Source organism: Endozoicomonas sp., assembly GCF_031844845.1.
Classification (GTDB): domain Bacteria; phylum Pseudomonadota; class Gammaproteobacteria; order Pseudomonadales; family Endozoicomonadaceae; genus Endozoicomonas.
Window position 1 is genome coordinate 1 of sequence record NZ_JAVRMB020000024.1, and the last position, 57,671, is coordinate 57,671.

Sequence of the window (57,671 nt, forward strand, 5' to 3'; positions counted from 1 at the left end):
TGTCAGGCTCAAAGTTGAGTCTGCTTTTGTTCAGTCATTTCGATATCCTGATGTGATGGTATCCTGCGAGCAGAATCGCCGATATGACGACATGTGTGAATCGGCCACCGTATTGGTTGAAGTGCTATCTAAAAGTACAGAGCTTACTGATCGTGTGTATAAGTCAGCAGAGTACGGCCATATCCTCAATTCGACAAACGGTGAATATCTGGTGGTCGATCCGGATCGCGCCATTATAGAAAAGCGTATGTGGAATGAAGGACGCTTTGAGGTGGTGGTGACCTATGGCTACGGGGATATTGTTACGCTGGATAGTTTGATGCTAAGCCTTTCTATGGATGAGCTTTATTCTTAGTTTCAGAAAAAGCTGGATTTCGCCAGTTGTTTCATTTTTCTCCGCTCATTGTCTGATGTCCCTACCCGGTGCTTCTGGTTCAGGCATAATCTGTACCTGTAGCGACCGACACCTTCAGGTTTTCACGTAGTGCCGAAAATATGCCTGCCAGATTATCCATGCTTGGGTTCCCCTTGCCCGATAATGTTCGATGAAGGCTTTTACTGGATTTTTCTACTTACTGCCCGGTTATTGCTTGCCGGAGCTCCATTCCATATTGGTTGTAGTGGTCTTAGTAAGATCGACGTCGAAAAGTGTCAGATCAAATCTTGATTACTACAGATAAAGTCTCCGGCTGTAGCTGGTTTTAAACATCTCCCTCCTCGCCCTGCATCGCCAGTAAAATTACTACCTCCCGATACGTATCCCTCTGCCGGGACAGCCTGGCATTTTCCTTTCTTAGCTGCTCAATCGTCTCATGCTTTTGAGATACCTTCTCATCGCGAGCTGCCCGCTTTGGTATGCCTCTCCCGGTGTTTTCAAGAGAGTTGGACCGTTTCTGCTCCCTGAGTCGCGTTAGTACTTCATCACTGAACAGGTCTTGCTCCATGGCGATTTTGTCCTTTGAGCGACTTTCCTTTTGATTATTCTCGTCACCGGGCTTCTGCGAAAGTGTTGACAGAATTTCCTGCGTGTATTTGCTGGCGGTTGCTGATGAGGAATCTTTATGACCTTCTGCGCCTGATTTGAGGTTGTCCTTTTTTGGCTTTGCCCGGGACATCCAGTTATTCAGGGTGCTGGGGTTCACATCCAGAAACTCTGCGATTTCGGCTCTGGATTTTGTGGAGTTTCTGACCAGTTGTATGACATCGTTCCTGAATTTGGCTGAGTAGTGGGGGCTTCTTTATATGGCTCACTGTGTCTCACCTTTTTATGGTTCGGTTCTTTTCACAATCGCCTACCAGTATATGCGAAGCTGGATTTTCGGTTGATTTTCCTGTGCGATGAAGGATACGCCATCCTCTCCGGGCTTTGCGCAGGCATGCCTGATACAGTTGCCGGGCACGCATAGCCATCCGTGATACCAGGTTTCTGATGGGGACTGCTTTGTTCGTTGTTTCGCAAGTTTCGGTCTTTAATGTGTTGAGATATTCCTGCAGCCACTGAGGATAAACCTCTGGAATCTCAATTTCAGCGGGCGTTATGGTTCTCGGTTTTGCCCCTTCATTCTGAGTGCCTGCTTTGCGCCGAAGCGTATAAAGCCATTGTAACACCCGGATATCAGCTGCCTTCAGTAGATCAATATGGTGGGGGTTTTCCGGTTGAAACCCGTTATGCTGCGCCAGCCTCGGCCATGAGTAATTCCGGGCTAATTGAGATCCTTTAATCCCACTGGTGCTAAAAATACCGTGATAAAAACGGATACCTGCAACATGGTTGTCCGGGCGGATATTGGCACTGAGACCAACTCCGGCCTTTTTCAGGGCCTTCACAAACCGGGCAAATTTTCGATGTTCCGGAACGGTCTCAATTTGCAGGATAGTTTGATCCAGGATTGACCGGATCTGGGCTTTACCTGACGGTTTGCCGGTCCGTTTCATGGCGTGATATTCCCGACCTGTTGGGGTGCCTTCGCCGGGAACGTTACCCGGTGTGGGCTCTGTGCAGGTACGCCGGTGGGATACCCTTGTCAGATTATAGGTGTGCTCCAGCTGCGCCATGGTCTCCAGCCATACGTCGTAATCACGATGGATGCTGTGAATCTTTCCCTTATCGTTGACAGTCCCAAATTGCAGATGGACATGCACGTGTTGGGTATCTCCATGTACAACATACAGCACTGGTCGTTTACCACCGGCTACCAGTCTGAGCGCATGGCAGGCAATAGCAACGGCACGTTTTGGGCTTACCTGTTCATGATCCTTCGGGCTGAAGGAGATGGCGATATGCTGCCATGATCGGGCAGGTGGTTTCTGTCCGTTGCGATGGCGGCGGTTCCACTCGTTGATGGATTGCATAAATTGTCTGGCCGATGCTTTTGGCGGGCTGCTGGCCAGTACTGGCAGGGCATGCTCTGTGATGACCAGCAAGACCCGGTCCGGGTTGCTTTCCTTTTCGCCCATTTTGTTCTGCGGGCTTTTGGCGGCCGGGTCCAGCATATAGGTTGCCTGCTTTATACCATGGCTGATGTTGCCGGTTTTTTTGTCATCGGCGATCATTTGGCCACCCCCGGATCAGGCGTTTCAATAACCGATTCAACATTCGGAAGTTGATGGCTTCCTGTGATCTATCTTTTCCCAGTGTTCGCTGAACGAGATTGAGTTGGTTACCGATATTGGCCAATGTTTCGGTTAGTGCTTTGCTGATATCGGGCTCTGGCTTTTCTTGCTTCGTTTCCAGAGCCTGTGAACGTAAATCAGCGGAGATGGATTGATTGTTTTGTGCTGCCCGGGTTTTGATCAGAGCTTTCTCTGAGTCGCTGATTCGAAACTGAATCCACTGGTTGTAGGGTTCGTTTTTCATGCTGTCCTTTATGAGTTGTGATGACAGGTTACAACATGAAAAGGCAGGGAAACTTTAAAGGGGAAAATATTTTTTCATCACGTACTTTCGTGATTATCCAATCATATCTGTTGTGTTTGAAGTGACGTGGGAGCGAGGTGAGTCAAGGTTTTAATCTTATGGTGCTGCATAAATACTCAGGTTATCCGCAGTCGGTGACTGCTCTCGCCGATTGCACTACTGTCATGACAGTGCACACCCGTAATGATAAATCTCTTGCTTGCTCTGCTGTCTGAGCCCAGACTTCCCCGCTAGAATTTCCTCCCCAGTCAAGACATGCTTTCAATCCAGGTAAGGCCGCTATGCAGTCAACTCCAGAAACCCAACAGGCGATTCAGACCCTCAATCTGGCAGACCGTGATGTTTTTACGACCTTCAGAGATTTGGAGTGTTTTCTCGACATTCTGCAAAGCTAACCTGTGGCGTTATCAAAAAAACAATAGTTAGCCGCCTGTTAAGTGGGCTCAGATGGTGGATGCCCAATTCACTTGCCTTGATTGTCTACTATTGTTTTGGCGATCAGCCTGTAATATTTTGGCTGGCTTTTTCCAGTCTATCCTCAACACAGCCTCCAAAATAATAGTAGTCAACCGCAATGAGCGATTTGAAAGTCAATTTAAACCAGATCTTTTCCCCCATCACCCTGCAAAGGGGCCGAGAGTATTTTAAAAAAAACAAAGTCAATCTCGTGGAGCTGGATGACGATGGCGACGTCCTGTTTGGCGAGGTACGGGGCAGCGGCCGCAAAACCTATGAAGTGGATGTTTATCTCAATTACTTTTCCAGTGCTGAACCCATAGAGGGGCGTTGCAGCTGTCCTGTTGAGGATAATTGCAAACATGCCGTGGCTCTGCTGCTGGCCGGTGAGAAACGGTTTGGAGCCAGGAAGCTGAATGCGCTGATGGAGGATGAAGAGGATGATGCGCCGGATTTTTCGGATGACGATGATCTCGACGATTATGAAGCCGGGATAGAGAATCTGAAAAAACTGCTGACGAAGCAGTTTGGCAATAAACTGCCTTCTGAAATTGAGGAGATGGTTAATCAGGTTTTAGACGTACCGATCCAAAAGGTGTCACAGCCAAAAGAGCCACAGCCAAAAGAGCCACAGCCAAAAGTGTCACTGCCTACCCCGCAAGAGAAACTGGCCGCTCAGGCACGAGAGCTGGAGGCTCAGCGTAACCGGTGGTTGGGACAGTTAAAGAGTACGGCAAAACAACATGAGAGCAGACAGCAGGCGCAGGCCAAAGAGAGCAACACCACCAATATTGTGCTCTATGTACTGGAGGAGAATAGCTACCACGGGGGAATGATTGTACAGGTCTGCCTCTCCCGTTATCTGAAAAATGGCGGCTATGGCAAATCAACTGCTTATGGCGGAGTTTATAACTGCCTGCACAACGGCAACTGGCCTGCCAGTATGGCCGAGAATGACCGTCGTATACTCCGGCTGGCTTACATCAATAAACGGATTGATGTTTATCAGGGCAAAATCACACTGAATGGTGAAGACGGCCATGAGCTGCTGGAAAAAGTCATGGCCACCGGGCGCTGTGTGGTGGATCAGGAGCTGAAGTTGCCGCTGGTGCAACAGTCGGCTATTCAGGGTGAAATCCGCTGGCAGCTGGATGAACAGGGACTGCAACGCCCGCAATTGGCAGAAAGCGCTTCTGGTCATCCTTTGCTGTTAATCCCATCGGAACCCCCTTTTTATCTCAAACGGCATCACAATGAATTCTATTGCGGTGACCTTACCGGGCTGCCGGATATTGAGCTGTTAAGCGTATTGTTAAAAGCGCCACCGATGGATGAAGCCGGCATTGAAGAGACAACGGAAGCCCTGATCACCATTTTTCCGGCGAAAAGCGATGGCAAGAAAGGGAAGGGCAGTAGTAAAACCAAAGCATCTTCAAAAAGTACGATTTCACTGCCAGAGAAAGTGGCCATATTAACGGTTATGCCCAAACCACTGCTGCGGCTAGACAGTATTCCTATGGGAAATAAAAAGTCCGATGAACGGCTGGCGCGGGCAAAGGTAAGTTTTGACTACGATGGTCAGTTAATTCCTTTTGGCAGCCACCAGCAGACACTGAAACCTGTTGAATCTGACCAGGGCCACCAGGTGATTCCCCGGCAAATGAGTGTTGAACATATTGCGCTTGAGCAGCTGCCGGACGCTATTGAACCGGTTCACCTGCACCATATGGAGCGTGTTAAGGAGATCGCAGATCTGGATGTGCATGACCTGATTATGGGGTTGCCCGGCAGTCAGTATCGCAACCGCTGGTTGAACTTCATGATTGATGGCTTACCGGAACTGGAAGAACTGGGCTGGTCTGTCACCATAGACGACAACTTCCCATTCCGGTTCGAACCCATCAGCGACAGCGACTGGTACGCCGAGCTGGATGAGTCTGATGAGCCAGGAAAGAACAACTGGTTTAACCTGCGCCTCGGCATCACGATTGATGGTCAGCCTGTTGATTTGCTGCCGCTGCTGGCCCGGCAGATCCACCAGCTACCGACCATCGATGTGCTGAAAACCATGGATGAAGATGCCCTGGTACCGGTGGCACTGCCCGGGGGCAAGTTTATGCAGCTGCCCGCCGGACGATTAAAGCTGATTACCGGCACACTGCTGGAACTGTTTGGTGATCGCCCACTGAACGAATATCAGCTGCAGAGCTACCATGCGGAAATCTGGCAGGAGCTATATGATCAGCTGGGCCTGCCCTGGTCCGGAGGTGAAAAGCTGCTGGCTATTGGCAAAAAGCTGAAACAGTTTAAACGACTAAAGTCAGTTAATCCGGCAAAAACACTGCAGGCGGATTTGCGGGACTATCAAAAAGATGGTCTCTCCTGGCTGCAGTTTCTGCGGGAGTATGGGCTTAATGGCATTCTGGCCGACGACATGGGGCTGGGTAAAACCCTGCAGACCCTGGCTCATATTCAGCTGGAAAAGCAGCGACTCAAGGGGAAAGGTGCGCCGACGCTGGTGGTCTGCCCCACCAGTCTGTTGCACAACTGGCATCATGAAGCGGAACGTTTCACGCCGGATTTGAAGGTGCATATTCACCACGGCAGCAGCCGGGATGCTGAGGTTATCGCCAGGTCTGACCTGGTGCTCACCAGTTACGGGGTGATTCAGCGGGATTTTGAACAGTTGGCGAAAACCTGTTTCCATCTGTTGGTGCTGGACGAAGCCCAGGTGGTAAAAAATCCCAAAGCGAAAATTGCCAAAGCGGTGCGCTGTCTGCAGGCGGAACATAAGCTTTGCCTGACCGGTACTCCCATGGAAAATCACTTGGGTGAATTGTGGTCACTGTTTGATTTTTTGATGCCGGGATTCCTGGGCGCTCACGATCAGTTTACCCGTTTTTACCGCACGCCCATTGAACGACAGGGTAATACTGAGCAGGCTAAAAAACTGCAAAAACGAGTCGCGCCGTTTATGTTGCGTCGCCGTAAAGACCTGGTCGCCAAAGAGCTGCCGGCAAAAACCGAGATCGTCCGTACCACGGAACTTTGCGGCAAACAGCGGGATCTGTACGAAACGATTCGTGCGAGTATGGAAGCGAAGGTTAAGCAGGAGATCGAGAAGAAAGGCCTGGCCCGTTCCCAGATTGTCATTCTCGATGCCCTGCTGAAAATGCGACAGGTCTGTTGTGATCCATCCTTGGTGAAGCTGGAACAGGCCAGCACCGTGAAGGACTCTGCGAAACTCAAGCTGCTGATGGATCTGGTGGAGCCCATGGTGGAGGAGGGCCGCAAGATTCTGGTGTTCTCCCAGTTCACAACCATGCTGACGATTATTGAAGAAAAGCTGAAAGCGGCGGGAATTCCCTGGGTAAAACTCACCGGTCAGACCCGTAATCGAAAAGAACCGGTTGATGCCTTCCAGAACGGTGAAGTCCCCGTCTTCCTGATCAGCTTGAAAGCAGGTGGTACCGGTTTGAACCTGACCGCCGCCGATACTGTTATCCATTATGATCCCTGGTGGAATCCCGCCGTGGAAGACCAGGCCAGTGACCGGGCGCATCGTATTGGCCAGGATAAGCCGGTCTTCGTCTATAAACTGGTAACGGAAGGTACGGTGGAGGAAAAAATCCAGCAGCTGAAAGAGAAAAAGAGGGCTATTGCTGACTCGCTCTATGGGGATAATGCCAGCAAGAAAAAACCATCAATTACGGCGGAAGACCTGAACGTGCTGTTTGAGCCGGTTAAGGCGGCGGAGTAATTCCCCGTAATTCTGCAGCAAGCTACGGTTCTCCTTATGGATCTTTAATTTGTCCGGACGGCATGCACAGTTCACGGTCTATGGCAGGCCATCCGGTGAGAACGTCACATATCCCCTGAAGATCTTTCTGAGCCTCTTTCCATGAACTGTCGTTAGTCAGGGAGGCCAGTTTTTGAAAGCGGTCAAAACAAAGAAGTAATAAATGGTGTGTGAAACCAATGTCTGATTTACAAGATGCGATTGCAGCGGAGACCGTGGATACACTGAAAAAACGGTATCTGACGTTTTTTGGTGTAAAACCCAAACAACTTCGCAAAGCCTTGCTGGTAGATGCCCTGGAGGAAGGTCTTTCGGATCCTTCGTTACTGAAGGTCTATGTGAACAGGCTTTCTGATCTGGAGCTGACTTTTCTTCGGGAGTCTGTATTCAACTATGCAGGCTGTATTGAGCGAGTCCGGTTCACGCTGAAATACGGCAAATTTCCCGATAAACCACAGGAGCGAAGCTGGTATTCTTACAGTCTGAAATTGACAGATGCGGTCGACGTGTTTTTCTACACCGAGGGATCGGACTGGTACGGAGCACAGAAAATCCCCCTTGATATCATCGTTTCCCTGCGCCTCATGCTTGAGAAACCGGAACCCGATATTCTCAAAACATCCTCCCTGCCAGAACCGCTACCTGAGAACTACCAATTATTCGAACGTGAACGGTTGGCATTGAGTGAGCTGCATTCAGTGTTGATTCTGCTGCAGGATAAACAGTTAAAAGTCAGCGAAAAAACCGGTGTTGCCTCCGGTGCAACTATAAAGAAGGTTTCCGGGAGTGTTCATGAATATTATGACAGTGTCTTCAGTGAAGAGGCGAAAGGGATGGATCTTATGCTGTCCTACGGATGGCTGAGACTGCTGGAGAACAGCAAATTTGCCAAACAGTCAGGCACAACATTGATCACCGCCAGGAAGACCGGGAATAACCCGGCAGAGATCATCAGGGATATCTGGAACCAATGGGTGAGCAACCGTAAGGAGGATGAATTTCGCCGAATCGACAGAATCAAGGGGCAGAACGGGAAGGGCAAGCGCTTTTTTACCGATGTCGTGAAAAGAAGAGAGACGATCATCGCTTACCTCAAACAGTGCGAGGTGAATGAGTGGGTCGCAATGGAAGATTTCTCCAGGTTTATGTTCATTACCGGCGCTGATCTTGAGGTAACCACATCGCCGCATTTTCTGTATATTTACGGCCCGGATGACGGCGAATTTCAAGGTGGGACCTGGGACTTGCTGGAGACCCGTTACCTGCGGTGTTTGCTGGTGGAATACGCTGCCACGCTGGGGCTGATTGATGTGGTCATGGCGCCACCGGATACCGACGAAACATTTTACGATGATTATGGCAATATGGAGTGCCTGAGCCGCTATGATGGTTTGAGCTACTTCCGGCTGACGCCCCTTGGCAGCTACATTCTCGGCATAACGGACAGCTATCAGGCCGAAGCTTCAGAGCCCTGTGAAACCGCACTGACTATCCACCGGCAGGGGCGTATTGTTTTTGCGGATAACCCCAGCCCTTGGGAGCAGCGGTTCCTGTCGCTGTATGCTGACCAGGACAAGGATAAAGTCTGGAATCTGTCCCGAAAGAAAATGATGGAAACCCAGCAGATTGGCGGCAGTATTGAGGAACTGAAGATATTCCTGATGGCCCGGGAGGATCAGCCTTTCCTGCCAGAAGACTGCGAAGGATTATTGAAACAGGCGGCGGCCAATCTTGATGGGGTAAAAATTAAGGAAGAAGCACTCATTGTCACCTGTAAAAATCAGGAAATCGTTGAGTTTATCATCAACGACAAAGTGCTATCGCCCTGGTGCCAGCGTTTGGGCAAGCTGCAGATTGTCATCCCTAAAAACAAGGAGAAAAAATTCCGGGACAGTATAAATGGTGTAGGGATAGGCTGCTCCTGATATTCTCCCAGCCCAGCCCTCTCAGGGAGGGGCTCGCGTGAACTACTCACCCCTAAAGGACCTACAGGGCCTAAAGACAGAGCTTCCAATAAAGCAGCTACCGAAGTAACAGCCGTTATCTTCTTTTTTGACGGTTCACTGCCAGTGGCGATAGATGGCTTGCCCTTTACCGGCTTATGATTGGCTCCACGTCCTCTAGTCAGCACAGGAATACCTTTGCCGACCAACTCGTTTTTCAATAGAACCGTCTAAAAGTAATTTGATTGCGCGTTTCTTTACTACGAAGCTGGCATTTCTGTCAGCGTTGTCAACGTGTCCACAGTTACCGCAAAGAAACAGGTCTTGTTTCTTCCGGTTGTCGGGGTGAGTGTCATCGCAAGGAGCGCACTCTTGACTCGTATGGGGGTCAGGAATCTTGAAAACGGCTTTTCCTGCCTTTGCTGCTTTATAGCGGGTGTAGGTTTCCAGTTTGAAGTCATATTGCTCTACTCCGGTATGGACCGGGATAGCGACTCCACGATCTACACCAATAACATATTCTTCCAGCCACTCTCTAGAAGCACCCTTTAGATATTCCAGGTGCTCTTTGTCGGTGGCCGGTTCTTCTGATCCATCGTCAAAGCAGAAAGAGACTGAATACTGCCCGGATTCCTTCCTGATATAAATTGACTTTGGTTCAGTGAATCCACGGTGAGACTTGAAAGACAGATAACCAATATTATTGGTTTTGGGGTCAATTGATTCAGACCAAGGGACAGTGGGACAAGGCCTCATAAAAATTGTCGTGTACAGTACTATTTTTCCTTAAAACGTAATGTCATTTTTTGACTGTGGTCGTCTAATGACAGGAATCAATGTTGCCAGTATATATCAGGATTTTGTTATGCCTTCCAATGTGGAAAAGCTGTGCATAACTATTTTCTTTTCGCATTGTTTTCTTCAGAAAGTATACTTTCTCTTTATTTTACTTGGCCTTATAATATTTTTTGATTTTTTTGCCCGCTGTGCATAAGTAGGGTTGAAAAGTTAATAGATTGTTTATATCGTGTGTATAAGTTGCTTGTGTAAGTGGATGGGCTTACATATGCAGGCAGGTATAGCATCAGGTTAGATTTATAGGGGAACTGCTCAATATGGATATAACGTTCGCGCTGTTAGCTCGGTATAAAAGCCCATTTGTGGCTCTGGAGGAGGTCTGTGAAGACTTTTTTAAGGTGAGTCCCAGAAAAACCAAATTACTTGTGGCCTCTGGGGAGTTTCCGATTCCGGTTACCAGAACCACTTCGAGTCAAAAGGCTCCCTACCTGATTAAAGTTGATGATCTGGCGAAATATCTGGATGAGTGTTACGCATCGAGCCGTGATGAGTGGGAGCGTGTCAATCGGCTGCGTTAGTGGGTTGAGAGGTTTAAGCAGGGAAAGAATGTACTGTATGTAATGTATTACATACATAAAACGCAAAGGAGTGAAGTGGAATGGCTGTCGATAAAGATGCTGTGTTTCAAGCGGCTGAAACCCTGGTTGCCAAGGGGATTAAGCCGACAATGGAAAAAGTACGAGAAGTGTTGGGTGGAGGGAGTTACGCGACGATCAACCCATTGCTCAGGGGTTGGCGTGACACTCAGGGTGGCAACGCTTCAGCTATGGTGGTAGAGCTGCCGAGTGAGATTAGGAGTGCCATAGAACGATCTGGCGTACTTTTGCGGGGTGAAGCATGCAAAATTGCCTCCAAACGAGTGATAGCTGCTGAAGAACGGCTAAATGAAATGGAAATAGCTCGACAGAAAGAAGAAGAACAGTTTGAGAGTGAAATCCTAAATCTGGAAGAAAAGATAGCGGCAAAAGACGCTAAAATAGCCAGGCTCGGTATAGGTGTGTCCGTAAGGGATGGCTCCATCAGGGCGCTTGAGCTCGAAATAACAAAGTTGACTGCGCAATCTGAGACGGCATTGCTATTCCGCCCGCAGCTTCAGGCAGTCAACGAGAGGCTCGAGAAGATGGAATCTGAGCAGCAAAGTAAAGCAGGTTCGTTAAAGTCTGAGTAAAAAATGTCTGGACTGGCAATGTCTTTCCATGTTGAGCTATGTCTGGCTGAGACAGGCTGTCAACCGAACTCCGCAATCATTAAGAAGCTCGTTTAAAGCCATTGAAGTGCTGGTTCGTTCCCGGAAGATGATCCTGAATCCCCCCCAAGCCTTTAAATACTGATTTCAGAACAGTGACCAAGCCGTTAATCTAATATGTGCGCACGACAATTAAAACTTGGCTGCTACACTGAATATAGGGTTTTTACAGTTACAGGGAGCGTTGTTTTACCCGAGATAAATTCTGTAGATAAATTTCCAAGAGTTCCGCTGCCAGAGCAAAATATACAAGTCAACTGTTGTTTGAATCCAAAATGCGATAACTTTCAAAAACCCCCGTCGATCAACAAATCATTACCTTGTTCACCGTACAGGGTGTCATCACCGGAATCACCAATCAGAGCGTCAGAGCCCTCCTTGATTTTGCAGTTGAAATGTCGAGCAATTTCCAGCAATGAAGGGGGTTTTACGTCAAGATAAGCACTCAAACCTATATTTAGAGAAACATTAAAACCTATAAATGGAAAAACTCCAAAACCTATATATAATATAACACTAAAACCTATAAATTATACTTGGACAGCGTACCGGAAGAGCCCATGAACGATGTATCTCAGAAGTTAGCCGACTCCCTCGAACAGCTAAGGCTGTTACAGGAAAGCGATATAGTTGCTATTCAGTCGAATCAACTGAGCCGCTTGCACCGTGAGCGGCTACTCAAACATGGCTTTATCCGTGAAGTTATTCGCGGATGGTATATCGCGTCCATGCCAGGCGAAAACCCAGGAGACAGTACTTCATGGTACACATCGTTCTGGGACTTTTGCGCGGCATATCTAACTGCACGATTTGACGCACAATGGTGCTTATCTCCAGAACAGTCAATAAGCCTGCATATCGGTGACAAAACGGTCCCTCAACAACTGCTTGTGCGCTCACCAAAGGGCAATAATAAACCGACGTCATTCCTTCACAGCACCTCTTTATTTGACGTTAGATTAAACCTGCCTGAAGCAGAGAGCATTGTGAGTCTGGAAGGGCTCAATGTGTACAGCCTCCCCGCTGCCCTGGTGCATAGCTCTGCCAATCGGTTCACCAACGCCCCTATTCAAATGCGCACAGCATTATCAATGGTCACGGACGCATCCGATTTGCTCTCAGTGTTATTGAGTGGTGGACACAGTGTCATAGCTGGACGCCTGGTCGGCGCTTTCAGAAATATTGGTCGGGAGTTAATAGCTGACAACCTATTAAAGGGAATGCGAGCAGCCGATTTACAGGTACAGGAAACAGATCCCTTCAGTGAAAAAATAAACATCAGCTTTGGTCGCAGAGAAGTTTCCCCCTACGTGAATCGAATGCGTCTTATGTGGGCGCAAATGCGAGAGTCAGTCATCGAGCACTTTCCGGCACCTGATACACAAGCTGTGGATATTCAAACATACATGGCTGAAGTAGAAGATAAGTATGTAACGGACGCATACCACTCCCTGTCCATCGAAGGCTACAGGGTTACCCCTGAACTCATCGAGCTTGTTCGTTCAGGCAACTGGCAGGCTGAGGAATCGGGAGAGAACAAGCAGCACTTGGATGCAATGGCAGCTAAGGGTTATTGGGATGCTTTCCAGGAAGTGAAAAAAGCTGTTTTGGCCGTCCTTGAAGGCGGGAACTCCGGAGAGGTGTTAGAGCAGTCCTGCAGCGATTGGTATTTAGCATTGTTTGGCTCTGGCGTTGCAGCCGGCATTATTAAGCAGGCAGATCTGGCCGGCTACCGGTCAGGGCCAGTCTATATTCGGCAGTCGATGCACACACCACCTAATCGGGAAGCGGTCCGGGATATGATGCCAACTTTCTTTGATTTATTGGCTGAAGAAGAAAACGCTGCGGTCAGAGTAGTACTGGGCCATTTTATCTTTGTTTATATCCACCCGTATTTCGACGGTAATGGCCGGATAGGAAGGTTCATTATGAACCTGATGATGGCTTCGGGTGGATACCCCTGGACAGTGGTACCGGTTGAGAAGCGTAACGAGTACATGCAAGCGCTTGAGGCAGCCAGCGTGCAGCAGAATATTGTGCCGTTTGCTGAATTTCTAGCATCACTGCTGCATGATTAAGAACATCAGAATTTTAATTTAACACCTGGTTCGCCGGACTACAGATTTCAAATAGGCGCTAGGATTAACCAACTTTATGGGAGTGGAACGGTGAAAATTAAGATCAGTTATAACACTTCGCTAAACCATTACTGACAATTTCGTATTTTCAGTCATTCTTTAGCCATGCACCCAGTACAAGCTGCAGAATGAAAAAAGAGGGGCGTCATAAGCGCAAAAGTTTCACGAAGAAAGAGGCTGCCAGCACTTCAAATAACACTTTTTTGTGCTTCAATGCTTACGACAAACTTCCTGTAATTAAATAGGCTCATTGTCTTTTTCCCGCTTAGTAGCGTAGCGGCTAGCACATTTATCTCCACAGGTTGCCCCCGCTGACAAAACCGATCTTCTATTTCTGCAGGAATTCATTTTTTACTTTCTCCTGGATATCGAGGCACAGTGTGAATAAATCTGGCGGATTTTTTCTCGTTAAATGAGTGTATCTTTTTAAATTAGCCCAGTTTTTATGACCGCTGTGAATGGCAACCTGAGGAATGGTGAAGCCCAGCTCAAACAGTCTCGAAATGGCTTCGTGTCGCAGGCAGTGAATTGAAAGACCGGTCATACTCAGTTGTGAGGTGATGCGTGTAAGCTTGGTGGAGATGGAAGTGCTCTTGTAGGGAAATATCCTGTCTTCACCGGGCTGTTGTTTTATCATCTTCAGTAGCTGGCGGCACTCATCATTCAGCGGGACCTTTTCATGGTTGCCCCATTTGTTTTCCGGATCTTTGCGATCTTCGATGATGATCTCTCCCGTGTCCGGGTTGTATAAAGACCATTTAATTCGACATACTTCACTGATGCGAAAGCAGCTGTATGTTGAAAAAAGCAGCAGGTACGGATAGTTAATGGTTGCGTTCGGATGCAGGTAGCCTTTCGAAAAATGTTCAAACAATGTCAGAAACTCTTCTGTACTTGGGCGACGATCTTTATGTCTTGATTTGCCAATCAACTTCATCCCATACAGTTCCACCCTGATGTCTGCCGTGATAAATGACTGGAAGGGAGTCTTGATTCGTTTTTGCCATTTGAGTGCCTTTTCCAGGGCGGCAAGGTCGTAGCTGTTCGTGGCCGGTGTTACTCTGTCATCGGTGATACGCATCTCAAGGTGATCGGTCAGAACCTGTTCATTAATTTCACTGGATTTCAGTGTCGCAAAATCTGTGTTCTGCCATTTTTTCAGGCAGGACAGGTATCCCCAGGAGAATTGATCCTCTTTACGGACAGAGGGCATATAATCCAGCAGTGTTTGAATATAGTCTTTTAATGTGATGTCCTGGATGACGGGCTTTGGGGAGTGCCCTAAAAGAATGCCTTCATACTCTTCCAGAAAAGCGTTTTCTTGTCTGATTCCCCAGGTCTTTGCTAACTGTTTAGAGGTGAACCGTTCAGTGGCATTCCGTGAGAACTGTGGTTGGTTTCGTTTGCTTTTCCGCACCCTGACCATGGCTACGTAGACAGTACTGCCGGATTTGCTGGTGGCCCTCTTGATTTCAATTGGCATTCAACACCCTTCCTGATTTAGCGTCCTTTTAACAGGTTTAACTGCTTATTATCGGCGGTGCAAGTTTTTGCCATTTTTTGCCATTATTATTTTTAAGTTGGCCATTTCAATGGCAAAATAATGGAAATAACGATATAAAATAGAAATAAATTAGCTAAAATCTATTTAAAATCAGAATAAAAAAGTCAGGATGTCGCTATGAGTGAAAGTGGACTTTATTTTATACAACAATTACTTAACGGGTTGACCGTGGGTAGTACCTATGCCCTTATAGCGATTGGTTATACCATGGTCTACGGCATTATCGGAATGATAAATTTTGCCCACGGCGAGATATACATGATTGGCAGTTATGTCGCCTTTGCGGTATTGGCCGGTCTTTCCCTTATGGGAATTGACAGTGTTGCATTGATGTTAGCTGCCGCCTTTATCATCAGTATCATTATTACCAGTACCTACGGTTTTGCCATTGAGCGGGTTGCTTACCGTCCTTTAAGAAACAGTAACCGACTGATTGCTCTGATCTCTGCCATTGGTATGTCTATTTTCCTTCAGAACTATGTCCGTATCGCCCAAGGCTCAAGAGATATCGCCATGCCCAGCCTGATTACCGGTGGCTGGACCTTTGGGCCTGCGGATGCATTTAATGTAACTTTGTCGTACATGCAGGTGGTGATTTTTATCGTTACCTTCATCACCATGACCTTTCTGACGCTCTTTATCTCCCGTTCCAAAATGGGGCGGGCCTGTAGAGCCTGTGCAGAAGATCTGGGTATGACCCGTCTTCTGGGTATCAATACCAATCAGGTGATCTCTCTGACTTTTGTTATTGGTGCTGCTCTGGCAGCGGTAGCCGGGGTTCTCTTAGGTCTCTATTACGGTGTTATTAATCCCTACATCGGCTTTCTGGCTGGTTTGAAAGCTTTTACTGCGGCAGTGCTTGGTGGCATCGGCAGTATTCCCGGTGCCGTTTTGGGAGGCTTGATTCTTGGCGTTACTGAAGCATTTACAGCGGGTTATTTCAGTACTGAGTATAAGGATGTTGTCGCCTTTAGTCTGCTAATACTGATTTTGCTCTTTCGTCCTTCGGGTATTCTGGGTAAGCCGGAGGTAGAAAAAGTATGAATAATTATAAACCGTCTATCGGGTTACGCTGGTTTCCAGCCTTTATGGCAACAGGTGCACTGTTGTTGCTTGCTGTGTTGATGCTGGGTGTTCAGCTTTCTACCGAAAATACTGAATTGGTCGTGCATTTTGCCGCCAGTGAACGTTGGAATCTGATTTTGGCGGGTGCTGTTCTGGTTTTTACAGTTCAGTTGTTTCGGGACTCTATCACTGCTGTCTGGCAGGGCGTGAAACAAAAGAATCCGGTACCTGAGATAGGCTTGCCATCGCTGGATGACAATAAGCCGCTAAAACGGTTGCTGATTTCTTTTGCTATTGCCGGTCTGATGATCTGGCCATTCTTTGTCTCCCGCGGTGCTGTTGATCTGGCAACGCTGGCATTAATTTATGTGATGCTGGGGCTTGGTCTGAATGTGGTGGTCGGTCTTGCCGGTCTGCTGGATCTTGGTTATGTGGGTTTCTATGCGGTAGGCGCCTACAGTTATGCTTTGTTGAACCAATATTTTGGTCTCGATTTCTGGAGCTGCCTGCTCATTGGTGGTGCCATGGCGGCACTCTTTGGCTTTGTTCTTGGGTTTCCGGTTTTAAGGCTAAGGGGCGACTATCTGGCCATTGTTACCCTGGGCTTTGGTGAGATTATTCGTATATTGCTGAATAACTGGACGGCAATTACCGGAGGCCCCAACGGCATCAGTCAGATTCCAAAACCAACCCTGTTTGGTTTGGAGTTTACACGCCGGGCTAAGGTAGAAGGCAATGTACCGTTTCATGAGTTTTTCGGCATTGATTACAGCAGCGGGTATAAAGTGATTTACCTTTATATTCTGGCGCTGCTGCTGGTATTGGTAACGATCTATATCATTAATCGCCTGTTGAGAATGCCTATTGGCCGTGCCTGGGAAGCCCTTCGAGAAGATGATATCGCCTGCCGTTCCCTTGGATTAAATCCAACGGCAATCAAGTTATCTGCCTTTACCATTGGTGCTGCTTTTGCCGGGTTTGCCGGTACCTTCTTTGCAGCCCGTCAGGGATTTATAAGCCCTGAGTCGTTTACCTTTATTGAGTCTGCCATCATTCTTGCTATTGTCGTGCTTGGTGGCATGGGCTCTCAGATGGGCGTAGTCCTTGCTGCCATTATCATGACGGTGCTTCCTGAGTTTGCCCGTGAGTTTCAGGAGTATCGAATGCTTATGTTTGGGCTGACGATGGTGTTAATGATGATGTGGCGTCCTGAAGGACTTATGCCGGTGAAACGTCCTCATTTGAAACTGGGGGAGCGTCAGGCTGATCAAGATGATGCCACTATAAAATCTCAGCCAGTGGCTGAAAGCGTTTAATTTTCTGGGGAGTTATAAGATGAATCAGTGTTTGCTGGAAGCATCGGATCTCAGTATGCGCTTTGGTGGTTTGCTGGCTGTGGATCAGATGGCACTCAAAGTGCATAAAGGGGAAATTGTTTCCATGATTGGCCCTAATGGTGCCGGAAAAACGACAGTGTTTAACTGTTTGACCGGGTTCTATAAGCCAACAGGGGGACAGATTGTTTTTAAGGATCAGGCGGTAGAAAAATTACCGGGATTCAAGATTGCCCGTCTTGGCGTAGTCAGAACTTTTCAGAATGTTCGCCTGTTCAAGGGAATGACGGTGCTGGAAAACCTGCTGGTGGCTCAGCACCGGCATTTGAACACAGGTTTACTGGCTGGACTGTTTAAGACACCGGCGTTTCGCAAAAGTGAAGCCAAAGCAATGGATCGGGCGGCTTACTGGCTTGATATGGTTGGCCTGACGGAGTTTTCTAACCGTGAAGCCGGGAATCTCGCGTATGGTCAGCAGCGTCGGCTGGAAATTGCCCGTTGTATGGTGACAGATCCACAGCTTCTGATGCTGGATGAACCCGCTGCCGGTTTGAACCCCAATGAAACCCGTGAGCTGGATGATTTGATTTCAGACCTGAGAAAAAATCATGGTGTCTCCGTACTGCTGATTGAACACGATATGAAACTGGTTATGGAAATCTCGGATCGGATCTATGTTATTAATCAGGGAAGACCACTGACATCCGGTACACCGGAAGAAGTGCGCAACCATCCTGAAGTGATCAAGGCTTATTTGGGGGAGTCCTGAGTAGTATGAATAACCATAAACCACTGCTCAGTCTTGAGAATGTTTCTACCTTTTATGGGCAGGTTCAGGCTCTGGATTCGGTGAGCGTAGAGATTCAGCCAGGCGAGATTGTGACACTGATTGGTGCCAATGGTGCCGGTAAAACTTCATTGTTGATGACTTTGTGTGGTGATCCACGGGCCAGTAGTGGTCAGATTTTCTATGATGGCCAGGATATTACCCACGAAGATACGGCGGATATCATGCGTTCCGGAATAGCACTGGTGCCTGAAGGGCGGCGGGTGTTCTCCCGGCTAACGGTGGAAGAGAACCTCAGTATGGGGGGCTTCTTTACCGATGAAGCCGATTACCGGCAACTTTATGACCATGTTCTTGAGCTGTTTCCGCGTCTTCAGGAGCGTTTGCATCAGCGGGCAGGAACCATGTCGGGTGGTGAGCAGCAGATGCTGGCTATCGCCAGAGCCATGATGAGTAAACCCAGGCTACTGCTACTGGATGAGCCCTCTTTGGGGCTGGCCCCCATCATGATTCAGCAGATTTTTGATATTATTTCAAAGCTCAGGGAGGAAGGAATGACGATCTTCCTTGTCGAGCAGAATGCCAATCAAGCCCTGAAGTTGGCGGATAGGGGGTATGTGCTTGAAAATGGGAAGATTGTTCTTCATGACTCAGGGCAGGCGTTATTGGTGAATGAGTCTGTACGTGAGGCTTATCTGGGCGGTTAGCGCTGTTATTCGTTGCCCGTTACCCGCAAAAGCGCAAGCGGACCCGGTTTGTTCGGACTACGGGCAGCGTTCGTTGAAATGGGCGCCATGAAAAGAGTCTTGGACTTCTGAAAATAATATCTTTTAGAATCATATATCTATTTTAAATTCATATTTGCAATAAGGAATCGCGTTGCCCTTGAGTAACTCTTTTGAAATCAGTTATTAACAATCACCGTTGGCAGTAATTGGAGCTTGATCGCGCCAATACTATACTTTCTCTAAGCCGTAGTAGCAGTACAGGGAATGTAGTATGAAATCTGAATACGATAAGCTGACCACCAGAGAAGTACTGATGTTAGCCAGTTCACTGAGTGTTCTGGCAGGAACGCTGGCGACTCTGGGGGTTCTGATTCAATAGTCTTCCGGTAAATTAATAAAAATAAGCACTATTCCAATAATGGAGAGTACGCGGCTGGCGCTTGCCAATGCCCCCCATTGGGTTTGCCAGGCCAAAAACCATTCTCCACCAATAACAAAGAACCCTCCAAACCATATTCCAAAAGTCATGATCAGTCCGATCGTTGATGTCTGCTTGCCACACAGAAAGTACTTACTGTTATTGATTTTGAGCATTTTCAGGAACCCTTTCCAGCAAAGCACTGAAGACAGCAGTTGCAGAATGATAATGAGCAGGTAAGCGGTATGGTGGAGTAATGGCATTTGCACAGACCGCCACAGGTGACGGGAATCACCAGGTACTGAGTCCATCGTCATTACGTGCCGGATATAGCTCAGGTTGGTTGAGTAGTCAGTGATATTATTTAAAAAAGCCATGGATACATAGGTGGCCACTAATGCTACCAGTATCGTCTTGCAGGTTCTGAATACGTACACTTTCAGTTTCTTGGTTGCTTGCTTTGGTCATCTGTTCTTTGCCGTTTCATGGCAGGGGTCTCCTTTGCCTGTATCGGGAATAGTACTCAATCTTTTCTGTAAATTAACGATGAATAAGGAGATATCAACAGTTCTCATTCCCGCTACGTAGTAAAGCATAGAGGTCAGGTCATGGACTCAGAGTCCCCCGGTGATAATAGCCAACGAAAGACGGGTGGTCTGGGCGTTACGCTCTTTATGTGGTTTGTTATTTTATCGATTGGTCCGGTGATTATTGTCGGGTTCAATGAATTCCAGATGGGAAAAGATGAGATTGTCAAGGATCGTTATAATCAGCTGACCTCGATGAATTTTCAGCTTACTCAGCGTGTTAATGATTATTTCGATACAGTATTAACCAATCTTTTTATTATGGCTGCTCCCTCAGAGGCGTTTATTACGGACCTGGCAGAGAATCAGCGCTTTGGTAAACGAAACCTTAAAGAATATATTAATTCAGAGGCTTATGATCTTATTCAAAGTCAATACGCTACTGAATATGAAAATTTTCTGCGTTTCTATGATTATTCCGATATTCTCCTGGGCGATGTCGACGGTAATATTCTTTATACCGTCAATGGCTATGATGACCTTGGGCAGAATATTTTTTCCGGTGAACTCTCAAGGACGATTTTTTCTCGATCCGTAAAGGAAAGCCTGCAGGATCAGCTACCTAAATACACTGATCTGGATGAATATGCCCCTATAGGGGGTGATAAGGTTGTTTTTTTTATATTGCCGCTGACGGACTCTCTGCAGAAAGCAATTGGTTTTATTGCTGTCCAGATACATCCGGATAATATCCAGGTGATGTTTGACAGTGGCCAATCAAATATTGCGGGGCTCTCATCCTTTCTGGTGGGTACCGACCGTAAAATTCGTTTTGGCAGTCAGCTTGATAGTACAAAAGACTCAGAATTGAAGGCAGATAATCCACTGATTCAGCTTTGGCTGGGGCATCTGAATGAAGAGGGTAATTACCAGGAAGAAGATGATCATCTTGAGTCTATGGAGCAACCGGATGAGCATGATGATGATCTGGAATGGCCTTCGATCGATGAGCCTGGGGACGGTATCAACAATCAGGAAACACTGACTCTGGCAGCCAAAGCCAGTAGCCGCCATATTCGCAGTTATTTTCACGGTGAAGAGGTCATGGGGATTTTTCTTCCGGTCAACATTGCCGGAACCCCAATGATGATGCTCTCTGAGGTAACTCACCGACAGGCATTTGCCTCGGTTCAGGAGTTCCGTAAACGGCTGGTGGTCCTCATAGCGATTACGTTTGTGCTGGTCATCGTTATTGCTCTGTTTGTTACCCAGCAGCTGGTCAAACCTATTCGACGTATCAATAAATGGGTTAACCGGGTTGCTTCAGGCGATTATGTCGAAGGGACCGTGCTGAGTGGGAATAATGAAATCAGTGAGCTAAGTCGCAGCTTCGCCCAGATGACGGAAAGGCTGCGTACAGTGAGCGATGAAAATACCCGTAGAAACTGGCTGCAGGAGGGAATGGCAGGACTGCATAACAGTGTCCGTGGTGAGCAGGATATGGCGGATTTATGTCATAACATCGTGACGTATATTGCCCGTTATCTTGATATGCATTCCGGTGCAATGTTCGTCAAAAATGATAAGAACCAGCTTGAAATGATGGGTGCCTATGCATGGCGCAAGGGCAATGAACAGGCTAGCCACTTTGAGATGGGTGAAGGGCTGATTGGACAGGCAGCACTTGAGCGAGAAACTATTGAGTTAACGGATGTGCCCGATGGCTATCTGGACATCGAGTCTGGACTGGGGTCTGCCAGGCCTGCCCATGTCATCATTATCCCTCTTGCTTATGAGAACGATCTAAAGGGGGTGTTTGAGTTTTCACGGCTTGGTTCAATGACAGAAGAGCAAAGTCTGTTTCTGGAACATTCCGTTGAAAGTATTGCCATTGCTATTCATTCAGCACAGTACCGAACCCGCGTAAACCAGCTTCTGGATACCACAACCCAGCAGTCAGAAGCATTAAAGGAGCAGAAAGAAGAGTTGCGTTCGGTTAATGAAGAGCTGGAAAAAAGAGCGGGTATTCTCGAGGAGTCTGAAGAAGAGCTTAAAGCTCAGAGTGAAGAGCTGCAAAAATCCAATGTTGAGCTTGAAGAGCTCAGCGAGCAACTTATGCATCAGAAAGAAGAAATTGAACATAAAAATAAAGATATTGAATTATCCAGCCAGAGCATCGCGGAAAAAGCCGAAGAGCTTGCACGAGCCAGCAAGTATAAGTCTGAGTTTCTTGCCAATATGTCCCACGAGCTGCGGACCCCTTTGAATTCGCTGTTGCTGCTCTCTCAAATGCTGGCAGAGAATGACGAAGGGAATTTGACGGAAGACCAGATGGAGTCAGCACAGATCATTTATAACGGTGGTATAGAGCTGCTTGATCTGATTAACGACATCCTCGATCTATCGAAGGTTGAAGCGGGCAAGATGTCAGTAAATCTGGATGGCCTGAGGGTGGAAGAGGTTAAGGGTAGTATCGAAATGATGTTTAACCCGGTTGCTGAGAATCGGGGTATTGAGTTTCTGGTGAGTATTGAGCATGGTGCCAGTAAGTCGATTTTCACCGATAGCCAGCGGCTGATGCAGATTGTTAAAAATTTCTTATCCAATGCCTTTAAGTTTACTGAACAGGGCAGTGTTCAAGTGCGGATATTTAATGAAGTCCGCCCCGGGCGGTTTGCTGAGAATACCTGGGTGGCTTTTGCCGTTAAGGACAGTGGGATTGGTATAGCAAAAGATAAGCAGGCGTCCATCTTTGAGTCATTCCAGCAGGCGGATGGCTCAACCAGCCGAAAGTACGGTGGAACCGGATTAGGGCTGGCTATCTCAAGGGAAATGGCGGAGCTGCTCGGTGGCTTTATTGAGTTGGCAAGTGAAGAAGGGAAGGGAACAATATTTACACTGTTTCTGCCGGCCAACCCTGTGTGCTCCCTGGGGGCTGAGAAGGTCATCGCTGAGAACTATGTCGCGGACTTTTTTGATCATACTGAAGGTCAAAGTGAGTCAGCAGAGAGCGCTCAAAAGCCAGTAATCAGTGAAACCTCAGATATTTCTGAACTGGCTGTCATTGAATCTGCAGCCACTGAAGAGGCTGATTATCATCTGCTGGTTATTGAAGATGATCCGCATTTTGTTGCCATTCTGGCCCAGATAGCGGACAAGCACCACTTTGGTTGTTTGAATGCGACAACAGGAAAGCAGGGGCTTGCCATGGCCCGACAGCACCAGCCTTCTGCCATTATTCTTGATCTGGGCTTGCCTGATATGGATGGTCAGACGGTACTTGAGCAATTAAAAAACGATGACATTACCAGACATATACCGGTTCATATTGTATCCGGGCGTGATCCGGCTTCTGTCACTAGCCTCGGTTCTGTTGGCTACTTAATGAAGCCAGTGAGTGTTTTTGATCTCGATAAAGTCTTTGTAACTCTGGAAGGTGCTATTCGTCAGGATATTCATGATGCGTTGATTCTCGACCCGGATGAAGCACAGAGAGCCCAGGTAGGAGCCATGCTGGAGAAAAAAGGGCTTAATGTGGGTTATGCAATCACCGTTGAGGAAGCAGAACAAGCGCTGGTTGACCATCAATGGCATTGTTTAATCATGGATCTGGAGCTTGGTGAAACCGGCGGTCTTGAATTTTTACAAAAAATCAAAAGCCGGCTTGGCCCGGATATGCCTTCAGTGGTTATTCATACAGCGCACCCTCCTGATCAGGCTGAGCATGCTCTTTTACAGGAGTTCACCAGTGCCATGGTGATGAAAGGTGATAGGGCGATGGAGAGAATCACTGATGAAGTGACCCTCTTTCTGCATACCGTCAATAAGGATCAGGTGGATGAAGCGCCTGATGAGCTTGCATCAGGCGCAGAGAAGAGCCTGGAGGGACATAAAATCCTGCTGGTTGATGATGATTTGAGGAATACCTTTGCGCTTTCCAAAGCCCTGCAGGGAATTGGAATGGAGGTTGTGTTGGCAAATAACGGAAAAAATGCCATTAACAGGCTTGAGGAAGAAGACGGTATAGAGCTGGTCTTAATGGATATCATGATGCCAGTGATGGATGGGTATGAGGCCACCGCAGCCATTCGGCAGATGAATGAATATAAAGATCTGCCAGTCATCGCCCTGACCGCCAAAGCCATGGCTGGAGACAAGGCAAAATGCCTTGAGGCGGGAGCCAATGACTACATGACCAAACCTCTGGATATGGCAAAACTCACCGCAATGTTGAAGGTATGGCTGTTGCAATGATTGAATCCTGTACTGTCGCTGAATTGGAACAATTGGAGCTGAATCTGCTTCTGAAAACTATTCAAGAGCGGTATGGTCATGACTTTAATGACTATGCCAGGGCTTCCATGATACGCAGGGTTAAAAAGTACATGGAAACAATGGGCGTTAGTCACATCAGTGATTTAATACCTTTGTTTCTTCACGATGGCCGGGCATTTCACCGATTTGTTAAAAGCCTTTCTGTGGTTGTCACTGAGATGTTTCGGGATCCGGATGTGTTTAAGACTTTGCGGGAGGAGGTTGTTCCTGTTCTCAAGACTTACCCGTTTATTAAAATCTGGCATGCCGGCTGTGCCTCCGGTCAGGAAGTGTACTCCATGGCCATCCTGCTGGAAGAGGAGGGGATACTGGATCGCTGCCAGATTTATGCCACTGATTTTAATGATGATGCGCTGAAAACCGCGAAAAAAGGGATTTATCAGGCTGAAAATATTGCTCTTTATGAAAAAAACTACCGGCTCTCCGGTGGCAGCCGTGAGCTTAGTGATTACTGGGTCAGCCTTTATGACGCCATCAAGATCAACAGTCGTCTTATGGAGAAAGTAACCTTTGCCAATCACAATCTGGTCACTGACGGTGTGTTTGGTGAAATGAATCTGGTGATGTGTCGAAATGTCCTGATTTATTTTAATGAACAGCTGCAGGACAGGGCTTTGAATCTGATTGATGAGAGCTTATGCCCGAGAGGGTTTCTTTGCATAGGACGGAGAGAAAATCTGAAGTTCAGCCAGATCAGGAAAAACCTTGAAGATGTCAGTAACAGGCTTCGAATATACAGGAAGTGTATCTCTTGAAAGATTCGGTAGCTGAAAGGAAGTATCAAGCCGTTGTACTGGGGACATCCGCTGGAGGAATTAACGCCCTTGCTTTTCTTTTCAGTCAACTGGGAGAAGACTTCTCTTTACCGGTACTGGTGACTAAACACATCGGGTTAAATGATGACCGGGGTATGCTCAGGGTGCTTTCCCGTCAGAGCACGCTGCCGGTTAAAGTGGCTAAAGATAAACACAGAATACAGCCGGGAACCATTTATCTTGCTCCGGCTGGCTATCATATGCTGGTTGAGGAAAACGATACGGTCAGTCTTAACCTGGAAGCACCGGTAGCGCACTCCCGCCCTTCTATTGACGTTTTGTTTCAATCCGCTGCAAGCGTTTACGGTCCGTCGCTGGTGGCCGTTATTTTAACTGGTGCTAATCGTGATGGTGCCGATGGTATTCGCACAGTCAAAGCATTTGGCGGTACCACCATTGCTCAGTGTCCAAGGAGTGCTGAAATGGGCGTTATGCCAAAGGCATCACTGGATACTGGCTGTATAGACTATTTGATGACACTGGAGGAAATACCAGCTTATCTGGATGGGATTAGCTGTGTGTAATCGCTCTGGAATTAAGAGAGTGGAATTAACCGAGACCTTTGCCATCAGGGCTCCTTTCAGGAGCTTCCGGGATGGAGGCTGAGACAGGGATTGTCGTATATGGATACACATAGCAAAGTCAAAATTCTGGTGGTGGATGACCGCCCTGAAAATCTGCTGGCCATGGATAAGCTGTTAAAGCCCCTGGGCGCTGAAATCCACAAGGTGGACTCTGGAGAAAAAGCGCTGTCCGAAGTTCTGGCCCATCACTTTGCGATCATTCTTTTAGATGTTCAGATGCCAGGCATGGATGGTTTTGAAACGGCCACCCTGCTTCATAGCAACAGGCAAACCGCTAACATTCCCATTATTTTTGTCACTGCCATTAATAAAGATCATAACTATGTGACCAAGGGGTACCAGTCAGGTGCCGTTGATTATTTACCCAAGCCGATCGTTCCGGAAATTCTTCTGGGTAAGGTGAAAGTATTTTTACAGTTAGAAGAACAGCGTCTTGAGCTGGAACAGGTGACCCGTGAACTGCGCTGGATCAGCCGGAAGAATAAATTGTTACTGGACTGTGCTGGTGAAGGCATTGCCGGACTGGATGAACAAGGTAATATCACTTTCATAAACCCCACCGCTTGTGAGCTGCTGGGTGGGGCTGAAGCGACGTTTCTTAATACTCATATCAGCCAGTTTCTTTTTGATGATGTACCTGAGGCAGTCATCGAAAAGTGGCAGCAGTCTGATATTTACCGTGAATGCCTTAAGAATGGAAGGAGTATTAAGCAGTCCAGCGAATTACTTAATGTGAGCCTGGGTAAGTTTCCTGCAGAGTTCAATGTAGCCGCTATCGTCAATGGCAAAAATGCTGTTCAGGGCGCTGTTTTTGTGTTTCAGGATATTACTGAGCGTAAGCAGATGGAAGATCAGTTATTGAGAATGGCCAAGTATGATGGCTTGACGGGTCTGCCTAATCGGACATTGTTTAGAGAGTTCCTGCAATCGTCGATGGATCGTAGTGATCGACACCATAACAATACGGCCGTTCTGTTTCTTGATCTTGACCACTTTAAAGAAATTAATGACCAGCTGGGTCATGATGCGGGTGACCAGCTTCTTTCCAGTGTGGCTAATCGTCTGGAAGGCTGTATTCGTAAAGTGGATCTGGTTGCCAGGCTGGGCGGGGATGAATTTGCGGTTGTCCTGGATGACGTCAAGAACCCGGAAGATGCCCGTATCGTAGCCGATAAAATTCTTCATACGCTTAAAGAGCCCCATGAGCTGGGGAATGCTTCGAAAAAAGTGGGAACCAGTATTGGTATTGCTTTTTATCCGGAGAATGGAGTGGATGCTGATGGCCTGATAAAGGCGGCAGATGAAGCGATGTATGCAGCTAAGAACGAAGGCCGGAATGACTTTCGATTTTATTCCGACCTTTAAGAACGCTGCCCGATGTCCGCCGTCCGCTGCCCGAAAAAGCCGGGTTGCTTGCGCTTTTGCGGATAGTGTCTCAGGGATTAGATTTCAAAGGGTGTATTCAATTGTTTTTCAACGAATACTTTTCTGAGCCGGGCGAAACGAGGCAGACCGTTCAGATAGGCCGGATACTCTTCCCCTTCAATCAGTGGCTCCAGGTAACCCCGGCAGGTAGGGGTAATGTTGAAGCCATCCTCACTGATAAAGTCCAGGGGCATTTTTCGTTCAAAGTTAGCGACTTTCTCTAAAGACACCTCTTTGATGGCCCACCGGTAGGGAAGGTCGGATTCCCGGATGATGGCGGGCATCACCGCATTATGACCGGTTACCGCCAGTTCTACCGCTGCTTTACCCACCGCATAGGCCTGCTCTACATCAACCCGTGAGGCGATATGTCGTGCTGAGCGCTGCAGATAGTCTGGAACGGCATAGTGATATTTGTAACCCAGCTCTTGTTTGATCATATTGCATAAGGCCGGTGCTACACCGCCGAGTTGCTGATGGCCAAAAGAATCAATAACGGTGGTTGACGCGGAGATGAAACTGCCATCTTGGTATTTTGCGCCTTCTGAAGCGACGATGACGCAATAACCTTTATTACTGACGGTTTCATGAACTTTTTTGAGAAATTTCTGCTTGTCCAGAGGCAGTTCCGGAAAAATAATGATATGAGGCGGGTCACCCTCATTACGGGCTGCAAGGCCGGTTGCTGCTGCCAGCCAGCCGGCATGTCTTCCCATCACCTCCATGACAAACACTTTGGTAGAGGTATCGCACATTGAAGCAATATCGTGGCTCGCTTCTTTAGTGGATACGGCAAGGTATTTGGCGGCAGAGCCGAAACCCGGACAGTTGTCAGTGACGGCCAGATCGTTATCAATGGTTTTCGGAATGCCAATGCAGGTAAGAGGGTATCCCATTTTTTCACTCAGCTGGGATACCTTCCAGGCAGTATCCATGGAGTCATTGCCGCCATTGTAGAAAAAATAACCAATATCATGAGCCTTAAAGACGTCAATCAGCCGACGATATTCGGCTTCACTTTCTTCGAAGGATTTCAGCTTATAACGGCAGGAACCAAAGGCGCCCCCGGGAGTCCTGAGTAACGCGCCGATGGTTTCATCGGACTCATAGGAGGTATCGATCAGCTCCTCACGCAAAGCGCCGAGGATGCCATTGTGACCCGCGTAGACTTTGCCGATTTTGTCCGGGTAACGACGAGCTGTTTCAATAACCGCGCAGGCGCTGGCATTGATGACAGCGGTAACACCGCCAGACTGTGCGTAAAAAGCGTGCTTCTTGGTCATCAGTTTAATTCCGAGCGTTACCGTGTGTTATTTTGTGTTTTGAGTTGGGTGGTGATGATACCCGATCACGAGTTTTTTGGTAGAGCTTTATCGGGTCACTTTTTATGCGCTCAGGGCTGTTATGCGCTCAGGGCTGTTATGCGCCCAAGGCTTTTATGAGTGCATTCTTTTTATAATCTTATGCTTTTTATGAGATTGTGGCTTTCTAATGTCAACGTCCTTTTGCGCGCAGGGCGGAAACAATGTCAAAATTCTGCTATCAGGGGCTTTGCCGGTTAAGCGACTCCCCGTCTATTTGGAGCTAGTGTGGATGCACATACATATTCTGGGAATTTGTGGAACGTTTATGGGGAGTCTGGCAATGCTTGCCAGGGAGCTTGGATTTCATGTGTCCGGCTCTGATGAGAATGTATACCCACCCATGAGTACCCAGCTGGAGGAACAGGGTATCTCTCTGTTTCGCGGTTATGATGCAGATGCTCTGAACCCGGCGCCTGACCTTGTGGTTATTGGTAATGCCATGAAACGGGGTATTCCAGCGGTAGAGTACGTGCTTGAGAAGGGACTGCCTTACGTTTCCGGACCTGAGTTTTTTTCCCGTTATATTGCACCTGAACGGTGGGTGCTGGCGGCTTCAGGTACTCACGGTAAAACCAGTACCAGCAGCATGCTGGCGTGGATACTGGAATATGCGGGTATGTCTCCCGGTTTTCTGATCGGTGGTATTCCCAGGGATTTTGGTATTTCTGCAAGATTGGGAGACACGCCATTTTTCGTCATTGAGGCGGATGAATACGATACCGCATTCTTCGACAAACGCTCCAAGTTTGTTCACTACCACGCCCGCACGTTGATTATTAATAATGTTGAGTTCGATCATGCGGATATTTTTGATGATCTGGCCGCTATTCAGCGGCAGTTCCACCATCTGGTGAGAACTATTCCCGGCAGTGGGCGGATACTGTTTCCGGCGAATATGCCAGCTATAGATGATGTTATTGCCATGGGCTGCTGGTCGGAGCAGGAAACGCTGGGCGATAAGGGCCTGTGGCAGACCGATAATGTCAGTAAAGAGGGGAGTCATTTCCAGGTTCTCTATAAAGGCAGCCTGGCGGGTACGGTAAACTGGCAACAGGAAGGTGATCACAATGTGGCCAATGCTCTGGCAGCCATTGCGGCAGCTCACCATGTGGGTGTTCTTCCCGACGTTTCCTGTGACGCGCTATCCGTCTTTCAGGGGGTGAAGCGAAGAATGGAGCTGGTTGAAGAGGTCGGTGGCATTCGGGTTTATGATGATTTTGCCCACCACCCAACCGCTATAGCCACCACACTGGCCGGACAACGGGCGAAGCTGGGTGAAAAAGCGAATATCCGGGTGATTATTGAACCCAGGTCAAACACCATGAAAATGGGCATTCATCAGGAATCCCTGGTGGCCTCTACCGGGCTGGCATCTGAAGTCATCTGGTTTAAACCACAGGGGCTTGATTGGCCTTTGGCGGAACTGGCGGCTGAAAGTCCTGTTAAATCATCGGTGATGGACTCAACAGAGGCGATTGTTCGCTACCTGGTAGATACGGCTGCTGCGGGTGACCATCTGCTGGTGATGAGTAATGGTGGCTTTGAGGGCATCCATGGACGTATCGCCAATGGTTTGAAAAGCCGATTCAAGACAAACGCTTAGGATTTGTCTTGAAATAATTTCCCCATTTCAACAACCGTTGCCCGTAGTCCGTGGTCCGTAGTCCGAAAAAGCAGGAGTCACTCGCGCTTTTGCGGACTACGGACAACGGATAGCGGACAACGGGCTTAATTTGGAAGTACAGAATGAACCCGGCAAACCCTGAGCGAGTTACCTTGGCGATCACGGGGGCATCCGGTGCCCAATATGGCTTGAGGCTTCTTGAGTGTCTGGTGGCTGCAGAACGGTCAGTGTTTTTCCTGGTTTCCAAAGCGGCAAAGGTCGTTCTGGCAACAGAAATGGATATAGAACTTGGCGATAACCCTGCAGAAATTGAACAATATCTGACCGATCGTTACCGGGCCAGGCCCCGACAAATCCGGGTCTTTGGTGAAGATGACTGGATGTCTCCGGTGGCTTCGGGCAGTGGTGCACCCAGTTCAATGGTTATTTGTCCCTGTAGTACCGGAACCTTATCGGCTATTGCCTGTGGACTGAGTAACAACTTGACTCAGCGGGCGGCAACCGTGGTGCTGAAAGAGAGGCGGCAACTGATCATGGTGCCCAGAGAGGCTCCCTATTCTGAAATACATCTGGAAAATATGTTGAAGCTGACCCGGATGGGGTGCGTCATGATTCCGGCTTCTCCGGGGTTTTATAACCGACCTGAAACCGTGGACGACATGGTGGATTTTATTGTTGCCCGTATTCTCGACCAGTTGGGTATTACTCAGGAATTAATGCCTTCCTGGGGGCGTCACTGTCTTTAATGGAGCAACGTTTGAAGTGTTCGGGATCTGCAGGTTATGAAGCCAGAGCGCAAGGGCATCCAGATAAATCACCAGTCTGGTTGCCGAACCTGCCGAGCCTGCGGCAAGGTCTACCAGAAAGCCTTCTGGCAGCTCCTGTCGCACCACTTCTTTCTGGTAGTTGCCATAGGGCTGGCCTGAGATCACAAGAGTAGAGCCTGGTGAGGGGCTGTTTTTTTTCCAGTGTTTGAGTGTGTCGCGGGTATTGGGTCTGTGCCAATACCCGTTTCTCCACTTTCTGGGGGTATCAATAAATTCTATGGGTAATGCTTTCATGGCCGCTGGCATGGGGGCTAACTGATGAAGCATCATTGCTGCTTCAGTTTCGGTAAAAGGGTAAGGATCCAGCGTTTTACTGTGCTGATCTTCGGGTAAGATGGCCAGTAATTTCAGGTGATCAGTTGTGGGGTCAAGGGGGCGCTGGCCTACCAGATAAATTAAACGCCTGAAGCGAACCCCCTCATTCCATAAATGGATCAGGTTATCCAGCCGATGCTTCATGGCGGGGACTGTAGCACCCAGAAACAGTACAGAATCATAATGTTTGCCTGTTGGTACAACGGAAGCCATCAGCCCGAGCTTTTCCAGCAGTTCAAAAACCCTGCTTTTTTTTTCAGCCGGAATATCCAGCTCCGGTAACTCCCATCGCTCCTGTCCCGGCTTCCTGCGCCAGACCTGGCTGGCATTAATCATTGAATCCAGATTGGCGGCATGGGGAATATTCAACTCACTGAGCAATGAGTCCAGGGTTGTGGAAAGCGCTTCTTGATAACTGAGAGTCGGCTCGACCGTATCGGCACGTGAAAATATGGATAAAAACATCAGAGGTATCCCTACCAGAAACCATTTGCAGTTAAATGGGGCAGGGCTGTAATGCATTGTTTTTGTCCCCGATAACTCAGGGACAAGAATAGCCGCTTTATAATGGCCTGCCGGTCATTTTTTAAATGAGCTTAATGCTGGGGTGAAGCCGGTGTTGCCGTTTGCCCCTGTTGTTGCAGAATCAACTGGCTCAGCTCAGGTTGCTCCCAGCCCTCAGGATAGTGCTTGGCCATTGCTTCCATCATGACCGTGTATTCATCAGCGGGTTTTTGCAGAAGATAGGTTAGAAAGGTATAGATTCGATCCGACATTTCCTTGTTGATCTGGTTAAATTGCTGATCGTCTATCTGTCCCTTTTTCTGACACTCTTCAAGGGTGGATTGACGGATACAGTTGGCAGAGATGATCAGTGCCAGTTTTTTGATGTTTTGCTCGTCCATGATGGGCTCCATGCCGGTTTGGATAAAATACGGTTACTTATATAAAACTAGTTGCTGTGGGGGGGGATTCAAGGTGTTGAAAATAAAAACAGGGGATAAGGTCCCCTGAAAGATTAAACCACAACCGGTTATGGTGTTTTAGGCTTGTCACGATCCGTATTGCACTCAACGCAGAGTTGCCAGCCGGTAGCAAGCAGAAGTCCCCCAACTGTTCCCCATAGTGGGCCAACGGGTGTAAGAGCGCCGATAATGAAGCCGACAACACAGCACCCGCCCACCCTCTTTAAATAGGGAGGGAGCATCTCATTAATATGCTTGCTTACGTAGTTGATAAGTTTGATAGTCCGGGCATAAAGGCCTTTGAAAAAGCTCGAGACACTTTTCCATGCAGAACGTTCTTCAGAGCTGGATGAGATATGAGGTTTTGCATCAGTACTGGTAACTTTTTTACCAAGCCCCGAGCCACTTCCCTGACTATCACTTGCTGGAGGATTGGCTGTGGGCGGATAAGTGGGCTGAAAATCTGTAGATGAAGCTGGGTTGGCCATTGCAGGTACCTTATTTGATAATCTTGGTACTTATTGACCAATTAAAGAACGTATAGTTCCCCGTTGAGTAGCTTTATAAGCACCCGGTAATTGAATACCACTCACTAATACCCGTCACCTCATCTTCTGATAACAGTTTGGCGATATTGCTCATGGGCTTATGGGTGGTTCTTGAGCCATCACGGTAATAGTTAAGCTGTTTCACCATATAGTCTTTTTTCTGACAGGCCAGATTGGGATTGAATGATGCGGTGCCAATCCCTGTCGGGCCATGACAGCCAGCGCAGAGTTGCATGGCCTTGGTTTTTGCTGCTTCAAGATGGTCAGGTGTTGCTTGAGCATCGGTGTCAGGCCGGGGTTCAGTACAGCCAGTTAACAAAAGGATGGCGAAGATCGCTATTTGTTTGATTTGAAATGCTATTTTCATCAGGCCGTCAGCTTTATTTTAATTGGGAGGATCAGTGAGGACTCAAGGTAGCCTGTGGAGAAGTGGCGTTGAATCCCACAGGCTGCCTGAAGGCGTGCTAATGAATGTTAGCAGTCTTTAATCCAGTGCTTTACCTTCATCCGTCAGTCTCAACCAGGCATGGGAGTACCAGTAATAGTGCTTGCCGCTATTGGATGGCGCTGTACAGTTGTAGCGGGTACGACCCACGGGTAAGTCGCTGTTAGCCCGGGTTTTCAGTCGGGTCATTTCCTTATCCAGCCAGGTTACCTTCAGTTCACCCTGGCCGGAGGCATAGCACTTAAGCTGCTTTTTCTGGTAATCACCCTTTGCCAGTGTCAGTTCAAGCTCTGGCTTGAGATTATCCTTTGTCATCAGGGACGAGTCAGGACTTTGTTTTGTGACAGGCAGGGCTCGACTTTTCACTTTGATCCCAAAATCGCTGACACCGTAAATACCGGCCATCGGGAAGCGGGGAAGGCGGGTAAAGTCAGAATACTCTCCAGCAGCCCCGGACTGCTGGCCAAAGCCGACATATCCCATATCATCCAGTGTTGCCCTGAGTTCCGGGGTGGTTTCCCCAAAGGTCCAGGCAAACAGTTTGACGCTCTGGCCAGTTTTCCCCTTGATTCTCGCTTCGGTCATTGCCAGATTCTGCCGGAACCGGGCAAGCCATTGCTCTTCTGTTTCGCCAGGGCGTTTTTCGACACTGTGGGTATGGCTCATGGTGTGATTAGCAAGGGTTGCTCCAGCACGAGTCATCTCCTTCAATTGCTCCCAAGTCAGAAATTTCCGGTATTTTTTATCCACAGGTGTTGGGGTTACAAAAATAGCGAAGGGGAAGCCATATTCCTTCAGTATCGGGAACGCATTGGTGTAAATGCTCAGGTAAGCATCATCAAAGGTTATGGTGACGGTTTTTTCCGGTAATACCTGTTTGTTGCGCAGAGCCTCAACCGCATCAATTAACGGGATCACATTGAACTTATTCTCCGCGAGATAACTCATGTGTTCCCTGAAGGTTTCAGGAGTAACGCTGGTAATTTTTGGCGTGTCATTACTGACATGGTGATACTGAAGAATGACGGCAGAACTGGATGCCTGGGTCAGGTTAGAAGATAAACAGGATATCGCTAAAATACAGAGAAAAAATGGCTTGAATCGATGTATATACTTCTGAATTGGAGAAAAGAAGCTCACAGTATTTCCTTAGACAAAAAAATAGCCACCCATCAGCAAGGGCAGGGGCTGAAGGGTGGCATAAGTTTCAATAGCGAACAAATAAAAGTGTATGAGTGATCCGCTGAATCTGCCTTTAGACTTTGGTCTTGGGCTTCAAAGGCCTGACAAGACCTTCCTGGGTGGTTGATGCCACCAGCTCCCCGGCCTGATTGAATATCTGGCCTCTCACCAGAGCCCGGGCACCATGTGCGGAAGGACTCTCTACGCAGTAAAGAAGCCATTCATCCATTCTGAAGGGTCGATGGAACCACATGGCGTGGTCCAGGCTGGCAATTTGTATAGGCTTTTGAAAGCTGGCTGCACCGTGAGGATACAGGCTGGATGACAGGAACTGGAAATCAGAAGCATAGGCCAGAAGGTACTTATGCAGCCCCGGATTATCAGGCAGCTTACCATTGGTTCTGAGCCATACCTTGTGGTTTGGGGCTCCGGTTTCTTCTGCCAGTGGATCCTCCGGGTCAGCAAAACGAATCTCGATAGGTGTGTCGCTGAGCAGCCGCTTCTGGAGTGGCTTTGGAATGACATCACTGTGTTTTTGAATCAATGCTTTTTCACTCAATGCTTCCTCTGGAGATACCACACTGGGCATAGGGTCCTGGTGTTCAAAGCCCTCTTCATTAAGTTGAAAGGAAGCAGAAAGGTTGAAAATAGGCTGACCATTCTGAACAGCAACTACCCGGCGGGTGTTGAAGCTTTTGCCATCTCGAATGCAGTCAACGGTATAAACAATGGGTTTACTGCTGTCTCCCTCACGAAGAAAGTAGCTGTGGAAGGAGTGGACATGGCGCTCAGGGTCTACTGTTTGCCTTGCCGCAGAAAGCGCCTGCCCCAGCACCTGACCACCAAATACCCGGCCCCAGCCAAGGTCCTGACTTTGGCCCCGGAAGATATTGTTTTCGATGGGTTCAAGTTTCAGTAAGTTGATCAGTTCTTCCAGTACTTCATTCATCCAGTAACTCCCTGATGGCATTGCGGGTGCTCTATTGGCTCCCGACTGCGTGAGTATGGCCGTGCTTTCATTGGCACTCTTATCAGCACTTCAGTATTCTGATGAGGCCATTCCAGAAATGGTTTCGTCGATACTCACCGGTTCGACGGGCAAGTCTGACTGTATCACAGCGAAGGATTAATCAATTGTCCATTGTCGTCAATTTTCGGGGTCGATTTCCGGGCGGTTTAGTTCGCGCTTTTCACCGTACAGGGTTAGAGCCTCGTAAAATTTCTGGTAACCGGTTCGTCCAACCACTTTGGAGATACTTCGGTTTTCAGGACTCTGTGAATAATGGATAGCGCTTACTTTGAAACCATTCATCTATGGCTGCAACACAACGTAGTCTGGCTTGGGCCTGTTATTGCGATTGTGGCCTGTCTCGAGTCACTGGTTGTGGTGGGTATTGTGTTGCCCGGCATTGCCATGTTGTTTGCCCTGGCTGCTATTGCCGGAGCTGCCGGTTCGGCTGTTTACCCCATCCTTTTATGGGCTTTTCTGGGCGCTATCATTGGCGATGGCGTTAGCTTTTTACTGGGATATTTTTGCCATGACAGGGTGCGAGGCTGGTGGCCATTTAACCGTCATCCCCAGTGGCTGGAACGTGGTGAAGCGTTTTTCCAGCGATACGGTATTTTGAGTGTTGTGATTGGCCGTTTTGTCGGACCCGTTCGACCGGTCATTCCTGCGATTGCCGGTATGATGGGGATGCGTCCCGGGTATTTCTTTTCGGTTAATTTTATTTCTGCGCTGGCATGGGCACCTGTTTATCTGTTGCCCGGTTATCTGGCGGGGGCTGCACTCCAGTGGCGTGACCAAATTTCGGATCAGCTATTGGCCGCCCTGATGGTCCTTGGTTTGGGGCTGCTCGGCCTGCTGGTGATATGGTTTCGGAAACGGGCTTAAATCCGACGAAGGCTATGCGCGTACCCACTAACCGAAAAAGCCAGGGCCGCTTGTGCTTTTTCGGGTAGCGGGAAGCGGACGGCGGGAAGCGGTCTTTTAGTGCCCGGAATAAACATACTTTTCTCTTTTGATTTGTCGGGGTGGGAATCCCATGTCTCTTAAAAGAGTGACACAGTCATCAATCATTCCCGGGTTGCCACAGAGATAAATCACATCCTGTTCAGGGTTCAGATTCAGAGATTCAAACTGGTTTTGAACGTATCCGGCATGCTCATATTGATCTGCGTGTAAGTCTGCTTCACGACTCAGGCAAATGCGGTGTGCTACCTCTGAAAGTTTGGCAAAGTCATCTATATAAATACTTTCCTGTCGGAATCGGAAGCCCATAACTACTGTGACAGAAACCCCTTGATCAGCCAAAACGGTTAGCTGGGGGATCATGCTTCGATAAGGAGCAATACCGGTCCCGGTTCCAACAAGGACTAACTGTCCGGGAAGCGTCTCTGGCAATATCAAAGCGCCAAAAGGCCCGGCAATATTTATGGTGATTCCCGGCTCAGCCTTTTGGAAAAATTCAGAAGCAATACCCTCGTTGACAAAGCTGAGTGCCACCTCAATCTGGCCGGTTGCGTTAAAATCTTCCGGTGAGTTGGCAATACTGTAACTTCGTTTATAGAGAGTGCCGTCTACTTCAAGGAACAGTTGTATAAACTGTCCGGCAACAAAACTGAATCGGTCACTCTCTCCAGATACCAGCTCAAAGCTTAACTGCAGCGTGTTGCTACTGAGTTGTTGTTTTTTGCTGAGAGTGACTGGAAAAAGGGGGACGGGCATGAATGATTATCCTTGTAAATGAGTTTTACCAGAGACCAGGCCTTGAGTGGAAAATGCCACCCATTCCGAATTCTGAAAATCAAGTACAGAGTCCCGGAAAGCAGCATTTCCATAGCAACAGTTTAGTCAGCAGAACTTTCCTCATAATAATTTCTGATCAGTCTGGATAGTGTCCCTCTCCAGGGGCGATTATGAACGCCAAAGGTACTTAATATTTTTCGGTTGGCAAGCGTTGCATTGGCGGGTGCCTGGATACCATCCCGCTCGCTAAGTTTATCCATTCGCAGTTTACGAACTTTCAGTGATTGATACTGGGAGGCTTCAGAAATAACGGTCTCAGCAAACCGGTTTTCAGAAACGGGTTCAGCCCCGGCATAGTGATAAGTCCCCCAGGGCTCCGCGCCACAACCCAGCTGCTGAACAATGGCAACGATAACTCTGGCAGCATCTTCGCTGGGTGTTGGACATCCCTGTTGATCGGATACTACCGCCACTTCCTGCTCTTTGCTGATTTGATCCAGCAGGTATTTCAGCAGATTAGTCCGCCGGTAACTGATCACCCAGGACAGGCGAAGGATAATATGTTTTGGGCAGCGTTCACTGATTTGCTGTTCGGCCTGCCAACGGCTGGTTGCCAGCACCCCGGAGGGGTTAGGTATATCTTTCTCGGTATAGGCTTCTTTTTTGGTGCCATCAAACACGCGGTAAGTTGAAATATAAACAAGAGTGGCATTCTGTCGGTGGCAACATTCGGCCAGGGTTGCCATGGCATCCCGGTTTATCCGGAAGCATTTTGAAGGCTCATTTTCTGCGTTAACCGGATCATTGTAGCCCGCGCAGTTGATCACAATGTCTGGCTGGTACTTTCTAAGGCTGGCATCAATAGACTCAGGCTGTTCCAGATTTAACGCATCTCTTCCCGGCGCAATACAGGTAATCTGCTTCTGCTGCAGTAATTGTTGAACTTCCTGACCGATGAGTCCGGTGCTGCCAATCAATAGTATTTTCATAAGGATTTGATCGTCATGAATTAATGACCACTTTGGCAAATATTGCCCGCAGATCAATATAAGAAAGAATTCTATTGAAACATGAAAGGCCCGGATCTGGAAAAGGCTCTTTAGAAAAAAACGTCTATTTCTGAGGGAGGAAGCGGTTAACCAGAAATACTGATGGCCGTAAGGGTTCTGATAAAAGCGAGGGTTGTAGTAAGATAATCCGCTTATTTCCGTCTATTTTTACATTTACTGAATATCAGGATCCGCTGACGATGTATCTGGCTGAAGCTCCTGTAGAGCAGCATGAAGAAGAGCGAATTCTTCTTGTGGATGACAATCCGACTAACTTGCAGGTTTTGCTGCAAACCCTCAGTGGTCGGGGGTATAAACTATTGATTGCCAAAAATGGTGAGAGTGCCCTGAGGATTGCGGTCAAGGCGAAGCCTGCGCTGGTGCTGCTGGATATTATGATGCCCGGCATGGATGGCTATGAAGTGTGTCGCCTTCTCAAGGAAAGCCCGGAAACCCGTAATATTACGGTGATTTTTTTATCGGCCCTGGATGACACCAAAGACAAGGTAAGAGGGCTGGAAACCGGTGCCGTGGATTTTATTTCCAAGCCTTTTCAGGCCGAAGAGGTGATTGCCCGGGTTCAGACTCAGCTGAAAATTCATAAACTTGAGCAGGCACTTTCTGCCAGGAATCGACAGCTTGAAGCCGATAAGGCCCGTATTCTGGAAAATATGAATGAAGGGATATTTGGTCTCGACCGTATGGGCCAGATTACCTTTGCCAATCCGGCTTCTTCTGTCATGACCGGTTGGTCCATTAAACAATTGACGGGACAGAACCTGATTCACCTGATGCAGGGAGAAAACAATGAGGCTGCCCATTTATCGGGTCCTTTATCGCCCATTGAGGTTTCACTGAATAAAGGGGTCAGCAAAACGGTGGAGAACGCCACATTCTTACACAGTGATGGCTCCCTCTTCCCGGTAGATTATTCGTGTACCCCCATTATGGAAAGCAGTTCGCCTGACGGGGCTGTGGTTGTTTTTCGGGATATTTCAGAGAAACAGCGGCAGCAGGAAGCGTTGCAAAAAGTACTGGATGAGCTGGAAAGTCAGAAAGAGCAGTTGACCCATGTTTCCCGGCTGAGCACGATGGGTGAGATGGCTGCGGGCTTTGCCCATGAGGTTAACCAGCCGCTCACCGCCATTTCCAATTATGCCCAGGTGGCCAGAAGAATGTTGGCCAGACTGGCGTTGGAAGATGACCTTGACCTTTCAGAGGCGATGGAAAAGATTAATACCCAGGCGCGACGGGCGGGTGAAATTATTGCCCGCATCCGTTCGTTTGTTAAAAAACCGGATCATGTACTGGGCAGTGTTGACCCGAATCGCCTGATCCAGGATACCTACAAGCTGGCTGAGGTGGATGCCCGTAATAACAACATGGAAATTCATCTGGAACAGGAAGATGGCCTGCCTGACGTCAAGGTTGACCCTGTGCAGATCCAGCAGGTGGCGCTTAACCTGATTCGTAATGGCATGGAAGCGATGCGGGATATGGATACCCGGAGTATTGGTGTCTATGTCCGTACTGAGCGACAGGATGAGAACTTTGTCAAAGTGTCGGTGATTGACCGTGGACATGGTCTGGCAGACGATGCGGAAGAAAAGCTGTTTACCCCTTTTTATACCACCAAACCTGACGGTATGGGTATTGGACTGACGGTTTGCCACTCCATTATTCAGTCTCATGGTGGGCGGCTGACGTTTCAGCGTCATCCGGAAGGTGGGACGATTTTTGAATTTACCATGCCGATTGCTGATTGATACTATGAGGCACCATTTATCACACACCATCGATATTGGCGGGAGAGGAAAAGTTGGCTGATCAAGTGACGGAGTACATGCATGGGCTGGGGCAAAGAGCCCGGCAGGCCAGTCAGGAAATGGCTGTTGCAGATACTGAGATTAAAAACAGGGCGCTTCTGGCCATCGCTGATGCCCTTGAGGCGGATCGCGCACAGCTGAAATTTGTGAATACCCGTGATCTGGAGGCCGGGCGGGAACGTGGCCTTGATGCTGCCATGCTGGATCGTCTGGAACTCACAGATGACGGAATGGATGCCATGATCAAGGGCCTGCGTCAGGTGGCTGCCCTGCCAGACCCTATCGGTACTGTTGATGATATGAAGTATGTACCCAGCGGTATTCAGGTGGGCAAAATGCGGGTTCCGCTGGGGGTTATTGGCATTATCTACGAGTCCCGGCCTAACGTCACAGTGGAAGCCGCCAGCCTTTGCCTTAAGTCGGGTAACGCGGTGATTCTCCGTGGCGGCAGTGAGTCTATCCACTCAAACCAGGCCATTGCCCGCTGTATTCAGCAGGGGCTGGCTCAGGCGGGGCTTCCTGAAGATGCGGTTCAGGTGGTTGAAACGGTGGATCGTGCTGCTGTAGGTGTACTGATTACCATGTCTGAGTATGTGGATGTGATTGTGCCCCGTGGCGGCAAGGGGCTTATTGAACGGGTCAGTGCTGAAGCCCGGGTGCCGGTGATCAAACATCTGGATGGTGTCTGCCATGTCTACCTTGATGATCGGGCGGATCATGCCAAAGCCGTGCGGATTGCCATGAATGCAAAAACCCACCGTTACGGTGTGTGTAATGCCATGGAAACGCTGCTGGTTCATCAGGCTGTTGCCCAGCCTTTACTGCGAGAGCTTTCCGGGCTTTACTCCCGGAAAGATGTGGAGCTGCGTGGCTGCCCTGTGACCTGTGAAATTCTGCCAAATGCCGTAGCCGCTACAGAAGATGACTGGTCTGCTGAGTACCTTGGGCCGGTTCTGGCCATCAAAGTCGTACAGGGTATGGATGAAGCCATTGCCCATATCAACCGTTACGGTTCTCACCATACGGATGCTATTGTCACTGAAGATTTTACCCGGGCCCGCCGCTTTTTGCGGGAGGTAGATTCCAGCTCGGTTATGATCAATGCATCCACCCGTTTTGCGGATGGCTTTGAGTACGGGTTAGGCGCAGAAATTGGTATTTCTACCGACAAGATTCATGCCCGTGGTCCGGTTGGCCTGGAAGGGCTGACCTCCCAGAAATATGTGGTGTTTGGTGACGGTCATATTCGCCAGTAAGCGAACGCTGTCCGTTACCCGAAAAAGCCGAGCCCGCTTGTTTTTTTTCGGGTAGCGGGTGGCGGGAAACGGGTAGCGGCCCTTGTGCAGTACCGGCTTTTACGGATGGTTAATTACCCGGCAGGTAGTGGATTTCCGCCCCGGAGTTCCTTGACCGTTGACATCTATGATCAATACTGAGAGCCTGCCCGGTTTAAATGGCCTGAATTCAGTTCAGATCGTCAATAAGAGGTTAATTTTGCAGTCTATGCATTCTGATGAATTGAAACAGCTGGTAGTCGACGCTATCGAAGAGCTTAAGGGTAATGAAATCACCTGTTTGAATGTTACTGGCCAGACCAGTGTGACCGATTTCATGGTGATTGCCTGTGGTACATCTAACCGTCATGTAAAGTCTCTGGCGGACAATGTGGTTGATCGATGTAAGAAAAAAGGTATACGCACGCTGGGTGTTGAGGGTCAGGACAAGTCAGAGTGGGTTCTGGTTGATCTGGGTGATGTTGTTGTCCACCTGATGCTCCCTGCTACCCGACAGTTCTACGATCTGGAGAGACTTTGGGATACCGCTGACCTGGTTGCTGCTGAGCCATCCTGATGCGGGTTCGGCTGATATCCGTAGGCTCAAAAATGCCGGGCTGGATTGAGGAAGGCTACAGCGAATACAGCCGTCGTCTTGGGGCGGATGTCAAACTGGATCTGGTTGAGATACCCCTTGGTCGACGCAGTAAAGGCGCTGATATCAATCGTCTGCAGGAAAAAGAAGCCAGTCAGATGCTGGCTGCTGCAGGCTCCGGAGACCTTGTGGTTACTATGGAAATTCAGGGTAAGCCATGGAGTACGGAGCGGCTTGCGGAGAATATGGGGAGCTGGCTCCAGAGTGGACGTAATGTCAGTTTGCTGGTGGGTGGCCCGGAAGGTTTGCATTCATCCTGTCTGGCAAAGTCTGACCTTCGCTGGTCCCTGTCCCCGCTGACACTTCCTCATCCGCTGGTCCGGGTGGTTATCGCTGAGCAGGTTTACCGAGCCTGGAGTATTCTTCACAACCACCCCTATCACAAGTAAAACTGATGTAGCCGTGATTGACGAAGTACTTTCACTCAAGTAAAAGTGAAGGGTGCTTTTTGTAATAATGATTTTTATATTAAATGCAGTGGTTTTCCTGATGAGAAACACTGCATTTTTACGTTTAATCCTTGCACATTTACCGCTTAGGAGCTGTCCCGAAATAACTTCCTCTTTCACCAAGAGACACAGAGGACACAGAGAAAAGACTTTCTTTATTCCTCTGTGTCTTTGCCGTGAAAGAAAAGCGTTGAACCACAAAGACACAAAGGCACAAAGTTTTTGAAAGTGCTTTTCTTTCATAGCCTGAGGGTGACGAACCATCGTCATGAGTATTTGTGGTGAAAAAAGGGAAATTATTAACGGACAATTCCTTAATAGATCGGCTGGTGCATTGGGAACTGCCTTTTGACCATACGACAAATGACTGAGATATAACATGCCGCAGGATACCTTAAAGGACCATGGGGCAGAAAAAACGCTGGTAAATATCCGGATTTGGGTTGCCATTGGCTTTATGGTGCTCCTTGGCGTTGGACTGATTTTTCGCCTTTTTTATCTTCAGGTGGTTCGCCACAGTGAGCTATCAACTCAGTCGGATGATAACCGGGTTCTGATACAGCCCATTCCTCCCAACCGGGGGCTGATTTACGACACCAATGGGCAGTTGCTGGCCGTTAATAAACCCAGTCATATCCTGTCGATTGTCCGTGAGCAGGCGAAAGATCTGGACCGTGTGCTGGCGGCAATCAGTAAGCTTTTACCGCTGACGGAAGGTGAGCTGAAGCGCTTTCATCAGCGAGTTAAGCGACGAAGGCCATTTGATGCGGTTCCCCTGAAATTTGATCTTACGGCAGAGGAAATTGCCCGTGTTACGGTGAATCTGTTTCGTTTGCCGGGTGTGGACATCAATGCTGAACTGATTCGTTTTTATCCCGAAGGTGCAAGCTTTGCCCACAGTATTGGTTATGTGGGCAGAATTAACGATCAGGATCTTCGCCGCCTTGATCCGGCTCTGTATTCAGGTACCCATACTACCGGGAAAATTGGTGTTGAGCGTTCCTATGAAAGTATATTGCTGGGTGAACCTGGCTATCAGGAAGTAGAAGCCAATGCCCGTGGTCGTGTATTGCGCGTTCTGAAGAAAGTGAGTCCAAAGCCAGGCAGAGATGTTAATTTGTACCTGGATAGCGATCTGCAGAAGGTGGCTATTGAAGCGATTAATGGTCGCCGGGGAGCCCTGGTGGCGATGGATCCAAAGACCGGTGGTGTTCTCGCCATGGTCAGTAACCCGGCTTTCGACCCAAATCTGTTTGTTACCGGTATTGATACAAAAACATTCAATGGCCTGACTAAAAATATAGAGCGGCCGCTTTATAATCGTGCGTCGCTGGGCGAGTATCCGCCAGCCTCGACGATAAAACCGGTCATGGCATTAGCCCTGCTGGCTAATAATGTGGTGAAGCCGGAAGACCGGGTATTTGATAAAGGCTGGTTTCAACTGCCAGGCAGTGACCACCGTTTTCGAAACTGGAAACGTTCCGGTCATGGCTGGGTCAATTTGCCCCAGGCGATCACCCTGTCCAACGATACTTATTTCTACAATCAGGCCGGAAAACTGGGTATTGATAACCTTTATGATTTTGGCAGGAAGTTTGGTTTTGGCCGTCGTACGGGCATTGATATCCGGGAAGAACGACCCGGATTGCTACCTTCCAGAGAATGGAAACGGGGTGCCTACGGACAGCCCTGGTATCCCGGTGAAACCGTGATTGCCATCATTGGTCAGGGCTATATGCTGGCGACGCCTTTGCAGCTTGCGGAATCAACGGCGTTGATTGCCAATCGAGGCAAGTATGTTCAGCCCCGGCTGGTGAAGGAAGATATTCCCGAGGTTCAGGGCGAATTCTGGGGCAAAGATATCAATATTGGACGGACACCGGAGGCGGATGCACAAAACTGGGATCTTATTATTAAGGCCATGGAGAATGTTGTTCATTCGACCAGAGGTACAGCCAATTGGCGGATTGGCCGTGGGCTTAAATATCGCATGGCCGGTAAAACCGGTACGGCTCAGGTAGTCAGTATTGCCCAGGGAGAAGAGTACGATGCTGAGAAGCTGAAAGAGTTCGAGCGTGACCACAGTTTATTCATTGCGTTTGCTCCAGTGGAGGACCCACAGATTGCGGTGGCGGTTATTCTCGAGAATAGCCGTGGTGCTTCCAATGTGGCCAGAAAGGTAATGGACGCTTATCTGCTGCCACGTTTAAACGCTGAAAGTGCTCAAACCAAGGGAGAGAAGTAATGGCTAACCAGGACTTTGTTCGCCAGATGGACATCCATGGGTTTGGCCGTAGCCCGGGGTTCTCCATGCGCTGGCATGTTGACTTTGTGCTGCTCGGATTTCTGCTTCTGCTTTGTGGCGCGGGGCTGTTTATCCTGTACAGTGCTACCGGTCAGGATATATCGGTGGTTATTCGCCAGGCCACCTATATGGGTATAAGTCTGGTGGGTATGCTGATTGTCGCCCAGGTTCCGCCCAGAATACTGATGCAGTTGGCAAAATGGTTTTATATCGTCGGTGTCCTGTTGCTGCTGGCGGTACTGTTTATGGGGGTGAGTTCCAAAGGGGCCCAGCGATGGGTACAGTTGCCAGGGTTTCGGTTTCAACCCTCGGAAGTGATCAAGCTGATTATGCCGATTACCATGGCGGCTTTTTTTGCTAAACGACCGCTGCCGCCTTCATTGAAGGATGTTGTTTTCTCGCTGGTGATTATTGCGGTTCCGGTGGTGCTGATTGCCAAACAGCCAGACTTGGGGACAGCCATTCTGATTGGTGCTTCGGGTGTTTTTGTGCTGCTGCTGGCCGGTTTACGCAAACGTATTATGACGTTTGTTCTGTGTCTGGCTATTCCCTCGATTTATGGGTTCTGGCATTTTTTTATGCTTGATTACCAGAAGCGCAGGGTGCTGACCTTTTTGAATCCGGAAAGTGATCCCTGGGGGGCTGGCTGGAATATTATTCAATCCACCATTGCCATCGGATCTGGCGGGTTGTATGGCAAAGGCTGGTTACAGGGGACTCAGTCACATCTGGATTTTCTGCCAGAGAGTCATACCGACTTTATCATCGCTGTGGTTGCCGAAGAGTTTGGGTTGATGGGGTGCCTGATTCTGCTGGCACTTTATACGCTGATTCTGGGCCGGGGGCTCTTTATTACCCTGAATGCCCAGACACTGTTTGGCCGGCTATTGGCTGGCAGTATTACCCTGACATTTTTTGTGTATATTTTTGTGAATATTGGCATGGTCAGTGGATTATTGCCGGTGGTGGGTGTTCCTTTACCCATGGTCAGTCGTGGTGGAACATCACTGGTGACATTGCTCGCTGGTTTTGGTCTGTTGATGTCGATTCATACCCATCGCACTTTTCTGGGGGTTTCGCGTTAAAATCGCCTCCCGCTCCCCGCTCCCCGCCGCCCGTTGCCCGTTGCCCGTAAGAGCAAAGTCGAAGCGCCTCTTGTCTTTTACGGGAAACGGTGCCAGCAAAGGCAGATCTTTACCATTCCTCCATAGAATTCGAAACCACTGTCGATTAATGTAGAGGCGGGTCTGGTTGGGCATTATCGCAGCTGTTAAGGCTGCTCGAGAGTCTTGAGCTTGTTATTGGTTCTGTTAAAAAGGTACGGATGCATGAAAGTGATCTCGGGGGTGTTTCGTCATATTGTTCGTGGTGGCCTGTTTATGGCTGTCCTTGGGTGGACAGTTATGTGGGCACCTGTTTCCTATGCGGTAGCCCAGGAAAATAGTGGCGGTAATTATCTGGGCAGGCAGGATGTTGATGCTTTTATTGATGAGCTGGTGTCTGAAAACTCTTTTTCCAGGGAGGAACTTGAACAGATTATCGGTCAGGCTGAACGCTCGGATCGGGCACTGGCACTGATCAGTCGTCCTGCCGAGGGAACCCTGGAGTGGAAGGATTACCGCAAAATTTTTATGACCCCTGAAAGAGTGTCTAAAGGCGTGTCTTTCTGGGCAGAAAATGCGGAAACTCTGGTCAGGGTTGAAAAAGAGCTTGGGGTTCCCGCCAATATCATCGTGGCCATCATCGGTGTTGAGACCTACTATGGCCGCCAGACGGGTGGTTTCAAGGTTTTGGATGCACTGACTACGCTTGGGTTTGATTTTCCCAGAAGAGGCAAGTTCTTCCGAAAAGAGCTGAAAAACTTGCTGATACTGGCCCGGGAACAAAATCTGAATATCAACGAGCTGACTGGTTCCTACGCGGGGGCAATGGGCATTCCCCAGTTTATGCCTTCCAGCTACCGTGCTTATGCGGTTGATTATACGGGAGACCAGCAGGCTAATATCTGGCAGAGTAATGAAGACGCCATTGCCAGTGTGGCAAACTATCTGCAGCGACACGGCTGGAAGTACGGTAAAGGTGTTGCGGTTAAGGCTCAGGTTTCAGGCGTTAAGCATGACAAGGTCTTATCAGCCGGGTTACAGCCGGATAAGAAGCTAAGCCTGGTGCGCAAAGCAGGCTGGTCTGTTCCCGGGGAGATTCCTAAATCCTCAACAGTACTGGCGATGAAGCATGAAGGTGGTGCGGGTTCTGAGTATTGGCTGGGACTTCATAACTTTTATGTAATTACCCGTTATAACCGCAGTCAAATGTATGCTTTAGCTGTTCATCAGTTGGCCGGAGAGGTTAAGGCAAGCTATAACAGATCACTGGCGGAGCAAAGCACGGTGGTGAAAGGTAAGCAGGGGTAAAGCCGCTGCCCGTTGTCCGCTGTCCGTTACCCGCAAAAGCGTAAGCGATCCGGCTTTTACGGGTAGCGGGATACGGGCAGCGTTCTATTATTCAGGAGGCTCTCTGGAAAGAGAGCCTGAGATTTTTAATTTATGTTTTATCAAACCGGACGATCGGGTGGTTTTATTCAGAGATTTGTTTCAGTGAACTATGTTACAGGCAGTACCCTTTCTATCTTCAGGTCATCTGCTATCGCTTTGTTCCTGCTGGCGCTGGTGGGTTGCAGCAGTACTTCTGTTCAGGATGGTCCGCCCTCTGAATCCGTTGATATCAGTTCTATTCCCGATGCAGTCCCGTCACCTATTCAGGTTCCCCTCAAGAACACCTCTTATACCCTGGGAGGTGTTTCCTATCAGCCAATGGCTTCGGCCAATGGTTACTCGGAAAGTGGGCAGGCTTCGTGGTATGGCACCAAGTTCCATGGCAAACAGACGGCCAATGGCGAAGTTTACGATATGTTCAAAATGACCGCCGCTCATAAAACACTGCCACTGCCGTCTTATGTCAAGGTGACCAATGTTGAGAATGGGCAGTCGGTGGTGGTTCGGGTTAATGATCGGGGGCCTTTCCATGGTGACCGGCTGATTGATCTCTCTTATGTGGCGGCAAGGAAACTGGGATTCGCTGATTCCGGGCTGGCCAGTGTCGCGATTGAGGGTATTGATTCAGGATCTTTCTCCCGCTCACCGGCGCATAAACTGGATGGTGAGTTGCTTTATCTGCAGCTGGCTGCACTGAAAAATTACCATAATGCCCAACTACTTCGCAGGGATATCTTTGCCAAAGCAGGTGTGCAGGCAAAAGTGGTGAAGGGGGAAGAGTCAGAGCCACTGTATCGGGTAAGAGTGGGTCCGGTGGAAAGCCCTGATCATCTGGAATCGTTACTTGAGGGTTTAAGTGCAGCAGAGTATGAGCCGCCCTTTCTTGTCTATGAAAAGCCTGTCTATGAAAAGCCTGTCTATGAAAAACCGGTAGCGGCAAAAGAAGCGGAACAGGTGGTTCAGGCACCTTAGTTTTCAGTGTTTGCAAGGCATAGGATAGAGACTCTCGGTCCTATTGCCTGTCTACCAGGACCTTAAGCAGACCTTTTATCACCGCCAGCTCATCTTCTACCCGGGTAAGGTGATCTTCAACGCCCGTTAATTTACCGGCCACATTGGTCAGTTTTCCCTCTACACCGGTCAGTCGACCATCAAGATCAGTCATGTGTTCATCGGTCTGGTTTTGCCACTGTTCCATGCTGCTAATGCGCTGAAACAGAGCCTTCATTAACTCCTCAACATTGATGAGTCGGTCGTTCATCCCGCTGCTCTGGCGAGTCAGCTCGAAGACCGTTTGCCGAATGGTGACGATATCTTCACTCATCTCGGTCTGCTTGGCATTTTCCTGTGCCGCAGCCCTCGCTTTGGACTCATTTATCCCGAGCTCAATCAGACACTCATAGAGATCTTCATTTAACATTGCATCACTCCGGGCTTTTCAAAAACAGCCTTTCAAAAGCTATATTTCCAAAGGGTATGGCTATGAAATTATCGGTGTCTGTTACGATAGAATGGTCGTGGCGGGCTCAATTTTCAGAAGAGAGTCGGGTATTGGTAAGGTAAAAGTAGAGGTCGATTGGCCACTCTGCCAGTTAATTTGTATTGAGGCTGAGGGCTTGTGCTGCCTGGCTCGCAGGGGAGGGATGAAAACCCTGGTCGCCGCAGGGTCAGGTTTTTCGGTGCTTTCTGTTATCATCCCCCTCATAGATTTCTTTGTTATTAATCTCCATGAAAATTGTTAACTTGAAAGAACTGCCTTCCTGTATCGATAGAATTGCCTTTTGGCATTTTTCAGAGTGGGGGGCTTGGTATCCGGATAGCGAGCTGGAAGACTTTAAGGCTGACATGGAGGCCTCTCTGCTTGCCAGCAAAATCCCTCAAACCTGGGTTTTGATGGAAGAGGAAGAGGGTTGGGGATCCGTCAGCATTCTTGAAAAAGATCTGCCAGACTACCCGGAGCTTTCACCCTGGTTGGCCAATGTTTATGTTGAGCCATCAAAACGGGGTCTTGGCTATGGGCAGAGGCTGGTCAGGGTGGCCATGGAGTTTGCCGTGCAGCAGAACCTGAAGCCGCTATTTCTGTATACAACTGACCAGATGAGCTTTTATGAGAAGTTGGGATGGGAAACCTTTAAGGAAGATGTTTATCAGGGGAAGAAAATCTTTCTTATGAGTAAATAGTCTTACTTAACACCTGCTTATATCTGACCTGATGGAAGCCTGACTGTGTTAACATGTCCGCTGAATTGTTATTAGTCGTTGTAAGTCACAGTTAACCTTGAAAGACGTGAACATTTAATGATGGAAATCCATATACTCAGAGCATTTACCTGCATGAGCAAAAGAATTCTCTCTCCCCGTCGCTGGCTGGGAGCATTGACCATGGCTGGTCTCGTTATCACAGGTCAGGCCCATGCTTTTGGGCAGATCCCTTCTCCTCCTGAGGTGGCACTGAAAAGCTACATCCTTATGGATGCCGCCAGTGGTGAAGTACTGGCTTCCCAGAATCCGGATGAACCTATGCATCCGGCCAGCCTGACCAAGATGATGACAGCCTACCTGGCCGAGATGGAGCTGGGAGCTGGCAACATCCAGAGGGATGAAAAAGTCCTGATCAGCGAAAAGGCATGGAGCCTGGGTGGTTCCACCATGTTCATCGAAGTGGGGGAGCGGGTACCGGTAGAAGAGCTGCTGAAAGGTATCATTATTGTTTCCGGTAATGATGCCAGCGTGGCAATGGCTGAGCATATTGCCGGTAGTGAAGATGCTTTTGCCCAGTTGATGACCAGCACTGCACAGCGTCTGGGTATGACAAATACCTTCTTCCAGAATGCCTCTGGCTGGCCTGCGGAAGATCATTACTCCACAGCCCGTGACCTGGCAATTCTTGGCAAGCATATTGTTCAGGATTTCCCCGAACACTATGGTCTGTATGCTGAGAAATACTACCAGTATGGTGTGGATAAAAAGACGGGTAAGCCATTGCGTCGCCAGGCTAACCGGAATCGTTTGCTGTGGACCAACCCTTATGTGGATGGTTTGAAGACCGGGCATATTGAAGATACCGGTTACCATCTGGCAGTGACTTCTGAACGTGACGATCGTCGTCTGATTGCGGTATTGCTGGGTTCTAAAAGCGAAAAGCAACGTGCGAATGATGCTCAGAAGCTGCTCACCTACGGTTTTCGTTTCTTTGAAAATGTGCACGTGAAAAAAGGTGGCGAGCCTCTGCAAACCGTCAAGGTGTGGAAGGGCGATATCAGTGAGATCCCGGCGGGTATCACTGAAGACCTGATTGTCACGGTACCAAGAGGTACCGGTAAGAACCTCACTGCATCACTGACGATCGATCCAAAGCTTGAAGCTCCCATCGAGAAGGGTCAGACCATCGGTAGCGTTAAAGTCATGCTGGAAGATGAACTGATTCGGGAAGTTCCGCTGGTTGCCCAGCAGGCTGTTGAGCCTGGCGGTTTCTTTAAACGACTTTGGGACAGTATTGTACTGTTCTTTACCGGGTTGATTGCTTAACGGGCAGGCAGTTGTCAGTTTAAAGCGTAAAAAACGCTGTGTTTCCAGTGAATATGGGTGCAGTGCTTTTTATCATTAAGAGATGTTGCAATTAAGAATATACCATCGTCATCCCTGCCTTCGCGGGGATGACGGTTGGTACAATGCCACTTCCCAAAACAGCCCGAAAAATGATTCAGGTTAAGGTTATGAAAGAGCCAAAAGCCCCTAAAATTGAGTTCCCCTGCGAATACCCTATTCGTATCGTGGGACATGCCGCTCCGGATTATAAAGACTTTGTTCTGCAAGTTGTGGCAAAGCATGATTCGGAATTTGATGGCAAAGCGAAAATGAAGACCAGTCGCAATGGCAAGTACTTGTCAGCAACCGTCGTCATCATGGCAACAGGAGAACCCCAGCTCCAGGCGCTTTTTGAAGAGCTCAAGGCCAGTGGCCGTATTCAGATGGTTTTGTAGTGGAAGGTGCTTTGATGGTTGAGGAGAGTAAGCGGCCTGACTTTGAAGGAAGTGAGCTGATTGTTCGCTATCTGGGGTGCAGAGACTACGAACCAGTCTGGCAATCCATGAAGGCCTTTACCGCAGGGCGCAATGCACAGACACCGGATGAATTCTGGATTGTTGAGCATAATCCGGTATTTACCCAGGGGCAGGCAGGAAAGCCTGAGCATGTGCTTTTTCCCGGAGATATCCCGGTGATTCAGGTGGATCGTGGTGGGCAGGTTACTTACCATGGCCCCGGTCAGCTGGTGTTCTATTTCTTAATGGATATTCGCCGCAAGCGCAGTGGCCCGAGAGCCGTGGTATCCGCACTGGAAGATGCGGTTATTGAGATGCTCGCCGGTTTTGGCATTGAAGCTCATAATAAGCCTGACGCCCCCGGTGTTTACGTTAATGGAGCCAAGATTGCTGCACTGGGTCTAAGGTTTCGTAAAATGTGTTCCTACCATGGGCTTAGTCTGAATGTGGACATGGACCTGGAACCCTTTAACCGTATTAATCCCTGTGGCTATGCCGGGCTTGATGTAGTGGATATGGCCTCTGTACTGGGCAACGTCGATAATGCCGATGCCAATATGGCGGAAGTCAGTCGCCGTTTGCTGGTATGCTTGCAAAAAGCGTTAAACTATCCGGAGATAACCAGCGGATGAAGCCGGAACAGCTCATTCCTACCGTACAGGTAGAAAGCGATATTCAGATAAAAAGTGGTACCAAATTTGTTAATGACAACGGTATCACGGCCATTAAAAATGGCATTAAAGCCAGTGCCGGGGGACAACACGCGGCCATTCAGCGGAAACCATCCTGGCTGAGAATTAAAGCGAGCCATGGTACCAAATACAAAGAAGTAAAAAGCACCGTTCGTGAGCACAAACTCAGTACGGTTTGTGAAGAGGCCATGTGCCCGAATATCAATGAGTGCTGGAGTTCGGGTACTGCCACCATCATGCTGATGGGTGATACCTGTACCCGTGCCTGCCGCTTCTGTGCAGTTAATACCGGTAACCCCAGGGGTTGGCTGGACCATGATGAGCCGGAACACACCGCTAACTCCGTCAAGCTGATGAATCTCAAGTACCTGGTTCTGACTTCGGTCAACCGGGATGACCTTCCTGACGGTGGAGCAGGCCATTATGCAGCGGTTGTTCAACGGGTGAAGGATGAGAATCCGGAGACTGATGTGGAGGTTCTGACGCCTGATTTCCTCGGTGTAATGTCGCATGTTGAAACGGTGGTCGACAGCCCTATTGTGGTCTTTGCCCAGAATGTAGAAACCGTCCGCCGCCTGACTCATCCGGTACGTGACCCAAGGGCCAGCTACGAACAGACACTGGCGGTACTGGAGCATGCCAAGAAATATCGTCCTGATGTTCTTACCAAAACCAGCCTGATGCTGGGACTGGGCGAAACGGAAGATGAGATTCTGGAAGCGCTGGATGACCTGCGATCCATTAATGTGGATATTGTCACTTTTGGTCAGTATCTGCAGCCAACCGTCAATCATCTCCCCATTGAGCGTTATGTGACTCCGGAAGAGTTTGAAAAATATCGCCAGTGGGGACTTGAGAAGGGCTTTTTAGAAGTGGTATCGGGTGCGCTTGTTCGCTCCAGCTATCGTGCAGAGCAGGTTCTGCAGAAAAACAATGTAGGCCTCTGAAACCGGGTAATAAATTCCACTGTTTAAAGGAACGCAGGCTAATAATTAAGTGGAATTTATAGAGCAATCAGTAAACAAAAAACTACGAATTACTGGTAGGTTACGGTGGTCTGCTAACTTATGATATCTACCCTGAAATTACGGCCTTCACGATCTGAGCCCGGAATGTACCAAATTATGGGAGGCCGACTTCTCGCCCATTAGCGTTTTTGGGTAGATCATTACAGCAATCCGCTATAAGTGGCGAGAGCAGGGTAGAACGTTCGCTGTTTTACCATGGGCATTTGTCACTAATGACTGAACATCCGGTAGCCAGAAACAACAAGTGCAGTCTGGCTAAAGGGATGACTGCGGCAGGAATCCAGCCTTAACATTATGTTTATTGATCAATACTGTACACCTCTGGCAGACCATCGCTTTTCGTTTACCCGCGAACAGGCCAGCCAGTTTGCCAAGCGCGTTGCCAATGATTTTAACCCGCTCCACGATGTGGATAACTCCCGCTTCTGTGTGCCCGGAGACCTTCTGTTTGCCAAAATTCTGCTGACCGAAGGTTTGTACACGGATATGCGTGTCACTTTTAACGGTATGGTTACCGATGGTGTGGAGCTGGAAATTCGCACCAATGAAAAGGGTCATAGAAGTATTTATGACCTCTCAGACAAGATGTATCTGGATATTGAGCGCCATGGTGATTGTAGCCACGATACGCCCATGATCGAGCAAATGGTTTGCAACTATGTGGCATTTTCCGGAGAAACCTTCCCTAATGTTTTTGTTCCCCTGATGAAGTCCCACGGGGTGATGTTTAACCCGATCAAACCGCTGGTGATTTACGAAAGCATGATGTTAAAACTTGAGCGTGTTGATTTGGTCAATCCTGCGCTGGAAGCTGCAGGAGCCAAGCTTGAAGTTAACGGTAAACGAGGGAAGATTACGCTGAACTTTATCTATCGTGAAGAGGGTGAAGTGATTGGTATGGGGGAGAAAACCATGATTCTTGCTGGTCTTCGACCCTACGATCAGAAAGCCATTGATGCCATGATAGACATGCATCTTACCCGGCAGCGCCAGTTTGCTCAGTAGCTGTTTTTTTAATAATTAATAAAAGCCGTTAGAGACGTAGCAGCTAAAGCTTACCTTTTTTTGCCACGGAGGCACGGAGACACAGAGAAAAGAAAAGTGTTTACACAAAAAGCTTTTCTCCGTGCCTTTGAGCCTCCGTGGCGAATATAAGCTGGTATCTTTAATGTCCTGCGGTTTCAAGTCAGTTGAGGAAATGTTTCATGCCAGCCTATCGCTCCAGAACATCAACCCACGGCCGAAATATGGCCGGAGCCCGTGCGCTATGGCGGGCAACTGGAATGAACGATGGGGATTTCAACAAGCCCATTATTGCTGTTGCCAATTCATTTACCCAGTTTGTTCCCGGTCATGTGCATTTGAAAGATCTTGGGCAACTGGTCTGTCGTGAAATCGAAAAGAGCGGTGGTGTAGCAAAAGAATTCAATACCATTGCCGTGGATGATGGCATTGCCATGGGCCATGACGGGATGCTCTATTCCCTGCCGAGCCGCGATATCATTGCCGACTCTGTTGAATACATGGTAAATGCCCATACGGCCGATGCACTGGTCTGTATTTCCAACTGCGACAAAATCACACCAGGCATGCTGATGGCCGCCATGCGCCTGAATATTCCGGTGGTTTTTGTCTCCGGAGGGCCTATGGAAGCAGGCAAAACCAAATTGGCGCGACATGGGCTGGACCTGGTGGATGCCATGGTGATTGCGGCATCGGATGCGGATGATGAAACCGTTGCCGAGTATGAACGTTCTGCCTGTCCTACCTGTGGCTCCTGTTCTGGTATGTTTACTGCCAACTCCATGAACTGTTTAACGGAAGCCCTGGGTCTTTCTCTGCCTGGCAATGGCTCTATGCTGGCTACTCATGTTGACCGCAGAGAACTCTTTTTAGAAGCGGGTCGTCGTATTGTTAATATTACACGACGCTATTATGAAGAAGATGATGACAGTGTGTTACCCAGGTCTATTGCCTGCTTCAAGGCCTTTGAAAATGCCATGAGCCTGGATATTGTCATGGGGGGCTCCACCAACACCATTCTGCACTTGCTGGCAACCGCTCAGGAAGGTGGCATCCCTTTCGATATGAACAATATTGATGAACTTTCCCGCCGCATCCCCCAGCTCTGCAAGGTGGCACCCAATACTCAGAAGTACCATATGGAAGACGTGCATCGTGCTGGTGGCGTTATGGGCATACTGGGCGAACTGGACAGGGCTGGCCTGTTGCATAATGATATTCCAACGATTCACAGTGCCACTTTCAAAGAAGCCCTGGCTAAGTGGGATATTATGCAAACCACCGATGAGTCGGTGAAAACCTTTTATAAAGCAGGACCTGCTGGTATCAGAACCACGGAAGCCTTCAGTCAGGAGTGTCGCTGGGATACGCTGGATGATGATCGCGCAGAAGGTTGTATCCGTTCCATTGAGCATGCCTTTAGTCTTGAGGGTGGTCTGGCGGTACTCTATGGCAACATCGCGGAAAATGGCTGTGTGGTGAAAACCTCTGGTGTAGACGACGATAACCTTGTTTTTGAAGGGCCTGCCCATATCTGTGAAAGTCAGGAAGGTGCGGTCAGCGATATTCTGGAAGACCGGGTGAAGGCCGGTGAAGTGGTTATTATTCGCTATGAAGGGCCGAAAGGTGGGCCGGGTATGCAGGAAATGCTCTACCCAACCAGCTACCTGAAATCCAAAGGACTGGGCAAGGCTTGTGCATTATTGACAGACGGGCGTTTCTCTGGTGGTACTTCAGGGTTGTCTATTGGTCATGCCTCTCCGGAAGCGGCTGCAGGTGGTGCCATCGGGCTGGTGGAAAATGGCGACATAATCCGAATAGATATTCCCAACCGAAGTATTGATGTCCGCTTATCTGACGAAGAGTTTACTGCACGCCGTACTGCAATGGACGCTAAAGGAAAAGATGGCTGGAAGCCTGTCAAATCACGTCCAAGAAGGGTCTCAACTGCCCTTAAGGCCTATGCCCGCATGGTAACCAGTGCAGATAAAGGAGCCGTTCGAGACTTAAGCCTTTTTGACTGAAAAAAGTTAGCTGGATTCAAAAGAAGTCAGCTATAAAAACAATATTCGAAGAGCCGCCAGAATCAACAGAGAGCCACAAAGCCTGTTGGTCAGAGTGGCTCTTTTTCTTGGGCTGTCAGTACTTTTCCATGACCGGCAACACCAGATACCGTTTCAGAATGTTGCGATAGCCGCCATCAGAATTTTTGTCATTACGGTGTTCTCTATTCTTTTTCTGATCTTTTCTTTTCATCGATATCTCATGGGCAAAAGCAGGAAAGCCATAACCCCATCATACAAGAGATATTGATACTATATTTGCATAGGCTCTTCAGTGCGTACTTCAGGCACTTCAAGTGAGTAGCTGATCGCCCCTTCCTCCTTTTCTTTATTCACGGGCAAACGCCCTCTATGGAAAAACCGTGATGAAAAGTAATCAGAACATCCTGTGTGTACTCTATGATGACCCGGTTGATGGCATGCCATTGTCCTACCCAAGAGATAGCTTACCCGAAGTGAGTTGCTACCCTGACGGACAAACCCTGCCCACACCAGATAACATCGATTTTACTCCCGGCCAACTGTTAGGCTCAGTTTCCGGAGGTCTGGGCCTGAAGGATTTCCTTGAACGGAGCGGTCATCGGTTTATCGTTACGTCAGATAAAGACGGTCCTGACTCAGTGTTTGAAAAACAGTTGCCTGAGGCCGATGTCGTGATTTCACAACCTTTCTGGCCTGCCTATTTAACCAGGGAGCGAATCCGGAAATCTCCCAATCTGAAGCTGGCCATCACGGCCGGTATTGGCTCTGACCATGTGGATCTTCAGGCGGCGATGGAGCACGGTATCACTGTCTGTGAAGTGACGTTCAGTAACAGCATCGGTGTGGCAGAACATGCGGTTATGATGATTCTCAATATGGTACGGGACTTTATCCCCCAGCATGAATACGCCAAAAATGGTGGCTGGAATATTGCTGACTGCGTCAAGCGCTCTTACGACATTGAAGGAATGCACGTGGGTTGTCTGGCGGCGGGGCGGATTGGTCTGGCGGTGCTTCAGCGAATGAAACCCTTTGCTGTCCACCTGCACTATTGTGAACGACACCGGCTGCCGAAAGAGGTTGAAGATGAGCTGGGCCTGACATTCCATGAAAGTGCTGAGTCACTGGCCAAAGCCTGTGATGTGTTGTCGATACACTGCCCGCTGATGCCGGAAACCGAGCATCTGTTAAATGACCGGCTGATCGGAGCCATGAAACGGGGTTCCTATATTGTTAATACCGCCAGAGGCAAGATCTGTGAATCTGAAACCATTGCCCGGGCACTGGCAAGTGGTCAGCTGGCCGGTTATGCCGGTGATGTTTGGTTTCCGCAACCGGCTCCGGAAAATCACCCCTGGCGAACCATGCCCAATAATGCTATGACCCCCCATACCTCTGGAACCAGCCTGGCAGGTCAGGCACGTTATGCGGCCGGAACCCGGGAAATACTGGAGTGCTGGTTTGCTGACAAACCCATCAGAAGCGAGTACCTGATTGTTGAGAAAGGCAAGTTGGCGGGTACCGGTGCACGGTCGTATACTGCAGGGAATACGACGTCCGGCGTACTTTAATCCGGTTCATTAATGGACGGAATGTTAGCGGGGCTCAGTCCGTCTGTTTTTCTGATTTTTATCCATATAATAAGTACGTCTATTTTTGTGGATGTCCTGTTCTTTCCGTCATTGAAATTGACCGGTGACGTAGGTTGGGTCGAGCGAATGCGAGCCCCAACACAAACCCTCAGCAGCAAAAAACAATCCGCAAAAAACGGTACCGGCAATTCAGACTGTCAATATTTAACGGCTATTTATGGAGGGCGGCGAGATTGTACA

Annotated in this window: 50 protein-coding genes and 1 pseudogene (1 of these 51 running past the window's edge); 34 read left to right on the top strand and 17 right to left on the bottom strand. The window is 48.7% G+C overall.

Going from position 1 to position 57,671, the window contains the following annotated elements:
• Positions 1-355: Uma2 family endonuclease (locus RM811_RS00950; protein ID WP_402519881.1), on the top strand; the 355-nt coding region annotated here is incomplete at its 5' end.
• Positions 356-701: 346 nt separating this feature from the next.
• On the opposite strand, the pseudogene RM811_RS00955 reads toward RM811_RS00950, so the two are convergent.
• The 3 genes and pseudogenes from RM811_RS00955 to RM811_RS00965 all read right to left on the bottom strand — a co-directional run.
• Positions 702-1,214, bottom strand: a pseudogene (locus tag RM811_RS00955) (hypothetical protein); the annotation flags it as partial.
• 43 nt (positions 1,215-1,257) lie between these two features.
• Positions 1,258-2,553, bottom strand: a complete 1,296-nt coding sequence (locus RM811_RS00960; RefSeq protein WP_402519884.1) for a relaxase/mobilization nuclease domain-containing protein — start codon at positions 2,551-2,553, stop codon at positions 1,258-1,260.
• Complete coding sequence (locus tag RM811_RS00965; RefSeq protein ID WP_402519886.1) at positions 2,540-2,857, bottom strand: plasmid mobilization protein; 318 nt, start codon at positions 2,855-2,857, stop codon at positions 2,540-2,542. Before RM811_RS00965 ends, RM811_RS00960 begins: the two co-directional genes overlap by 14 nt.
• 634 nt (positions 2,858-3,491) lie before the next feature.
• On the opposite strand from RM811_RS00965, the gene RM811_RS00970 reads away from it, so the two are divergent.
• Both RM811_RS00970 and RM811_RS00975 read left to right on the top strand, forming a co-directional pair.
• Positions 3,492-7,133 carry an SNF2-related protein gene (locus RM811_RS00970; protein WP_402519888.1) on the top strand — a complete coding sequence of 1,214 codons (3,642 nt, stop codon included), beginning with the start codon at positions 3,492-3,494 and terminating at the stop codon, positions 7,131-7,133.
• A 218-nt stretch (positions 7,134-7,351) separates the two neighbouring features.
• Positions 7,352-9,097 carry a hypothetical protein gene (locus RM811_RS00975; protein ID WP_402519890.1) on the top strand — a complete coding sequence of 582 codons (1,746 nt, stop codon included), beginning with the start codon at positions 7,352-7,354 and terminating at the stop codon, positions 9,095-9,097.
• 195 nt (positions 9,098-9,292) lie between these two features.
• Here the strand turns inward: RM811_RS00975 and RM811_RS00980 are convergent, their stop codons facing one another.
• Complete coding sequence (locus tag RM811_RS00980) at positions 9,293-9,871, bottom strand: zinc ribbon domain-containing protein (RefSeq protein WP_402519892.1); 579 nt, start codon at positions 9,869-9,871, stop codon at positions 9,293-9,295.
• A 359-nt stretch (positions 9,872-10,230) separates the two neighbouring features.
• On the opposite strand from RM811_RS00980, the gene RM811_RS00985 reads away from it, so the two are divergent.
• Positions 10,231-10,491, top strand: coding sequence for a pyocin activator PrtN family protein (locus RM811_RS00985; protein WP_402519894.1), 261 nt, complete (start codon positions 10,231-10,233; stop codon positions 10,489-10,491).
• 80 nt (positions 10,492-10,571) lie between these two features.
• Complete coding sequence (locus tag RM811_RS00990; RefSeq protein WP_402519896.1) at positions 10,572-11,141, top strand: DNA-binding protein; 570 nt, start codon at positions 10,572-10,574, stop codon at positions 11,139-11,141.
• A 365-nt stretch (positions 11,142-11,506) separates the two neighbouring features.
• Here the strand turns inward: RM811_RS00990 and RM811_RS00995 are convergent, their stop codons facing one another.
• A complete protein-coding gene (locus tag RM811_RS00995) occupies positions 11,507-11,668 on the bottom strand; it encodes a hypothetical protein (RefSeq protein WP_402519898.1) in 162 nt (53 codons plus the stop codon).
• 111 nt (positions 11,669-11,779) lie between these two features.
• On the opposite strand from RM811_RS00995, the gene RM811_RS01000 reads away from it, so the two are divergent.
• Positions 11,780-13,297, top strand: a complete 1,518-nt coding sequence (locus RM811_RS01000; protein WP_402519900.1) for a Fic family protein — start codon at positions 11,780-11,782, stop codon at positions 13,295-13,297.
• 388 nt (positions 13,298-13,685) lie between these two features.
• Here RM811_RS01000 and RM811_RS01005 read toward each other — a convergent pair whose 3' ends face one another.
• Entirely contained in the window at positions 13,686-14,840 is a 1,155-nt protein-coding gene (locus tag RM811_RS01005; RefSeq protein WP_402519902.1) for a tyrosine-type recombinase/integrase, read from the bottom strand.
• A 198-nt stretch (positions 14,841-15,038) separates the two neighbouring features.
• On the opposite strand from RM811_RS01005, the gene livH reads away from it, so the two are divergent.
• The 4 genes from livH to RM811_RS01025 are packed head-to-tail and all read left to right on the top strand — an operon-like array spanning position 15,039 to position 18,814.
• Positions 15,039-15,965, top strand: a complete 927-nt coding sequence (gene livH, locus RM811_RS01010) for a high-affinity branched-chain amino acid ABC transporter permease LivH (RefSeq protein WP_402519904.1) — start codon at positions 15,039-15,041, stop codon at positions 15,963-15,965.
• The gene (locus tag RM811_RS01015; RefSeq protein ID WP_402519906.1) at positions 15,962-17,302 is read left to right on the top strand and encodes a high-affinity branched-chain amino acid ABC transporter permease LivM; all 1,341 of its coding nucleotides are present in this window, start codon (positions 15,962-15,964) and stop codon (positions 17,300-17,302) included. Before livH ends, RM811_RS01015 begins: the two co-directional genes overlap by 4 nt.
• A gap of 55 nt (positions 17,303-17,357) precedes the next feature.
• Positions 17,358-18,089: a high-affinity branched-chain amino acid ABC transporter ATP-binding protein LivG gene (livG, locus tag RM811_RS01020; RefSeq protein WP_407065744.1), complete on the top strand. Its 732-nt coding sequence runs from the start codon at positions 17,358-17,360 to the stop codon at positions 18,087-18,089.
• Positions 18,090-18,112: 23 nt separating this feature from the next.
• Positions 18,113-18,814 carry an ABC transporter ATP-binding protein gene (locus RM811_RS01025; RefSeq protein WP_402519973.1) on the top strand — a complete coding sequence of 234 codons (702 nt, stop codon included), beginning with the start codon at positions 18,113-18,115 and terminating at the stop codon, positions 18,812-18,814.
• A gap of 393 nt (positions 18,815-19,207) precedes the next feature.
• Here the strand turns inward: RM811_RS01025 and RM811_RS01030 are convergent, their stop codons facing one another.
• Complete coding sequence (locus RM811_RS01030) at positions 19,208-19,690, bottom strand: DUF2165 family protein (RefSeq protein ID WP_402519910.1); 483 nt, start codon at positions 19,688-19,690, stop codon at positions 19,208-19,210.
• 171 nt (positions 19,691-19,861) lie between these two features.
• On the opposite strand from RM811_RS01030, the gene RM811_RS01035 reads away from it, so the two are divergent.
• From RM811_RS01035 to RM811_RS01050, 4 genes are all read left to right on the top strand, one after another.
• Positions 19,862-24,034 (top strand): response regulator, encoded by a 4,173-nt coding sequence (locus RM811_RS01035; RefSeq protein ID WP_402519912.1) that lies wholly within the window; start codon positions 19,862-19,864, stop codon positions 24,032-24,034.
• Entirely contained in the window at positions 24,031-24,870 is an 840-nt protein-coding gene (locus RM811_RS01040; protein ID WP_402519914.1) for a CheR family methyltransferase, read from the top strand. The genes RM811_RS01035 and RM811_RS01040 overlap by 4 nt, the downstream gene beginning before the upstream one ends.
• Positions 24,867-25,454, top strand: coding sequence for a chemotaxis protein CheB (locus RM811_RS01045; protein WP_402519916.1), 588 nt, complete (start codon positions 24,867-24,869; stop codon positions 25,452-25,454). Before RM811_RS01040 ends, RM811_RS01045 begins: the two co-directional genes overlap by 4 nt.
• A 99-nt stretch (positions 25,455-25,553) precedes the next feature.
• Positions 25,554-26,879 carry a diguanylate cyclase domain-containing protein gene (locus tag RM811_RS01050; RefSeq protein WP_402519918.1) on the top strand — a complete coding sequence of 442 codons (1,326 nt, stop codon included), beginning with the start codon at positions 25,554-25,556 and terminating at the stop codon, positions 26,877-26,879.
• Positions 26,880-26,956: 77 nt separating this feature from the next.
• On the opposite strand, the gene RM811_RS01055 is transcribed toward RM811_RS01050, so the two are convergent.
• Positions 26,957-28,222, bottom strand: coding sequence for a 6-phosphofructokinase (locus tag RM811_RS01055; protein ID WP_402519920.1), 1,266 nt, complete (start codon positions 28,220-28,222; stop codon positions 26,957-26,959).
• A 310-nt stretch (positions 28,223-28,532) separates the two neighbouring features.
• On the opposite strand from RM811_RS01055, the gene mpl reads away from it, so the two are divergent.
• Positions 28,533-29,906: a UDP-N-acetylmuramate:L-alanyl-gamma-D-glutamyl-meso-diaminopimelate ligase gene (mpl, locus tag RM811_RS01060; RefSeq protein ID WP_402519922.1), complete on the top strand. Its 1,374-nt coding sequence runs from the start codon at positions 28,533-28,535 to the stop codon at positions 29,904-29,906.
• 143 nt (positions 29,907-30,049) lie between these two features.
• Positions 30,050-30,673 (top strand): flavin prenyltransferase UbiX, encoded by a 624-nt coding sequence (locus tag RM811_RS01065; protein WP_402519924.1) that lies wholly within the window; start codon positions 30,050-30,052, stop codon positions 30,671-30,673.
• On the opposite strand, the gene RM811_RS01070 is transcribed toward RM811_RS01065, so the two are convergent.
• The 6 genes from RM811_RS01070 to tesB all read right to left on the bottom strand — a co-directional run bounded on the left by RM811_RS01070 (position 30,641) and on the right by tesB (position 35,158).
• On the bottom strand, positions 30,641-31,534 hold the full coding sequence (locus tag RM811_RS01070; protein WP_402519926.1) for a hypothetical protein: 894 nt from the start codon (positions 31,532-31,534) through the stop codon (positions 30,641-30,643). The genes RM811_RS01065 and RM811_RS01070 overlap by 33 nt on opposite strands.
• A 131-nt stretch (positions 31,535-31,665) precedes the next feature.
• Positions 31,666-31,974: a hypothetical protein gene (locus RM811_RS01075; RefSeq protein WP_402519928.1), complete on the bottom strand. Its 309-nt coding sequence runs from the start codon at positions 31,972-31,974 to the stop codon at positions 31,666-31,668.
• A 128-nt stretch (positions 31,975-32,102) separates the two neighbouring features.
• Positions 32,103-32,522 carry a hypothetical protein gene (locus RM811_RS01080; protein ID WP_402519930.1) on the bottom strand — a complete coding sequence of 140 codons (420 nt, stop codon included), beginning with the start codon at positions 32,520-32,522 and terminating at the stop codon, positions 32,103-32,105.
• A gap of 73 nt (positions 32,523-32,595) precedes the next feature.
• Entirely contained in the window at positions 32,596-32,949 is a 354-nt protein-coding gene (locus RM811_RS01085) for a c-type cytochrome (RefSeq protein ID WP_402519932.1), read from the bottom strand.
• A gap of 117 nt (positions 32,950-33,066) precedes the next feature.
• Positions 33,067-34,167: a polysaccharide deacetylase family protein gene (locus RM811_RS01090; protein WP_402519934.1), complete on the bottom strand. Its 1,101-nt coding sequence runs from the start codon at positions 34,165-34,167 to the stop codon at positions 33,067-33,069.
• 115 nt (positions 34,168-34,282) lie between these two features.
• Positions 34,283-35,158: an acyl-CoA thioesterase II gene (gene tesB / locus RM811_RS01095; RefSeq protein WP_402519936.1), complete on the bottom strand. Its 876-nt coding sequence runs from the start codon at positions 35,156-35,158 to the stop codon at positions 34,283-34,285.
• 333 nt (positions 35,159-35,491) lie between these two features.
• Between tesB and RM811_RS01100 the strand changes: the two genes are divergently transcribed.
• On the top strand, positions 35,492-36,103 hold the full coding sequence (locus RM811_RS01100; RefSeq protein WP_402519938.1) for a DedA family protein: 612 nt from the start codon (positions 35,492-35,494) through the stop codon (positions 36,101-36,103).
• Between the two features lie 96 nt (positions 36,104-36,199).
• On the opposite strand, the gene RM811_RS01105 is transcribed toward RM811_RS01100, so the two are convergent.
• Positions 36,200-36,937, bottom strand: a complete 738-nt coding sequence (locus tag RM811_RS01105; protein ID WP_402519940.1) for an FAD-binding oxidoreductase — start codon at positions 36,935-36,937, stop codon at positions 36,200-36,202.
• Between the two features lie 122 nt (positions 36,938-37,059).
• A complete protein-coding gene (locus RM811_RS01110) occupies positions 37,060-37,947 on the bottom strand; it encodes an SDR family oxidoreductase (protein WP_402519942.1) in 888 nt (295 codons plus the stop codon).
• Between the two features lie 260 nt (positions 37,948-38,207).
• On the opposite strand from RM811_RS01110, the gene RM811_RS01115 reads away from it, so the two are divergent.
• From RM811_RS01115 to RM811_RS01150, 8 genes are all read left to right on the top strand, one after another.
• Positions 38,208-39,773, top strand: coding sequence for a response regulator (locus tag RM811_RS01115; RefSeq protein WP_402519944.1), 1,566 nt, complete (start codon positions 38,208-38,210; stop codon positions 39,771-39,773).
• Positions 39,774-39,850: 77 nt separating this feature from the next.
• On the top strand, positions 39,851-41,089 hold the full coding sequence (locus tag RM811_RS01120; RefSeq protein WP_402519975.1) for a glutamate-5-semialdehyde dehydrogenase: 1,239 nt from the start codon (positions 39,851-39,853) through the stop codon (positions 41,087-41,089).
• Between the two features lie 247 nt (positions 41,090-41,336).
• A complete protein-coding gene (gene rsfS, locus RM811_RS01125; protein WP_402519977.1) occupies positions 41,337-41,684 on the top strand; it encodes a ribosome silencing factor in 348 nt (115 codons plus the stop codon).
• Entirely contained in the window at positions 41,684-42,151 is a 468-nt protein-coding gene (rlmH, locus tag RM811_RS01130; RefSeq protein WP_402519946.1) for a 23S rRNA (pseudouridine(1915)-N(3))-methyltransferase RlmH, read from the top strand. The genes rsfS and rlmH overlap by 1 nt, the downstream gene beginning before the upstream one ends.
• 439 nt (positions 42,152-42,590) lie before the next feature.
• Positions 42,591-44,456 carry a penicillin-binding protein 2 gene (mrdA, locus tag RM811_RS01135; protein ID WP_402519948.1) on the top strand — a complete coding sequence of 622 codons (1,866 nt, stop codon included), beginning with the start codon at positions 42,591-42,593 and terminating at the stop codon, positions 44,454-44,456.
• Entirely contained in the window at positions 44,456-45,601 is a 1,146-nt protein-coding gene (gene rodA / locus RM811_RS01140) for a rod shape-determining protein RodA (protein WP_402519950.1), read from the top strand. Before mrdA ends, rodA begins: the two co-directional genes overlap by 1 nt.
• Positions 45,602-45,844: 243 nt before the next feature.
• Positions 45,845-46,927: a lytic murein transglycosylase B gene (gene mltB, locus RM811_RS01145; RefSeq protein ID WP_402519951.1), complete on the top strand. Its 1,083-nt coding sequence runs from the start codon at positions 45,845-45,847 to the stop codon at positions 46,925-46,927.
• Positions 46,928-47,110: 183 nt separating this feature from the next.
• Positions 47,111-47,980: a septal ring lytic transglycosylase RlpA family protein gene (locus RM811_RS01150; RefSeq protein WP_402519953.1), complete on the top strand. Its 870-nt coding sequence runs from the start codon at positions 47,111-47,113 to the stop codon at positions 47,978-47,980.
• 40 nt (positions 47,981-48,020) lie between these two features.
• Here the strand turns inward: RM811_RS01150 and RM811_RS01155 are convergent, their stop codons facing one another.
• On the bottom strand, positions 48,021-48,428 hold the full coding sequence (locus RM811_RS01155; protein ID WP_402519955.1) for a hypothetical protein: 408 nt from the start codon (positions 48,426-48,428) through the stop codon (positions 48,021-48,023).
• Between the two features lie 308 nt (positions 48,429-48,736).
• Here RM811_RS01155 and RM811_RS01160 point away from each other — a divergent pair, with 308 nt between their 5' ends.
• The 9 genes from RM811_RS01160 to RM811_RS01200 form a co-directional block, all read left to right on the top strand.
• Positions 48,737-49,189 (top strand): GNAT family N-acetyltransferase, encoded by a 453-nt coding sequence (locus RM811_RS01160; protein ID WP_402519957.1) that lies wholly within the window; start codon positions 48,737-48,739, stop codon positions 49,187-49,189.
• Positions 49,190-49,342: 153 nt separating this feature from the next.
• The gene (locus RM811_RS01165; protein ID WP_402519959.1) at positions 49,343-50,536 is read left to right on the top strand and encodes a D-alanyl-D-alanine carboxypeptidase family protein; all 1,194 of its coding nucleotides are present in this window, start codon (positions 49,343-49,345) and stop codon (positions 50,534-50,536) included.
• Between the two features lie 188 nt (positions 50,537-50,724).
• Positions 50,725-50,991 (top strand): YbeD family protein, encoded by a 267-nt coding sequence (locus tag RM811_RS01170; RefSeq protein WP_402519961.1) that lies wholly within the window; start codon positions 50,725-50,727, stop codon positions 50,989-50,991.
• Between the two features lie 14 nt (positions 50,992-51,005).
• Positions 51,006-51,683: a lipoyl(octanoyl) transferase LipB gene (lipB, locus tag RM811_RS01175; RefSeq protein ID WP_402519979.1), complete on the top strand. Its 678-nt coding sequence runs from the start codon at positions 51,006-51,008 to the stop codon at positions 51,681-51,683.
• Positions 51,680-52,690 carry a lipoyl synthase gene (gene lipA, locus RM811_RS01180; RefSeq protein WP_402519963.1) on the top strand — a complete coding sequence of 337 codons (1,011 nt, stop codon included), beginning with the start codon at positions 51,680-51,682 and terminating at the stop codon, positions 52,688-52,690. Before lipB ends, lipA begins: the two co-directional genes overlap by 4 nt.
• Positions 52,691-53,065: 375 nt before the next feature.
• Positions 53,066-53,776, top strand: coding sequence for a DUF3581 family protein (locus RM811_RS01185; protein WP_402519965.1), 711 nt, complete (start codon positions 53,066-53,068; stop codon positions 53,774-53,776).
• Positions 53,777-53,976: 200 nt separating this feature from the next.
• Positions 53,977-55,818 carry a dihydroxy-acid dehydratase gene (gene ilvD, locus RM811_RS01190; protein WP_402519967.1) on the top strand — a complete coding sequence of 614 codons (1,842 nt, stop codon included), beginning with the start codon at positions 53,977-53,979 and terminating at the stop codon, positions 55,816-55,818.
• 404 nt (positions 55,819-56,222) lie between these two features.
• Complete coding sequence (locus RM811_RS01195; RefSeq protein WP_402519969.1) at positions 56,223-57,410, top strand: NAD-dependent formate dehydrogenase; 1,188 nt, start codon at positions 56,223-56,225, stop codon at positions 57,408-57,410.
• A gap of 12 nt (positions 57,411-57,422) precedes the next feature.
• Positions 57,423-57,671 carry part of the coding region annotated (locus tag RM811_RS01200; protein ID WP_402519971.1) for a hypothetical protein on the top strand (this coding region is incomplete at its 3' end). Its footprint extends 82 nt past the window's final position, so 249 of the 331 annotated nt are shown.

Bases quoted from the DNA above. Each gene is read 5' to 3' on its own strand.
- lipB (WP_402519979.1), top strand. From the start codon at position 51,006: ATGGTTGAGGAGAGTAAGCGGCCTGACTTTGAAGGAAGTGAGCTGATT.
- tesB (WP_402519936.1), bottom strand. From the start codon at position 35,158: ATGAATGAAGTACTGGAAGAACTGATCAACTTACTGAAACTTGAACCC.
- RM811_RS00985 (WP_402519894.1), top strand. From the start codon at position 10,231: ATGGATATAACGTTCGCGCTGTTAGCTCGGTATAAAAGCCCATTTGTG.
- RM811_RS00960 (WP_402519884.1), bottom strand. From the start codon at position 2,553: ATGATCGCCGATGACAAAAAAACCGGCAACATCAGCCATGGTATAAAG.
- RM811_RS01075 (WP_402519928.1), bottom strand. From the start codon at position 31,974: ATGGACGAGCAAAACATCAAAAAACTGGCACTGATCATCTCTGCCAAC.
- mrdA (WP_402519948.1), top strand. From the start codon at position 42,591: ATGCCGCAGGATACCTTAAAGGACCATGGGGCAGAAAAAACGCTGGTA.
- RM811_RS00975 (WP_402519890.1), top strand. From the start codon at position 7,352: ATGTCTGATTTACAAGATGCGATTGCAGCGGAGACCGTGGATACACTG.
- RM811_RS01065 (WP_402519924.1), top strand. From the start codon at position 30,050: ATGAACCCGGCAAACCCTGAGCGAGTTACCTTGGCGATCACGGGGGCA.
- RM811_RS01005 (WP_402519902.1), bottom strand. From the start codon at position 14,840: ATGCCAATTGAAATCAAGAGGGCCACCAGCAAATCCGGCAGTACTGTC.
- RM811_RS01100 (WP_402519938.1), top strand. From the start codon at position 35,492: ATGGATAGCGCTTACTTTGAAACCATTCATCTATGGCTGCAACACAAC.
- RM811_RS01110 (WP_402519942.1), bottom strand. From the start codon at position 37,947: ATGAAAATACTATTGATTGGCAGCACCGGACTCATCGGTCAGGAAGTT.
- RM811_RS01050 (WP_402519918.1), top strand. From the start codon at position 25,554: ATGGATACACATAGCAAAGTCAAAATTCTGGTGGTGGATGACCGCCCT.
- RM811_RS00990 (WP_402519896.1), top strand. From the start codon at position 10,572: ATGGCTGTCGATAAAGATGCTGTGTTTCAAGCGGCTGAAACCCTGGTT.
- mltB (WP_402519951.1), top strand. From the start codon at position 45,845: ATGAAAGTGATCTCGGGGGTGTTTCGTCATATTGTTCGTGGTGGCCTG.
- RM811_RS01035 (WP_402519912.1), top strand. From the start codon at position 19,862: ATGGACTCAGAGTCCCCCGGTGATAATAGCCAACGAAAGACGGGTGGT.
- lipA (WP_402519963.1), top strand. From the start codon at position 51,680: ATGAAGCCGGAACAGCTCATTCCTACCGTACAGGTAGAAAGCGATATT.
- RM811_RS01170 (WP_402519961.1), top strand. From the start codon at position 50,725: ATGAAAGAGCCAAAAGCCCCTAAAATTGAGTTCCCCTGCGAATACCCT.
- RM811_RS00965 (WP_402519886.1), bottom strand. From the start codon at position 2,857: ATGAAAAACGAACCCTACAACCAGTGGATTCAGTTTCGAATCAGCGAC.
- RM811_RS01080 (WP_402519930.1), bottom strand. From the start codon at position 32,522: ATGGCCAACCCAGCTTCATCTACAGATTTTCAGCCCACTTATCCGCCC.
- livG (WP_407065744.1), top strand. From the start codon at position 17,358: ATGCGCTTTGGTGGTTTGCTGGCTGTGGATCAGATGGCACTCAAAGTG.
- RM811_RS01155 (WP_402519955.1), bottom strand. From the start codon at position 48,428: ATGTTAAATGAAGATCTCTATGAGTGTCTGATTGAGCTCGGGATAAAT.
- RM811_RS01015 (WP_402519906.1), top strand. From the start codon at position 15,962: ATGAATAATTATAAACCGTCTATCGGGTTACGCTGGTTTCCAGCCTTT.
- RM811_RS00980 (WP_402519892.1), bottom strand. From the start codon at position 9,871: ATGAGGCCTTGTCCCACTGTCCCTTGGTCTGAATCAATTGACCCCAAA.
- RM811_RS01000 (WP_402519900.1), top strand. From the start codon at position 11,780: ATGAACGATGTATCTCAGAAGTTAGCCGACTCCCTCGAACAGCTAAGG.
- RM811_RS01120 (WP_402519975.1), top strand. From the start codon at position 39,851: ATGCATGGGCTGGGGCAAAGAGCCCGGCAGGCCAGTCAGGAAATGGCT.
- RM811_RS01105 (WP_402519940.1), bottom strand. From the start codon at position 36,937: ATGCCCGTCCCCCTTTTTCCAGTCACTCTCAGCAAAAAACAACAACTC.
- mpl (WP_402519922.1), top strand. From the start codon at position 28,533: ATGCACATACATATTCTGGGAATTTGTGGAACGTTTATGGGGAGTCTG.
- RM811_RS00970 (WP_402519888.1), top strand. From the start codon at position 3,492: ATGAGCGATTTGAAAGTCAATTTAAACCAGATCTTTTCCCCCATCACC.
- RM811_RS01195 (WP_402519969.1), top strand. From the start codon at position 56,223: ATGAAAAGTAATCAGAACATCCTGTGTGTACTCTATGATGACCCGGTT.
- RM811_RS01055 (WP_402519920.1), bottom strand. From the start codon at position 28,222: ATGACCAAGAAGCACGCTTTTTACGCACAGTCTGGCGGTGTTACCGCT.
- RM811_RS01070 (WP_402519926.1), bottom strand. From the start codon at position 31,534: ATGTTTTTATCCATATTTTCACGTGCCGATACGGTCGAGCCGACTCTC.
- RM811_RS01160 (WP_402519957.1), top strand. From the start codon at position 48,737: ATGAAAATTGTTAACTTGAAAGAACTGCCTTCCTGTATCGATAGAATT.
- RM811_RS01165 (WP_402519959.1), top strand. From the start codon at position 49,343: ATGAGCAAAAGAATTCTCTCTCCCCGTCGCTGGCTGGGAGCATTGACC.
- RM811_RS01115 (WP_402519944.1), top strand. From the start codon at position 38,208: ATGTATCTGGCTGAAGCTCCTGTAGAGCAGCATGAAGAAGAGCGAATT.
- rlmH (WP_402519946.1), top strand. From the start codon at position 41,684: ATGCGGGTTCGGCTGATATCCGTAGGCTCAAAAATGCCGGGCTGGATT.
- rodA (WP_402519950.1), top strand. From the start codon at position 44,456: ATGGCTAACCAGGACTTTGTTCGCCAGATGGACATCCATGGGTTTGGC.
- RM811_RS01185 (WP_402519965.1), top strand. From the start codon at position 53,066: ATGTTTATTGATCAATACTGTACACCTCTGGCAGACCATCGCTTTTCG.
- ilvD (WP_402519967.1), top strand. From the start codon at position 53,977: ATGCCAGCCTATCGCTCCAGAACATCAACCCACGGCCGAAATATGGCC.
- rsfS (WP_402519977.1), top strand. From the start codon at position 41,337: ATGCATTCTGATGAATTGAAACAGCTGGTAGTCGACGCTATCGAAGAG.
- RM811_RS01040 (WP_402519914.1), top strand. From the start codon at position 24,031: ATGATTGAATCCTGTACTGTCGCTGAATTGGAACAATTGGAGCTGAAT.
- RM811_RS01085 (WP_402519932.1), bottom strand. From the start codon at position 32,949: ATGAAAATAGCATTTCAAATCAAACAAATAGCGATCTTCGCCATCCTT.
- livH (WP_402519904.1), top strand. From the start codon at position 15,039: ATGAGTGAAAGTGGACTTTATTTTATACAACAATTACTTAACGGGTTG.